The sequence below is a fragment of the Streptomyces racemochromogenes genome (assembly GCF_044129415.1).
GTDB classification, from domain to species: domain Bacteria; phylum Actinomycetota; class Actinomycetes; order Streptomycetales; family Streptomycetaceae; genus Streptomyces; species Streptomyces racemochromogenes_A.
The window spans coordinates 1-57,671 of record NZ_JBBDHD010000041.1 but is presented as its reverse complement, the minus strand read 5'-3'; the positions used below and the strand labels follow the sequence as shown (position 1 = coordinate 57,671).

Genomic DNA, 57,671 nt, shown 5'->3' with positions numbered 1-57,671 from the left:
CCGTCCGGGTGCCGCTGCCGGTGCTGTGCAGGACGAACCAGGGCACGGCGACCAGGGTCGCCGCCATGCCGAGCGAGGAGATCCCGGAGGCCGCCACCAGGGCGCCCAGCGGGGTGCGGCGGCGCGGGGAGCCGGAGCCGCCGGGGTACGAGCTGGTCATGAGGGGTTCCTTCCGGCACCGCCGCGCCGCCCGGCAGCCCGCGGTGGGGTCTGCCGGGCGGCGTGGTGCCCGGGGATCGTCGGGTCAGCCGGCCATGCTCACGCGGAGGCTGAGCGGGCGCATGTCCGTCCACACCCGCTCGATGTGCGCGAGGCACTCCTCCTTGGTGCCGCCGACGCCCTGGTCGTGCCAGCCGAGCGGGACGGGCCGGCCGGCCTCCCAGAGGGAGTACTGCTCCTCGTCGTTGGCCACGACCAGGTACTGCTGCGGGGACGCGTCGTTCATGGTGTTCTCCTCGATGGATCAGGAATGCGGAAGGGGGGTGGTGGAGCGGGGTGGAGCGGGTCAGGAGGGCAGGGCCGCGGCCAGCAGTTCGGCCAGCACCGCGCAGTGCGGGGGGTCCACCAGGTCGTGGTGGTTGCCCGGGACCGCCGCCCGCAGGACGCCGCCCGCGGTGCGCGCGTGCCAGGCCGCCGGGTCCACCAGCGGGGTCGCGAGCTCCGGGTGCCGCTCGTCGACGGTGAAGAGGTGCAGGCCGACGGCGAGCACGGCGTCGGTGCGGTAGGCGGCGGAGGCCGTTCCGTTCGCCTCGGCGACCCGCAGCACCCTGCGCAGGGCCTCGGTGGGGGCGGTACGGGGGAGGGTGCCCTCCGCGCGGCCCCGGCGCACCAGGACGTCGAGCAGTTCCTCCTCGTCCAGTTCGCGCGCCGAGCCGGCGTCGACCCCGGCGGCGATGCCGTACCGCAGCAGGTCCGGATCGCCCGGACCGGCAGCCGCGGCGGCCCGGTTCCCGGGAGCCGCCCCCGGCGCGGCCGCGTCGATCAGGCCGAGGAAGGCGACCTCCTCGCCGGCGGCCTCAAGCCGGGCGGCCATCTCGTAGGCCACCGTCCCGCCGAACGACCAGCCGGCCAGCAGGTACGGGCCGTGCGGCTGCTCCTCGCGCAGGGCGGCCAGGTAGCGCTCGGCCATCTCGGGCACCGTCTCCAGCGGCCTCTCGCCGGTGTTGTAGCCCACCGACTCCAGACCGAGGATCCGCCGGTCGCCGCCGGGACGGGCGGACAGGTCCCGCACCAGGTCCCGGTAGCAGACGACATCGCCGCCCCGCGGGTGGACGAGGACCAGCGGCGGCCTGGACGGGTCGCCGTCGGCCAGCGGCACCAGCAGCCTGGCGGCGGCCGTCCCCGCGTCCGGCAGCGCCTCGCACAGCAGCTCCACGGTGCGCCGACGGAACACCAGGTTCAGCGGCAGCTCCACCCCGAACTCCCGGCGCACGGCCGCCATCAGGGCGAACGCCTTGAGCGAGTGGCCGCCGAGGGCGAAGAAGTCGTCCCGCACCCCGATCGGGGCCGTGCCCAGGGTCTGCTCCCACAGCCGCGCCATCCGCAGCTCGGTCGTGTCGCGCGGGGCGATCCGCCCCGCGCCCCCGCCGCGTGCCGCGTCCGCCGACGGCGCCGGCAGCGCCTTGCGGTCGAGCTTGCCGTTCGGGGTGAGCGGGAGCCGCTCCAGCGCGGTGAGGACAGCCGGGACCATGTACTCGGGCAGGTCCTGGCGCAGGAAGTCGCCGAGCTCGCGCACGTCGCCCTCCTCGTCCCGCCAGGTCACGTAGCCGGCCAGGACGGCGTCCACCCCCGTGCCGTGGACGGCCACGGCCGCCGCCAGCACCCGCGGGTGGCGGGCGAGCGCCGACTCGATCTCACCGAGCTCCATGCGGTGGCCGCGCACCTTCACCTGGCCGTCGGCCCGGCCCCGGTACTCCAGCGTGCCGTCCGCGAGCCGCCGTACGAGGTCACCGGTGCGGTACAGCCGTTCGCCCACCCCGTACGGATCGGCCACGAACCGGTCCGCGGTCAGTCCCGGCCGCCCGTGGTAGCCGCGGGCCACCCCGTCACCGCCGATGTAGAGCTCGCCGAACACCCCCACCGGCACCGGCCGCAGCCGCGCGTCCAGCACGTGCAGCCGGGTATTGGCGAGCGCCGTGCCGATCGGCACCGGCCCGTCGCCGACGGGGCCGGACAGCCGGTGCGCCGTCGACCAGACGGTGGTCTCCGTGGGCCCGTACACGTTCCGGACGGTGCCCAGCGCCGTACGCATCCGCTCGGCCAGGGCCGACGGCAGCGCCTCGCCGCCGCACAGCGCCCGCACGTGCGGCGCCCGCCACCCCGACTCCATCAGCTGGTGCCAGGTGGCCGGGGTGGCCTGCACGACCGTGACCGGCGCCGCGTCCAGCTCCTTCGCGAGCAGGATGCCGTCCCGCGCGGTCTCGCGGTCGACGACCCGTACGGTCGCTCCGCACACGAGCGGGACCAGCAGCTCCAGCACGGCGATGTCGAAGGAGGCGGTGGTGACGGCCGCGACCGTGTCACCGGCCGTCAGCTCCAGCCTGCGGACCATGTCCCGGGTGAAGTTGGCCAGCGCCCGGTGCGGGACGGTGACCCCCTTCGGGCGTCCCGTCGAGCCCGAGGTGTAGAGCGCGTACGCCAGCTGTTCCGGCTCCAGCCGCACGGGTGCGGGGTCGGCCGGCGCGCTCCCGTCCGCGGCCAGGGCGTCGAGGTCCACGACGGCGACCCCGTCCGGGGCCTGCGCGGGGCCGGACAGCCCCGACACCACCATGACCCGGGCGCCGCTGTCCGCGAGCATGTAGCCGATGCGGTCCGCCGGATAGCCGGGGTCCACGGGCACGTACAGGCCTCCGGCGCGCAGCACGCCCAGCAGCGCCGCCGGGAGCAGTACGGAGCGCTCCGCGCAGACCGCCACCGCGGCCTCCGGGCCGACACCGAGGCGGGTCAGCTCCCGGGCCAGCCGGCCCGAGACCTCCCACAGCCCGGCGTACGTCAGGCTCCGGTCGCCGTCGTCCACCGCGACCGCCCGCGGTGTGCGGCAGGCCTGCTCGCCGACCAGCACGGGCAGCGGCCGGTCGGCGGCGGGCTCGGCGGAGCCGATGCCCTCACCCAGGACGCGGCGCTCCTCGGCCGGACCCATCAGGGGCAGGGCGCCCAGCGGGGTCGTGGGATCGGCCACCGCGGCCGTGAGCAGTTCGGTCAGCGCCGAGGTCATGCGCTCGACGGTCGCCCGGTCGAACAGGTCGGTGGCGAACACCGCCTCACCGCGCAGCGAGCCCTCCTCCTCGACGAAGTACAGCGAGAGGTCGAACTTCGAGGCACCGCTGGCCAGCGAGAGCGGTTCGACGTCCAGGCCGGCCGGCGCGGGCGGCCCGGCGGCCTCCTCGTCGAGCACCAGCATCACCTGGAACAGCGGGTTGCGGCTCAGGTCGCGCTCCGGCCGCACCTCCTCCACGAGACGCTCGAACGGCACCTGCTGGTGGGCGTAGGCGCCCAGCGCCGTCTCCCGGGCCCGGTCCAGCAGCTCGCCGAAGGCCGGGTCGCCGGACAGGTCGGTGCGCAGCACCAGGTTGTTGACGAAGAAGCCGATGAGCGGCTCCAGCTCGGTGCGGTCGCGGCCGGCGATGGGCGAGCCCACCGCCACGTCCTCGCCGCCCGACCAGCGGGCCAGCAGCGCCTGGAAGCCCGCCAGCAGCACCATGAACAGCGTGGCGTCGTGCCGGCGCCCCAGGTCGCGCAGCTGCCGCAGCAGCGGCTCGGGCAGCTCGAAGGAGAACTGCTCACCGCGCCCGGACGGGGTGGCCGGCCGGGGCCGGTCGGTGGGCAGGTCCAGCGGGGCCAGGCCGCCGAGACGCCCGCGCCAGTACCCCAGGGCGTCGGCGAGGGCGTCGTCGCCGAGGCGGTCGCGCTGCCAGGCGGCGAACTCGCGGTAGGAGACGGCGAGTTCCGGCAGGGGCTCGGCCCCTTCGACGGTGCGGGCCCGGTAGGCGGCGAAGAACTCCCGCCAGAACACCCCCACCGACCAGCCGTCGAAGGCGATGTGGTGGGCCACGATCACCAGCAGGTGCTCCCGCGCCGCGATCCGCACCAGCCGGGCCCGCAGCGGGCCCGCGGCGGTCAGGTCGAAGGGCAGTGCGGCGTCGTGCGCCGCCAGCTCCCGCGCCCGCTCCTCGGCCGCCGGCGCGCCGAGCTGCGAGAGGTCGGTGAACTCGGGGGTGAACAGGGAGGCCGGCCCGGGCACGACGCGGGCCGCGAAGGCCCCCTCGTCGCCGCCTTCCCCGGTCTCCTCGATCCGGGAGCGCAGCACCTCGTGCCGGGCGACGACGTCCGTCAGCGCGGCCAGGGCGGCGGCGGTGTCGAGCTCCCCGGTCAGCCGTACGGCACCGGGCATGTTGTAGTCGGGCCGGCCCGGCTGGAGCCGGTCCAGCAGCCACAGCCGCTGCTGCCCGAAGGACAGCGGCCCGGGCCCCTCGGGCAGCGCGGGGATCGTCGCCCCCGGCGCGTCCGCCGCGACCGGTGAGGCCAGCGCCCGGGCCAGGTCCTCGGCCACCGGGTGCCGGAAGAGCAGCTGCATCGGGATGTCCAGGTCCAGCAGGGCGCGCAGCCGGGAGATGACCCGGGTGGCGCGCAGGGAGTGCCCGCCGCGCTCGAAGAAGTGGTCACGGACCCCGATCGGGCCCTCGCCGAGCACCTCCTCCCAGACCTCCACGACCGTCCGCTCCAGCGGGGTGCGCGGGGCCACGTACGCCCGGTGCCCGCCGGCCGCGCCGGCTTCCGGCGCGGGCAGCGCGCGGCGGTCGGTCTTCCCGTTCGGGGTCAGCGGCAGCGCGTCCAGCACCACCAGCGCGGACGGCACCATCGCCGCCGGCAGGGCCGCGCGGACGAAGTCCAGCACGGCGGCCGGATCACCGCCGCCCTCCCGCCACACCACGTACCCGGCGAGCAGCCGGTCGGCGCCCTCGCCGTGCGCGGCGGCCACGGCCCGGGCCACGTCCGGGTGACGCAGCAACGCGGCCTCCACCTCACCCAGTTCGATCCGGTGGCCCCGGACCTTGACCTGGTTGTCCCGGCGGCCGTGGAACTCCAGCACCCCGTCGGACCGCAGTCGCGCCAGGTCGCCGGTGCGGTACATGCGCGCACCGGGCGGCCCGTACGGGTCCGGCGGATAGGCCTCGGCGGTGCGCGCCGGATCGCCCAGGTAGCCGCGGGCCACCCCGCGGCCGGCGATGAACAGCTCACCGATCGCGCCCCGGGGGAGCGGTTCGAGGTGCTCGCCGAGCACGAGGACCCGGGCGCCGGGCAGCGGCCGCCCGATGGGGATGCGGCCCGCCTCGATGTCGGCGTCCGTCACCACGTGGTACGTGGTGGTGTTGGTGCACTCCGTCGGACCGTACTGGTTGACCAGCCGCAGCCGCCCGGGCACGCCCAGGGTGTGGGCGGCGCGCGCGAGTCCGGGCGTCAGCGCCTCGCCGGTGGTCATCACCAGCCGCAGCGCGGCCGCGGGTTCGGTGACGGCGGCGACGAGCGGTTCCAGCATCGACGGGACGATCGACAGCAGGGCCGTCACACCCTCGCCGTGCAGCAGCCGGGCCAGCGCCTCCGGGTCCCCGGCCTCGTCCTGCGAGGCCAGCACGATCCGCCCGCCGGTGGTCAGCGGGGCGAACAGGTCGCGCACCGAAGGGTCGAAGGTCAGCGCGGTCCGGGCCAGCACCACGTCCTCGGGCCCGAGGCCGAAGGTGGCGGTCAGCGCCGCCAGGTAGCCGGTGATGGCGCCGTGCGTGACGGCCACGCCCTTGGGGCGGCCGGTGGACCCGGAGGTGTACAGCAGATAGGCCAGGTGGGCGGGGGAGGACGTGACGGGCGGCTCCGTGGCGGGCAGCGCGTCCACCACGTGCTGCTCGGCGTCCAGGTCCAGGACGGGCACGCCGCCGGTCAGGTCCGCGGGCGGCCCGCCGGGCAGACCCGCCGTCAGCACCAGGTGGGCGCCGCTGTCGGCGAGGACCGTCCGGACCCGCTCGGCCGGGTGTCCCGCGTCGAGCGGCACGTAGGCGCCGCCGGCCTTCAGCACCGCCAGGACGCACACCGGCATCCGCGGGTCCCGGCCGGCCAGTACGGCCACCCGGGTCTCGGGACCGGTACCGAGCTCCCGCAGGCGGTGGGCCAGCCGGTTGGCGGCCTCGTCGAGCTCCGCGTAACCGAGGGTGCGGCCCTCGCAGGTCACGGCCGGGGCGTCCGGCCGCAGCCGGGCCTGCTCCGCCACCAGGGAGTGCAGGGTCCGCGCCGCCGGCCCGTCCGTCTGCGGTACGCACTCCTCGCCGAGCAGGGCGGCGTGCTCCTGCGGGGACAGCACGTCCAGCCGGGACAGCGGTGCGTCGGGCGTCTCGGCCGCACTGGCCAGCAGCCGCAGGTAGTGCGCGCCGAACCGCTCGACGGTGGCCCGGTCGAAGAGGTCCGTCGCGTACTGCACGGTGCCGGTGAGTCCGCCGGGGTGCTCGGTCATCGCGAGGCTGAGGTCGAACTTGGCCGTCCCGTTGGAGGTGTCGAGGCTCTCGACCTCCACACCGTCCAGCGGCAGGGCGGCGAGCTGCTCGGGATGCAGCTGGAACAGCACGTCGAACAGCGGGTTGCGGCTGAGGTCGCGCTCCGGCCGCAGCTCCTCCACCAGCCGGTCGAACGGCACGTCCTGGTGCTCGTACGCGGCCAGAGCGGTCCGGCGCACCCGCCCCAGCAGTTCCCCGAAGGCAGGGTCGCCGGACAGGTCGGTGCGCAGCACGAGGGTGTTGACGAAGAAGCCGACGAGCGGCTCCAGCTCGGCGCGGTCGCGGCCCGCGATGGGCGAGCCCACCGCGATGTCGGCCTGGCCCGTGTAGCGGGCCAGCAGCGCCTGGAAACCGGCCAGCAGCACCATGAACAGGGTGGCGCCGCGCTCCCGGGCCAGCGCGCCGAGCCGCTCGGCGAGCCCGGCCGGAACCTCGAAGACGAAGGCGTCGCCCGCGCCCGAGCGCACCTGCGGCCGCGGCCGGTCGGTGGGCAGCTCCAGGGCCTGGACCCCGCCGAGGGCCGCCCGCCAGTACGCGATGCCCGCGTCGGCCTCCCCGCCCGCCAGCCGGCGCTGCTGCCAGTACGCGAAGTCCCCGTACTGGAGCGGAAGTTCGGGAAGCTCCGGACGCTCGCCGCGGCGCAGGGCCGCGTAGGCCCCGGACAGCTCCCGCCACAGCACCGGCATCGACCAGCCGTCGCCGACGGTGTGGTGCAGGACCAGGACGAGGAGGTGCTCGTCGTCCGCGACCCGCACCACGCGGGCCCGCAGCAGGGGAGCCGAGCCCAGGTCGAAGGGTGCGGCGGCGTCGGCGTGCGCCAGGCCGAGCGCCCGGGAACGGGCCTCCTCGCGGGGCAGGTCCCCCAGGTCGGTGCGGAGGGGGACGAAGACCTCCGGCGCCTCCACGATCTGTACGGGGCCCGAGGGGCCCTCGGTGATCCGCGAGCGCAGCACCTCGTGCCGGGTCACCACCGCGCACAGCGCGGCGGCCAGCGCGTCGGCGTCCAGCGCGCCCCGCAGCCGGGTCGCGACGGGAATGTTGTAGTCGGGCCGGCCGGGCTGGAGCTGGTCCAGGAACCACAGCCGCTGCTGCGCGAACGACAGCGGCGCGCTCTCCCCGGCCGGCCGGGCGCCGATCGCGGTGACGGGGGCCGCCGCCGCAGCGGCGGCGTCGGGGCCGTCGCCGCGCAGGGCGTCCAGCGCCGACGCGAACCGCTCCAGCGTCGGGTGCTCGAACAGCAGCCGCAGCGGCACGCCCGTGCCCAGGCGGGCGCCGAGCCGGGACACGGCGCGCGTGGCCCGCAGCGAGTGGCCGCCCAGGGCGAAGAAGTCGTCGTGGCGGCCGATCCGCCCGGTGCCCAGCACCTCGCCCCACACGGCCGCGGCGAGCTCCTCGGTCGCGGTCGCCGGCGCCGCGAACTCGGCCCGGAGCACCCCCTCGTCGGGAGGCGCGGGCAGCGCGCGCCGGTCCAGCTTGCCGTTCGGTGTCACCGGCAGCGCGGAAAGCGTGACGATCGCCGAGGGCAGCATGTACGCGGGCAGCCGCTCGGCGAGCGCCCGGCGCAGCTCCGCCGGGTCCGCCACCTGGCCCTCCGAGGGCACCACGTAGGCGACCAGGCGCTGCTCGCCGGGGCTGTCCTCGCGGACCACCACCGCGGCGTGTCCGACCCGCGGGCCGCGCACCAGTTCGGCCTCGATCTCGCCCGGCTCGATCCGGTGGCCGCGGATCTTGACCTGCTGGTCGCTGCGGCCGAGGTAGTCGACGGTGCCGTCCGGCCGCCGTCGGGCCAGGTCGCCCGTGCGGTACATCCGGGCGCCCGGAGCGCCGTACGGGTCGGGGGTGAACTGCCGCGCGGTCAGGCCGGGCCGGCCGAGGTAGCCGCGGGCCACACCGGTGCCGCCGACGCACAGTTCGCCGACGGCCCCCTGCGGCACCGGGCGGCCGCGCCCGTCCAGGACGTACAGGCGGGTGTCGTCCAGGGCGGTGCCGATGGGGACCCGGCCGTCCACGACGTCGCCGGCGCCGGGGTCCAGCCGGTGGCGGGTGGCGAAGGTGGTGGTCTCGGTGGGCCCGTAGGCGTTCACGAGGACGGTGCCCGGAGCCTGCTCCAGGGCCCGGGCGAAGGAGTGCGGGGAGGCGGCTTCGCCGCCCGTCCACACCTCCCGCACCCGCGTCAGCAGCTCCACGCACTCCTCGACCACCAGGTTGAACAGGGCGGCCGTGAGGAACATCGAGGTGATCCGGTGCTCCTCCACCAGCCGGGCCAGGGCGGCGGTGTCCACCCGGCCGGGCGGCGCCACGACCACCAGCCCGCCGGACAGCAGGGGCACCCACAGTTCGTACGTCGAGGCGTCGAACGACAGAGGGGAGTGGGCCAGCACCCGCCGGTGCGCGGCGCCGAAGGCGGAGTCACGGGCGAGCGCCGCGACGTTGGCGTGGGTGACGCCGATGCCCTTCGGCTCGCCCGTGGAACCGGAGGTGTACATCACGTAGGCCAGCTGGTCCGGCGAGCACGGCGGGTACGGGACCGGTGCGGTGGCCGGGGCCCCGTCCGCCGGGGCCGTCGCGTCGAGCACCGGGACGGGCGAGGTGCGGACCGCCTCGTGGCCGGCCGTCGCGGGATCGGCGAGGAGCAGGCGGGCGCCGGTCCGCTCCAGCATCCAGTGCAGCCGGGCGACGGGGAACCCCTCGCCGAGCGGGACGTAGAGCCCCCCGGCCTTGAGGACGGCCAGGATCGCCACGGGGAGGTGGACCGAGCGCTCCATCAGCAGGGCGACGGGGGTTTCGCGCTCCACCCCTGCGGCGGCCAGCCGGGCCGCCAGCAGGTCGGACCGGGAGTCGAGTTCGGCGAAGCTCAGGCGGTCGGCGCCGCAGACGACGGCCTCGGCGCCGGGGGTGCGCCGGACCTGTTCGGCGAACAGCTCCACCAGGGAGGCCGGGGCCAGGTCCGGGCGGACCGAGCCGTGCCCCCCGGCCGCGATCCGGGCCGCGGTCGGGGCGGAGGGCAGCAGCTCGGCCAGGGGACGGTCGGGCTCCCCCGCGGCGGAGGCCAGCAGCTCCAGGTAGTGCCCGAGGACGAGTTCGGCCGTGGCCCGGTCGAACAGGTCGGTGTCGAAGACCAGCGAGCCGGAGCAGGTCTCGGCGCCCTCGGAGACGAAGACGCTCAGGTCGAAGAGGGAACCGCCGAAGTCGGTCCGCTCGGCCCGCGCGTCCAGGCCCGGCAGCCGCAGCCCGGCCGTCTCGTCCTGGGCGGACGCGAACATCACCTGCACGAGCGGGTTGCGGTCGCCGACCCGCTCGGGGCTCAGGTGCTCCACCAGCCGGTCGAAGGGCACCTCCTGGTGGTCGTACGCGTCCACCGTCGCCCGGCGGACCCGGCCGAGCAGCTCGCGGAAGCCCACCTCGCCCGACAGGTCGGCGCGCAGCACCACGGTGTTGACGAAGAACCCGACGAGGGGCTCCAGTTCCACCCGGTCGCGCCCGGCCACCGGGGTGCCGACGGCGATGTCCGTGCTGCCCGCGTAGCGGGCCAGGGTGGCCTGGAAGCCGGCCAGGAGCGTCATGAAGAGGGTGGCGCCGGCGCCCTCGGCGATCCCGCGCAGCCGGGTGGTGAGGCGGGCGTCGAGGGTGAACTCCAGGCTCGCGCCGTCACCGCTGCGACGGGTGGGACGGGGCCGGTCCGCGGGGAGTTCGAGGGCCTCCAGCCCCGCCAGGGACTTCTCCCACCAGCGCAGCGATTCGTCCATCGCGCCGCTCGCGAACCGGTCGCGCTGGGCACGGGCGTACGCCTGGTAGTCCAGGGGCAGCGGCGCCTGCGCCAGGGGCCGCTGCGCGAGCAGGGCCGCGTACCCCTCGGACAGCTCCCGCCACAGCAGGCCCATGGACCAGCCGTCGGTGGCGATGTGGTGGACCACCAGCACCAGCAGGTGGTCCTCGGCGCCGAGCCGGATCAGCAGGGCGCGCAGCAGCGGGCCGGCCGCGAGGTCGAAGGGTCTGCGGACCTCCTCCCGGGCCAGGCCCCGGGCCCGCTCCTCCAGTTCGGCGAGGGGGGCGTCGCCCAGGTCCAGCACCGGCAGCGGGACGGCCTCCGGGGCGGGCAGGACCACCGGGTGCGGGGCGCCGTCGCGCTCCTCGAAGACGGTGCGCAGCGGAGCGTGACGGGCCACGACGGCCGTCAGGGCGCGGCGCAGCGGCTCCGGGTGGAGGCGGCCGCGCAGCCGCACGACCTCGGGGATCGCGTAGCCGGGGGTGCCGTCCGCCATCCGGTCCACCAGCCACATCCGCTCCTGGGCGAACGAGGCGACGGGCTCGGCGTCCGGCGCTGCGGCGGCCGGAGCGGGGACCGGCGCCGCCGCGGCGGCCGGACCGGCCGCCGTCTCCTCCAGCGCGGCGCGCACCCGGCGGCGCAGCAGCTCACGGGCGGCGGCCAGGCGGCTGTCGGTGCCGGCGGCCGGCATGCTCTCCTGGGTGGTCACGAGGTCTCTCCTTGAAGTACGAGTGAAGGAACGGCGGCGTCGGTGGCGGCGGACGGGGCCGGTTCGGCCTCCAGATCGGCCAGCAGCACCGTTTCGACGGCGATGGCGAGGGCGGCGACGGTCCGCTGCTCGAAGAGGGTGTGCAGGGGCAGGTCCAGGCCGAGGGACTGGCGCAGCCGGGCCGCCACCCGGGTGGCGCTCAGCGAGTGCCCTCCGAGGGCGAAGAAGTCGTCGTGGCGGCCGATCCGCGGCGCGTCCAGTACGGAGGCCCACACCATGGCCACCAGCTCCTCGGTCTCCCCGGCGGGCGGCTCGTACCCGGCGGCGGCCGCCGCGGCGGGAGCCGGGAGCGCCCTGCGGTCGAGCTTGCCGTTCGGCGTGACGGGCAGTCCGTCCACGACGACCAGCACCGGCACCATGTACTCCGGCAGGGAGCGGGCCAGTTCGGCGCGCATCGCCCCGGTGTCCGGTGCCGGGTCCGCCCCGGCCTCCGGGACGACGTACCCGACGAGCCTGCGCTCGCCCGGGACGTCCTCGCGGACGACGACCGCGGCCCGGCCGACGCCCTCCAGGTGGCCCAGCGCCGTCTCGATCTCGCCGAGTTCGATCCGGAAGCCGTGGATCTTCACCTGGTCGTCGGTGCGGCCCAGGTACTCCACCGAGCCGTCGGCCCGGTGGCGGGCCAGGTCCCCGGTGCGGTACATGCGCGAGCCCGGCGGGCCGAAGGGGTCGAGGGGAAAGCGCTCGGCGGTCAGCGCGGGGCGCCGCAGGTAGCCGCGGGCCAGGCCCGCGCCCGCCAGGAACAGCTCGCCGGCGACCCCCACCGGGACGGGCCGGCCCCGCGGGTCGAGCACGTACAGCGAGGTGTTCCAGATCGGCCGGCCGATCGGCACGGGCCCGGCGTCCTCGCGGCGGCAGTCCCAGTGCGTGACGTCGACGGCCGCCTCCGTGGGCCCGTACAGGTTGTGCAGGGGCACGTCGAGCACATCGAGGAACCGGTTCTTCAGCTCCTCCGGCAGGGCCTCGCCGCTGCACACGACCCGCCGCAGCGACCCGCAGCGGCCCGCCCCGGGGTCCTCGACGAACGCCGCCAGCATGGACGGGACGAAGTGGACGGTGGTGACCGACTCCTCCTGGATCACCCGGCTCAGGTAGGCGGGGTCCTTGTGCCCGCCCGGCTCGGCGACCACCAGGGCCGCTCCGGTGATCAGCGGCCAGAAGAACTCCCACACCGACACGTCGAAGCCGAACGGGGTCTTCTGCAGCACCCGGTCGTCCGCACCCAGCCGGTACCGGTCCTGCATCCACAGCAGCCGGTTGACGATGGCCGCGTGCTCCACGACGACGGCCTTCGGGCGCCCCGTCGACCCGGACGTGTAGATCACGTACGCAGGATGCGAGGACAGCGGCGCCGGCCCCACCGCCCCGGGGTCCCCGTCGTGCACCGCCCCCGGATCCAGCCGGGGCAACTCCGCCGAGACCGGCAGCGCCGCCGCCACCGCGTCGTCCGCGAGCAGCAGCACCGGCTCGGCGTCGGACAGCAGGTACGCGATCCGGTCCGCCGGCAGCGAGGGGTCCACCGGAAGGTAGGCGGCCCCCGCCTTCAGCACGGCCAGCAGCGAGACCACCATCTCGGTGGAGCGGTGCAGGGCGACCGCGACGATCCCCTCCGGACCGGCGCCCCGGGCGCGCAGGGCCCGGGCCAGCAACTCGGCGCGGGCGTCGAGCTCGCCGTACGTCAGGCGCTCGCCGCGGAAGACGGTCGCCGGCGCCTGCGGCGCCCGGGCCACCTGCCGCTCGAACAGCTCCACCAGCGTGGTGTCGGGGACCGGCACGGCGGTGCCGTTCCACTCCCGGATCAGCCGGTGCTGCTCCGCGGACAGCAGGTCCACCTCCCCCACCGCGGTGCCGGGGGCGTCGGCGACGGTCGTGAGCAGCCGCTCCAGCGCCTCGCCCAGGCTGCGCGCCGTCCGCGCGTCCAGGACGTCCGTGCGGTGGTCGAGGTGCAGCCGCAGCCGCTCCCCGGGCAGCACGATGAGGTTGACGGTGTAGTGGGTGGCGTCCGAGCCCTCCACCCCGGCCAGCCGCGGTCCCCCGGCCAGCTCCCGCATCGACTCCAGGTCGAGCGGGTAGTTCTCCACGACGACCGTGGTGTCGAAGAGGGCGCCCAGCCCGGCCGCCCGCTGGATGCCGGCCAGCCCGACGTGCTGGTGGTCCATCAGCTCCGCCTGCTCGTCCTGGAACCGGCCGAGCGCGGCCAGCAGCGGCTCGTCCTCGCGGATCCGGAACCGCACGGGCAGGGTGTTGATCAGCAGGCCGACCATGTCCTCGATGCCCGCGACGTCGGCGGTGCGCCCGGAGACGGTCCCGCCGAACACCACGTCGTCCCGCCCCGTCACCCGCCCCAGCAGCATCGCCCAGACGCCCTGGACCACGCTGTTGAGGGTCACGCCCGCGCTGCGGGCCCGTGCGGTGAGCCGGGCCGTCAGCTCGGCCGACAGCTCCACCGCGACCCGCTCCGGCAGCGCGTCGATCCGGTTCGGATCGGCCGCCCCCAGCAGGGTCGGCTCCTCCAGCCCGGCCAGCGCGGTGCTCCACGCGGTCTCGGCGGCGCCGTCGTCCTGGCGGGCCAGCCAGTCCAGGTGCGCGCGGTACGGGACCGCCTCCGCGACCGCACCGGATGCGGCGCCCGAGGTCTGTTCGGCGTATCCGGTGAGCAGTTCGCGCAGCAGCACCGCCGACGACCAGCCGTCCCAGACGATGTGGTGGTTCGTCATGACGAGGCGGTGCTCGGCCGCGCCGAACCGGACCAGGGTGAAGCGCACCAGCGGCGGCCGCTCCAGGTCGAAGCGGCGGCCCCGGTCGGCGGCGAGCAGCCGCTCCCACTCCCCCTCCCGCTCGGCGGATCCGAGTCCGCCCAGGTCCACGGCCTCCCACGGCACCGCGACGGACTCGACGACGATCTGCGCCGGCCCGTCCAGACCCTGGTCGGTGAAGGCGGAGCGCAGCGCGGTGTGGCGGCGCAGCAGCCGGTCGCAGGACGCCCGCAGGGTGTCCTCGTCCAGGGCGCCGTCCAGGGTGAGGACGATCTGGCCGGTGTAGGCGTCCATCGCGCCCGTGTCGAAGGCGGAGTGGAAGAAGAGCCCCTCCTGGAGCGGCGAGAGCGGCAGCACGTCGCAGAGCCCGGCGTAGCGCGCCGCCAGGGCGTCCGTCTCCGGCTGCGTCAGCCGGACCAGGGGCAGGTCACGGGGGGTGAGACGGCGCGGCCGGGGGGCGCCCGACCAGCCGGCCAGCAGGCGCAGGGCCTCGTCCCAGGCCGCCACCAGGGCGTCCGCCTCGGCCTCGGTCAGCAGGTCCGCGGGATGGGTGACGACCGCGGTGAAGGCGGGACCGCCGTCGCCGTCCACGGCCATGGCGTCGATCTGGAGGGCGTGCTCGACGGGCATCGCCGGATCCGCCTCGGCCCGCAGGCCGCCCGCCTCGGGGGCGGGGCTCCACGGGGCCTCGTCGCCGCCGGCGAACCTGCCCAGGTAGTTGAACAGGATCCGGGGGCTCGGCAGCCCGGACAACTGCGCGGCGGTGCGCGGATCGAGCCTGCTCAGCAGCCCGAAGCCCGTGCCGTGGTCCGGTACGGAGGCGACCGTCGAGTGGATCCGCGCGACCAGTTCGGCGAGCGCGTCACCGCCCCGGGCCGCCGCGTCCAGGTCGAGGCCGGCCAGGTCGAACCGGACCGGGTACTGGGTGGTGAACCAGCCCACGGTGCGCGCCAGGTCGTGCCGGCCGGTGCGGTCGACGCGGCCGTGGCCCTCCAGGTCGACCAGCAGCGACCCGAGGGCGCTGCCGGGGGAGCGCAGCCGGTGCGCCGCGAGGACCAGTCCCGCGAGCAGCACCTCGGCCGGGCCGGTGCGCAGCGCACCGGGCACCCCGGCCAGCAGCGGGCCGGCGACCTCGGCGGGCAGGCGAAGCGTCAGCGTGCGCGTGGCGCCGGCGGTGTCCCGTACCGGGTCGGGGATCCGCTGCCAGGGCTCCCGCGGCTCCGGGGCGTCCCCGGGGCCCTCCAGCGTCGAGCGCCAGAAGGGGAGCTCGGCCTGCACCTGCGGGGAACCCGCCAGGAGTTCGAGGTGGTGGGCCCACGCGCGGAAGGAGACCTCCCCGTCCGCGGCGGGCAGCGGACGCCCGGCGACGGCGGCCTCCCAGGCCGTGGCCAGGTCGGCCGCCAGGATCCGCCACGACACCCCGTCCACCGCCAGGTGGTGCACGCACAGCAGCAGCCGGTCCGGCGCCGCCCCACCGGTGTCGAAGCGCACGGCCCGGAGCATCACCGAGGTCGCCGGGTCCAACTCTCCGGCCGCCTCCCGGGCCGCCTCCGCGATGATCGCGGCGCGGGTGGACGCGTCCGACCCGGCCACGTCGACGGTGCGGTACAGCCGGGACACGTCGACCGCACCCGGCTCGCCGACCGTGCACAGCGGGCCCGCCGGGCCGCCGGTCACCCCGAGGCGCAGCGCCCCGTGCCGGTCCACGACCGACTGCAGGACCCGTACGAGCGTCGGGTCGTCGGCGCCCTCGGGCAGGGCCAGCACCATGGACTGGCTGAACCGGCCGACGGGACCCGGCCCGTCGAGGAGCCAGCGCATGACCGGGGTCGCGGGAAGCGGACCGCACTCCTCGACGGCCGGACCGCCGGTGGCCGCGCAGGCCCCGTCGCCGGGCTCGCCGACGGCCGCGGCGAGGGCGGCCGGGGTCTTGTGCGCGAACACCTCGCGCAGGGTGAAGGAGAAGCCCCGGGCCCGCGCCCGGCTGGTCAGGCCGAGGGCGGTGATGCTGTCGCCGCCGAGCTCGAAGAAGTTGTCGTCCGGGGTCGCGGCGGTGCCGAGGGCCTCGGAGAACAGCTCCGCGAGCGCCAGCTCGGTGGCGCCGTACGCCCGCTCGGGGCGTTCCGGACGGGCCGCGGCCTCGGGTACGCGCAGCCGCGCGCGGTCGACCTTCCCGCCCGTGGTGAGGGGCAGCCGGTCCAGCGCCACGAAGGTGCGGGGCACCATGTACTCCGGCAGGACCCGGCCCAACTCCGCCGCCAGCGCGTCCGGTTCGGGCACCGTGCCGCCGTCCGCCGGCGGTGCCAGGAAGGCGACGAGCCGGCGGGCTCCGCCCGCGGGGGCGTGCACGACGACCGCGGCCTGCGCCACCGAGGGCAGCCGGCCGAGCACCGCCTCGATCTCACCCAGTTCGATCCGGTGCCCATTGATCTTGACCTGGCGGTCCACCCGCCCCACGAACTCCAGCTCGCCCCGTGCCGTCCAGCGCATGAGGTCGCCCGTCCGGTACATCCGCGCACCGGGCACACCGGAGAAGGGGTCCGGCACGAAACGCTCGGCGGTCATGGCCGCGCGCCCCGCGTACCCCTGGGCGAGACCCGCACCGGCCACGCACAGCTCGCCGGTCGCCCCCGGCGGCAGCAGCCGCAGCCCCCGGTCGACGACGTACGCACGGTGGTTGGCCATCGGGCGCCCGATCGGCGGGATCCGGCCGTGCGAGGGCGCGGTCACCCGGTGCATGGTCACGGACACGGCCGCCTCGGTGGGCCCGTACGCGTTCCACACCTCGCGGCCGTCCGCCGCCCAGCGGTCCACGGCGTCCCCGGACGGGGCCTCACCGCCCGTGGACAGGAACCGCAGCGCCGGCAGTCCCGCCGGATCCAGCAGCGGCAGGAGGGCCGGCGGCAGGTCGGCGACCGTCACCGCCTGCTCGGCGAGCAACGCCTGGAGCCGGTCGACGTCGACCCGCTCCGCGTCGGTGGCCAGGACCAGGGTGGAACCGCTCAGCAGAGAACCGAACACGTCCAGGACCGACACGTCGAACGACAGCGAGGCGAACCCGAGGAACCGCTCCGCGCGCCCGGACCCGCCGAGGCCGTCGCCCGCGCCGCACAGCGCGAGGTGGCCGCGTACGAAGTCCACGGCAGCCGCGTGCGGGACGACGACGCCCTTCGGCTCGCCCGTACTGCCCGATGTGTACAGCAGGTACGCCGCGGACGCTCCCGGCACCGGCGCGGACCTCCGGCCGGAGCGGGACCCGTCGGCGGGCCCGCTCGCGTCGACCACGCCCGGCAGATCGTGCGGCAGCCGGTCGCGGCCGCCCGGCCCGGCGACGACCGTGCGCAGCCCGGCGTCGCGCACGATGTACGCGATGCGCTCCGCCGGCAGGCCGGGGTCGAGCGGCACGTAGCAGCCGCCCGCCTTCAGGACGCCGAGCAGGGCCGCGACCATCGACGGGGAGCGCTCCACGCAGACGCCGACGGGGGTGCCCGGCCCGACGGCCGTCCGCAGCCGGTCCGCGATGTCCTCGGCCCAGGCGTCGAGCTCCCGGTAGGTGACCTCCCGCCCGGCGCAGATCACGGCGGCCTGCTCGGGGACGCGCGCGGCCACCTCCTCGAAGAGCGTGTGCAGCGACGCGTCCCCTGCCACGGGGGCGACGCCGCCCTCGGCGAAGGCGGCGAGCCGCTCCTCGTCCTCGGTGGTCAGGAAGGGCAGCGAGCCGACCGCAGCCTCGTCCCCGGCCGAGGCGAGGGCGACCAGGAACCGGGTGAACCGCACCCGCAGCGCGTCGAGTTCCGCGCGATCGACGTCGGCGGCGTCGCCCTCGGCCTGCACGGTCAGCGGGCTGTCGCCACCGCGGTCGTAGACGTTGAGGGAGACGTGCTCCACCGGGCCGACCGCGAGGTTGTGCGCGGAGGCGGGAGCACCGGCGAAGGACAGCTCGTAGTCGAAGGACATGAGGTTGACGGCGGCGTCCCACAGCCGGGGTCCCGTACCGGTGAACTCCTCGATGCGGTACCGCTGGTGGCGCAGGGCCTCCTTGATGCCGGCCGAGGTGCCGCGCACCAGTTCGCCGACCGTCGTGTCCGCGCCGACCGCCAGCCGCAGCGGCAGCACCTTGGAGAACATGCCGGGCGTCCGACGGGCGTCCGGGGTGGTGCGACCGGTGACCGGCAGGCCCAGGACCACGTCCTCGGTGCCGCCCGCGCGGTGCAGGTGGGCGGCGGCAGCGGCCATCACCAGCGCCGACCAGCGCGTGCCGTGCCGGCGCGCCGCCTCGCGCAGGACGCGGGCGTCGGCGGGATCGAGGTCACCGCTCACCCGCACCGTCGTACCCGAGGCGGGCACCGGGACGCTGCCGGTGAACGACACGGGCTCCGGGGCGCCCTCCAGCCGTTCCCGCCAGAACTCCCGATCGCGCGCGCACTGCTCGGAGCCCGCGTACTCCTCCTCCTCGGCCACGATCCGCTGCCACGGCGCGCTCTCGAAGGCCGGCACGGGCTCGCCCGCCACCAGCGCCGAGTACACCTGCGCGGTCCGCCGCGCGAGGATCGAGCCGGTGACCCCGTCCGCGACGAGGTGGTGGTAGCCCTGCATCCAGCGGTAGGCCGCCGGACCGGTCCGCACCAGGAGGTACCGGCACACGTCCCCGGACGCCAGGTCCGTCGGCCGGGCCAGCTCGGCGCGCATCAGCCGCTCGGACTCGGCGTCCGGGTCCGGGTGGCCGCTGACGTCGACCGTCTCGATCCGCAGCGGCGGCGGCCCGGCGGGTATCTGGTGCACCACCCCGTCCACCTCGGCGAAGCGGACGCACAGCGTCTCGGTTCCGGCCACCGTCGTGCGCACCGCCTCGGCGAGCAGCTCCGGATCCACCGCCCCGCGGATCTCCAGGTATTCGGCGATGGTGTAGTCGAGGCGTGTGGGGTCGAGCTGCTGCGCGAACCAGACGCCGTTCTGCGGCGGGGTCAGGGGCAGCGGCCGGCGGTCGTGAGTGGCCATGCGGTGGTCAGTCTCCTCAGTCGGATCGGTCGATCAACGACGACGTGAGGCCACTGTCCGCGAGGGCCGGACGGTCCCGAAAGTCCCACAAATACGCTTCTTGACGAGCCCCGACGAGCCCGGAGAAAACCCCGGTACCGCGATCCCGTGACACCCGGAAGCGGCCGACGCGTACAGGCCGGGCGAAGCCCTGACACCCCCCGCCCCCCACCGCCCGCACGCGGGGACGTGGAACACGAACGCGAGACCGGCGGCCTGTCCGGGGGTCTACCGGACAGGTGCCCCCCGAACACCCGGTCTTGCCGGATCCGGCCAGTGCAGCGCGTTACCGCCAATACCCGGTGATCTGCTCACAGCGCCCCTGACCTCCCGCTGCACAAGACGACGGGGGCCGTCGTCCGCTGCCCCTGACGGACCGGACGGGGGACTGGACGCTTTGCTTACGATCAACGTGGCGGTGCTCCTGGCGGTCAGCGTCGTCTTGCGGCTGCGTCGGCGGACCGAACCGCGAAGCCGGTTCGACGAGAACACGACCGTCAGCGGTGTCTCCCAGGCCGGCCAGTGACCGGCGAACCCCGTCCCCGGCCGTACGGCGTCGGCCTGCCCGCCGCCCCAGCGGCCGGGGGCGCGGGCGTCGACGGCGCAAGAACCAGCACCTGGAGCATTTGCTGTCGGCTGCGCTCGTGGCCCTGGTGGTGGTCGCTCTGGCGGTGAGCGTGTTGCGGTGGCTGGCCGCGCGCCCCTGGACCGTGGCCGGCCCCCTTCTGGTGGGCACGGGGGGAGCCGCCGCCTGGGCGTGGCGGCGCCGGGAGGCCGCCCGGTGGGAGCAGGTACGGGCGAGCGGCCAGCGCTACGCCCTGGGGCAGCTCGACGCTCTCCATCACCGGGCGTTCGAGCTCGCGGTGCGGGACCTGATGCGCCGGGACGGCTGCGCGGACGCCCGGCAGGTCGGCGGTCGCCGTGACAATGGCGCCGACGTCAAAGCCACCGACCCCTTCGGGCGGCTCTGGGTCATCCAGGGCAAGCACCCGAAGGACGGCTGGGCGGGGAAGCCCGTCGGCACCCCCGACCTGCAGGTCCTCAACGGCACCGGCCGTCGGATCCACGGCGGCGATGTCCTGGTCGTGCTCACCAACGGCCGCATCACCGCCAACGCGTCGGACTTCGCCAAGTCCCAGCGCCTCCACCCGGTCGACCGCCACCTCCTCGCCGAATGGGCCGCCGGCTCGCGCCCACTGTGAGACCTCCTGCGAGCCCTGCCCCCGGCCGGCCGCAGATGACGTGCACCCGCGCCTCGACGGCCGCGCGGCGGCGGCGTGGCTGCTGGCCCACGACAAGAATCGAATGGCCCCCGGACCCCGCGGCCGCCTGGCTGACGCTGCCCGGGACCAGCGCAGCCGCGCACCGGTTCCGCCCCGCTGACCCGTACCCGGCTTCGGCCGACGGCCCGGTCGGCGAGGACCGCTCGTCCGGCTGGTCCCCCGACGCCGAGGCCGCCGGTGCGCCGGCTGACCGCGCCGGGGGAGGGCTGCGCCTGCGCCCGGCATGAGAGGTGGCCGACACCCTGAGCCAGACGATTGACGACCTGACCGGCCGCCATGGAGGGCCACCACGTGGACTCCCACGACCTCGCCTGGAACCTGGTCACATCGCTGCGCAGTGCCGGAGGCGAAGCGCGCGGACCACCCCTCGTCCTTCCCCGGCGCCGGCCGCTTCCCCCAAGGACTTCACCGGGCCTGCCTCCCTCATGCCGGGCGTCGTCCGAGCAGATGCCCGATCTGCTATTCCGGCTCGGAGTCCCCCTCCGCGGCGGCCTGCTCGTCGGCGACGGCCTGCAGGTCCTCGGCAGCCTCGGCTGCCCGACTGCCGTTCCCCGCGAGGCCGTCCTCGATGTCTCGCTTGTCCGCCGCGATCCGGCGCTCGGTGTCGCGTTCCGCGGCAGCCTCCGGATCGGCCTCCCGTTCGGCATCCCGCAGGCGCTCCTGCGCCTGCTCGACCTGCTGTGCCTGCTCATCGTCCCCTGCGGTGGCGGCCAGGGCGGGTGTGGCCCCGAACAGGGCCACGGCCGCGAAAGTCGACGCGGCGGCCACGGACAGCCTGGTGACGAGCTTGCCGGTCATAAGAGGTCTCCTCCGTCAGGGACGCGATGATCACGTCGCTCAACCCCCATGACGGCCTTCGGCCCTCCGCGGTTCAGCGGCCGGATAGGACGAAGATCACGCCACCTCGGTCGAACCGGACTCCGCACGTTCTGACGTTTCGCTCTGACCCTCCTCACACGCCGGAGACGCTCCGGACGTATGAAGAGCGCCAAGGCCGGCTCGCCCCCGGGACGGCCGCCTGTGTCAGGGACGCTCGCCGGCAGCGGGACAGAAGGCCGGCCGCTGCTCCGCCTCCTCGTAGTAGCGGTGGAACACGGGGGTGATTCCGCCCGACACCGGGGGCACGATCCAGCTCCAGTCGGCAGGGACCCGCCGGCCTTCACGCTCCTCCCGGGCCAGATGGGTCAGGAAGCGCCGGGACTCGGTGTGGTGGTCGCTGATGCGTATGCCCGCGGCCCGGAAGGAATGGAGGACGGCGACGTTCAGCTCGACCAGGGCCCGGTCGCGCCAGAGGGTCGCCTCGTGTCCGGTGTCGAGGCCGAGGCAGGCGGCGACGCCGGGGAGCATGGCGTAGCGGTCCTCGTCGACGAGGTTGCGGGCGCCGATCTCGGTGCCCATGTACCAGCCGTTGAACGGTGCGAGCGGGTAGTCGATCCCGCCGACCCGCAGGCGCATGGTGGCGATGGCGGGTACGGCGTGCCAGCGCAGGCCGAGTTCGGCGATCCGAGGGCAGTCCGGGTGGGTGATGGGTACTTCCAGCACCAGGTCACGGGGCAGTTCGAACAACTGCGGTTTGTCGTCCGGGGCGTCGATGACCAGGGGCAGGACATCGAAGCGGCCGGGCTCGCGCGCCTGCCAACCGAGGCCGCGTACGGCATCGGTCAGGTCCGCGTTCCGCGGATCGCCCAGGACGGTGCCGTCGGCGCGGCGGTGGCCGGCGTACCGGACGAGCTGTTCGTTCCACACGCGTGGGCCGGGCCGTCCGGGGGAGTCCGGTGCGAAAACGGAGATCACGGGCCTGATGCGGCCGCCGTTGGTCGCCTGCCGCAGGTGCTCGCACAGATGCCGGTGGATCTCCCGGGGGGTGGTGGCGTCGCGGCGGTCGAGGACGCGCAGGCTGTTCCAGTACAGACGGCCGATGCAGCGGCTGGAGTTGCGCCAGGCGACGCGGGCCCCGAAGGACAGCTCGGCCGTCGTGTGACGGTAGGTGCCGGTGCGGTCGATCGCGGCGCGTACCTGCTCCAGCCGCCGTGCGAGCGCGAAGGTCCGGGTGGGCTGCTCGGTGTGGAACTGGCGCAGGAACTCCTCCGCCTCGGCACGGTCGGCCGCGCCGCCGCTCCGTGGCGGGGCGGGGATCGGTGCGATGTCGTAGGTCACGGTTGCCTCGCAGGAAGGGGAGCGCGCGGTCCCGCCGGCGGGGCGGCGCCGCGCGGGTCGGTCCGGTCGGGACCGGCTGGTCAGCGCAGGCCGAGCGGGAGGGACCGCAAGGAGCGGAACTCCAGGTTCTCGTTCCAGACGGGCTCGCCCGCCGGCCGCAGACCGGGGAAGCGGCCGAGCAGCGCGACGAAGAACCACTTCAGCTGCAGGGCCGCGATCTGCCGTCCCAGACAGGAGTGGACCCCCAGGCCGAACGACAAGTGCGCTCCGCTGTTGCGGCGTTCGAGGTCGAAGGCGTCAGGCCGCTCGAAGACCTCCGGGTCCCGGTTGGCCGCGCCCAGGAACAAGGCCACGTTCCGTCCCGCCCCGATCCTCACGCCGCCGATCTCCACTTCCGTGGACGTGACGCGCCAGGTGAACTGGTTCGAGGCGTTGTAGCGCACGACCTCGTGGGGTGTGTTCTCCACGCAGGCAGGATCAGCCAGGAACCGCTCGACCTGTCGGGGGTTGCGTGCGAAGGCCAGCATGCCGCTGCTGAGAGAGCCGGGGGTCGTGGGCGCGAACAGTGCGATGAACAGCAGGACGAGCTGGTGCACCGTCTGTTCCGCCGTGCTCTCGGCCCGGTCGTCCCGGGCGGCCGCCAGGCGGGCGATGACCGTGTCGGGCAGGACCTCGCCCCGCTTGCAGTCGAGGAGTTCGGCGGCATAGGTGTGCAGATCGCCGAGCTGCCCGAGCAGCCGGTCCAGCTCCACGGGCTGCTCCCGCGGACCGGACCAGTACGTCATCAGCGTCTCGACGCAGGGGATCACGATGTCGAGGTCTTCTTCCGGCACCCCGAAGGCGTGGACGGCGGACCGCACCGGGAGCAGGGCGGCCAGGGCGGGGACCGCGTCGATCTCCGTGGTTCCGGCGGGGAGGGAGGCGACCACGTCGGTCGCGACCCGCCGGATGACCCGGTCGTAGTGCTCGTGTGCGGCACGGGTGAAGGCCGTCCGGGTGGACCGGCGCAGGGCGTCGTGGCGCGGGGGGTCCGTATACATCATCACGTTTCGGGTGAAACGGTGGTAGATGTTGTCCTGGGGCAGCTGCCGCCCGGGGAACTTCGCGGCCAGCACCTCTCCCATGCGCTCGGCCTTGAGCCGGGGGTCCTTCAGCGCACTGGCGCAGTCCCCGTACCGCATGACCGCCCAGGCGTTGAGGCCGGCGCACCAGTGGACGGGCTCGCGTCCGGCCAGCTCGGCGTAGACGGCATACGGGTCGGGCACGATGCCCGGCTCCGCAAGCGGTGACGGTGCAGTCATCGAGTCTCCTTGGGGTGTCCGCCCGCGGGCGGGGCGGCGGTACGGGGGGAGTGGGCTGTGGCCGGGTGGGCGCCGGGGATGCCGGGCGGCCCGAGGACCTCGATTCCGAAGCCGTCGGCGACGGCGCGTACGTGGTCCAGATCGGGGAGGGCCGCATCGGCGGGTGGGAGGGTGGGCGCCAGGGCGGGCCGCGCCAGGGCGCGCAGGAACCCGTCGAAGCCGCCCGGCTCGGTGACGTGGAGGAAGCGGGCCTCGGGCGAGGTGACGCGGAAGGTGTGGGCGAGGCCGCGCGGGCCGTACACGAAGGCGCCGGACCGGACGGGAAAGCTCTGCCCGGCCACCCAGAAGGTCATCGCCCCCTCCAGGACGTACCACCACTCGTCCTCGTCGCGGTGCCGGTGCAGGGGGGAGCCGCTGCCCTCGCGGCCCAGGAACTCGATGACGGTCGCCGCGCCGTCGAGTTGAGCGGCGGAGCCCTTCACCGCCGCCAGGAAATCGAGGAACCACAGGGTTTCGCCCCCGCCGGCGCCCAGCGCGATGGGGGCGATCGGGAGAGGAGGGACGGCATCCGGCACGGAATGTCCTTTCAACGGGCGATGAGCCTGACCGGAACGGCGGACGGGACGACGGAGATGGTCGAGTGGAACCGCACGGCGACGTTCTCGACGGGCACGACGTCGAAGTGCCTCAGGATCTCGGTCAGCATCGCGACGCAACTCTGCTCGGCCAGCCGGTTCCCCACGCAATGGCGCGGGCCCGCGCCGAACGGCAGGAAGGAGTTGAGGGATTCGTTCCAGTCGGTGAACCGGTCCGGATGGAACCGGTCTGCCTCACGGAACACCTCGGGATTCCGTCCGACCTCGTTCTTCATCCACATGATCGAGGTGCGGGGTGGAATCGTCATTCCGTGCTCTTCCACGGCCCGGTCCCTGCTGAACTTCGCACTGAACGGGACGGGCGGGAACATCCGCAGCGTCTCGTGGAAGACGTGGTGCACGTACGCGGAGCCCTCCCCGTCCCCCTCGGCCGACTTGCGTGCCTTCTCCTGCGCGTCAGCGTCCCGGGAGAGCATGACCAGGGCCTGCGACAGCACGTACGACATCGGATCGGCGCCGCCGAGCACGAGGGACATCAGCTCCTCGACCCGGTCCCGGTCCGACCAGGCGGCTTCGGACACCCGGTCGAGCGGGTCGTCCGGCCGCTGGTGCGCCGGACAGCCGGCCGGGATCCGCTCCGACCTGCGGCGCAACACCGTCCCCAGCACGTCGGCGACCTCCCGGTAGGCCTTCCTGACCCGGCGCCGCCGCCCGAGGTGGATCCAGCGGACGAAGAACGGGTGGAACGCCCGGAAGCTGACCTCCTCCTCGATGGCGGCGAGCGAGCGGTGATACCGGGGCAGGTCCGCCGGCGGCTCCCAGTCCTCCCCGCACAGGAAGGTGCTCAGGCAGTCCACGCTCCAGTCGCGCAGATCCGACTGGAGGCCCTCGTACGTCGTCCCGGCCACCCGCCATCGCGCCACGTACCGGGCGGACACGTCCGTCAGGACGTCGGAGCGCCGGGCGACGCTCTTCGTCGTGAGCGCGGGGGAGAGGGTCTGCCGGTGGGACCGGTGCAGCTCCCCGCCCGGCACGCCCATCAGACTCCGCGACAGCACCGTCCCGTCCGCCCGGCGCAGCGAGTCGAGCTCCTTCCTGTGCAGGTTCGGCGAGACGTACGACAGGGACACCAGCGGCGCGGTCCCCCAGGCCAGGTGCAGGCGCACGACCGGCCCGTACTCGGCGTGCAGGGCACGCAGCGCCTCGTGCCGGCTGCTGTGCCCGCGGGCCAGCAGGTCGGCGAGGTTGCCCAGGAGGAACGAGGGCTTCGGCCCGGGCAGATGGCGCCGGGAACGGAACTCCCCGAGGCGGCGGGCGACGGCGAACGCGAGTGGTGCGAGCAGCAGCGCGGCTCCGGCGGACACGAAGGGGCTGGAGACCGCGACTCCGGCCCAGGCGACAGCGCCGGCCGCGAAGAGGAGCAAGGCGCAGCCGGCCGCGTAGAGGAATCGATAAAGGCCGAATCGATTTTCCGCATCGGGCATGTTCACGGGTGACTCCCCAATCAGTGAGGGGACCGAGATGCGCTGCAAAGGCTAGGGAGTGCTTTCAGCGCCCCACAACGCGAGGCTGACGGGATGGCTGATTCGGCAGGGGAATGGAATATGCCGTGCGTATGTCCCCCCGCCGTCCGGGCAGGTGGAGTTCGAGGGTGCGGCCGCGACCGGCAGCCGATGGGGTGCCGGCCACCCGCACCCGGATGGCCCGATCCGTGTGACCGACGGACACCGGCGTCACAGCGTCCGTCACCCACCAGACGGCCCGCGCCCGCAACCGCCACCCTGCGCACCAGTGCCGCTGCATCCTCTGCCATGACCACGGCGACCGAACGATCGGCCTCGCGCACACTCACGGCGGCACCGAACGCTCCGTGTTCGGCCTCGACGTCCACGCCATGCACCGCAGCGGGCGAAGCAATCGGGCCACCGGGTTGGTGGGCGATGCATCCGCGGCGACCTGAGCCGTTCCTCCGAAAATCCCGACCGCGGACTCGGCGGAGGAACCTACGCTGGGACCCCCTTCAGACCACCCAGGGAGCAGCGTGTCGCCGTTCGTCCACCGGATCTCCAAGTACGACCCCGCCCACCGTGACGAGCGCGGTCACTACATCGGTGCCGAGGACACGGTCAGTGACCACGGGCCGGTTGAGGAGGCTTACCTGGCGGCAATCGCCGCCTTCGCGGAGGCGTCAGGCATCGGCCGGCTGGAGATCCGCGAGCCCCACATCGGAGGCTTCGCCCCCTTCGGCCTGGAGCCACCGGTCGACGGCTACGGCCTGGCCGACCTCTTCCCGGCCGGTCCGGCCGGATTCCACGACGGCGCTCGGGTGCCGATCGCCTTCGGCCTGGAACTCGTCCGGGCCATGCTCCGCGACAACGGCGCCTGGTGCCGCCTGGAAGCGGAGGGAGCGTTCACGGTGCACGTCGGCTGGGACCAGTGCCTCTACATCGGCAGCACTCTGCCCTGCGAAACCGCGCTGACCCGCACCCGCGCGCTCGGCCTGTTCCCGGAACGCATGGACGCCTCGCCGTACGACTTCGCCCCTGACGACGCCGCGTACGTGCAGCGGCCGGCCGACGCCGACTTCTGGGGCCGCCTGCGCTGGACCGTCAGTACCCACCGCGCGGTGTTCCTGGAGGAGGCCTTCGCCGGTAACGCCTCCCGGTGGCACCGCCTGACCCACGACAACATCGAGGCTGTGCGCTCCCGGCTGGTCCCACGCGCCCGGCTGGCAGTCTGGCCGGACCTGCTCACCGACGTCGACACGGCCGTGGCCGCTCTGCCCGCGGAAGGCCTCGTGCAGATCGTCTGGGAGGACGAGGACGGGCAGATCACGAGCACGGTCGTGGACGAGACCCAGTTCGAGGCAGCGACCTCCCGGCTCGCCTGCGCACGCGCTGCCGGCGTCGTATCGATGTGTACAGGTGAAGATCTGCCGCTTTTCACGGCTGTGCTGCCCGACAGCGACGGCGTTCTGCGCGCTCGCTGGCAGACCGCGCCGACGCCCAGCGACCGGAACTGGGCGTTCCTGAAGACCCTCCGGCGCGGCCAGGTCGTCAAGGGCACGGTGACGGTCATCGCCGACTTCGGCGTCACCTTCGTGGACATCGGCGGCTTCACCGCGATGATCAACATCCCGGAGCTGTCCTGGCGTCCTTTCGATCACCCGTCCGACGTCGTCAGCGTCGGCCAGGAGGTCACGGCCGAGGTCCTCGACGTCGACATGGTCCGGGAACGGGTACCGCTGTCGCTTCGAGCAGTGCAGGAAGACCCGTGGCCGCAGGTAGCGCAGAGGATCGGCGAGGTGGTCACCGGGCCGGTCACCAAGATCGTGCCGTTCGGCGTCTTCGTCCGCATCGAGGACCGAGAAGACGGCTTCCAGGGGCTCGTGCACACCAGCGAGCTGGATGAATCGTCCGCGGGCGGCGTCATCAAGGTCGGCGACGCCCTCACCGTGGAGATCATCGACGTCGACCTCACGCGCCGTGCTATTGCGCTGTCACATGTCCGTGTCGGCCGCTCCCGCTCGGCGCGCGCAGGACGAGCGGTCCTGCAAAAATCTCAAGCCCGCGCGGCACAGATGCGGTGAGACTCAGTCAAACAGCGGTTGTGACCGCACACCAAAGCCGGCCCGGTGGTTTTCTACGGCCTCCGCCTCGACACGCACGACAGCTGGCGATTCCGTCGCGGAGTACCGCGATCGTCGCAAGGGGAACGTGCCGCTGTAGCCGTCATGGAGGGACGGCAGGTGCGGCTTCGTACGCCCGTAGCATTGCCCCATGGCCGACCTGTATCTCCTGGAACTCGACCTCACCCTCCGCCTCTCCACCCCGGAGCCGGTCCTGGCGCTGATGCGCGAGCACATGGCGCCGTACCCGGACGACTGCGCGTACGAGGACGCCCCATTCAGGGTCCTGGCCGAGCGCGGCCCGGCATACCGCGTGGGCGGCGACTGCACCGCCGAGCTCGCCCGCACCGCGCGAGGCTGGACTCTCACGGCCCGCCAGGAGATCCACGCCGAAGTCCTCGAAGACGTGGAGCAGTTCCTCACCGCCATGACCCCGCACCTCGCCACCACAGGCCCACTCGGCTCCCTGCGCTTCTACGAAGACGAAGCTCCCACTGCCATCACTCCCGACCCGACCGGCCGGGTCCGCCTCGTCCAGGGCGAGGAGTGTACGGGGGGCGGAGGCTGCGTTGCCGCATCGCGGGGGCTGCACCCGGTGACTCACCAAGGCCTCCTCTTCGGCGCGGTGGCCGCCCCACCGGCCGGTTCGATTGACAGACCCGCGCGCTAGCCTGAGGCCGTAGACGGGCGAGGCGGGACTGCGGGCCGGCTTCGGGGCACGCACAGCGGTGAAGGAACGAGATGCAGGCACTGACACTTGGTCCCACGAACGGTGAGCGCGTCGTTCTCTTCGCGGCTGGAGCAGGCGGTGACCCGGAGCGTTACAAGCCCCTCTTGGAGCACTTGGCAGCCCATGGCTGCCAAGTGATTGCCCCCTGCTTCGAGCCTTTCATCGCCCGAGAGGCGACCACCGCTGACCTTCTTGCACGCCCGGTCGGGATGGTCGAAGCGCTCCGCCAGTGGGCGCCTGGGGACGCGTCCGTTGTGGCGGTCGGCCACTCGATCGGCGGATGGGCCAGTCTCTGCCTCGCCGGTGCGACGCCCTGGGGACGGGACGGCAGGATGCTGGACGTCCCACGCGAGCCACGCGTCGGCCGCCTCGTCTTGTACTCGCCGGCAGCGGGCTGGTTCGCCGCTCCGGGCGCCTTGGACGAGGTCAAGGCGCCGATGCTCGTCTACGCGGGAGAGATGGACACCGTCACGCCCGTCGAGCAGGCCGCCCTCCTGAAGGGGGCACCGGCCCAGGTCGACCTTCGTGTCGTGCCGGGGGCCGGGCACTTCAGCTTCATGAATACGCCTCCGCCGGGCATGGGCGAAACCGAGGGCTTCGACCACGCGCGGTTCCTCACCGACCTCGCGCAAGCGACCCTGGAGTTTGCCGGCGCGCCCTGAAAGGACGTGACACGTCGTCCGGACAACGGTCCGGACGACGCGATGTCTCCAGGCCGTGCGGGTGGCCACGGCCAGGGGCACGGACATTGGTCAGCCCGCCCCGGGACCGGCCCAGCGCGTGACCGGCCTCACCAGCACCCACCACAAGATCAATTATCGGACAGAGCCTGGCTCGGTACGCGGGCCATCGATGTGACGGTCAGCGGCCCCAGCGGGATCTCGCCGAGCGTGGTGAAGCCGAAATGGCGGTAGAGGGGGACGTTCGCCGGGTCCGCCGTGGTCAGGTGGACCGCGCCCGGCGTCGTCGTCAGGACGTGGTCCAGGAGGGTGCGGCCCGCTCCACGGCCGGTGAGGTCCGGGCGGACTCCGACGAACTCCAGCGTCCAGGCCCCCGCGGGGGCCCCGCCCTCGGTGGCGTCCAGATAGCGCAGGGTCCGGCCGAGGGCGCGCGGCCCGCCGCTCAGCAGGGTCCGGGCCGCCCAGAGCGCCCGGGCGCCGGCGGACGGGGTCGCGCCCGGCGGGGTCAGGACGGCTGCCGCCACGATGAGTCCGTCGGTGTCCACCAGAGCCGTACGGCGGGCCCCGGCGAGGCCGGCGTGGGTGCGCAGGGTGGTGCGGAACCAGCGAGCGCGGGCGGAGTGCGCGCCGCCGCAGATCCAGGAGACGGCCGGCTCCCGGGCGAACGCGTCGGCCAGCAGATCGGCGCAGGCGGCCGGGTCGGGGTCGGTGTCGATCCGGCGGGAGGCCGCCGCAGCAAGGTCCTCAGACATCCCGACCCCGCTCCAGGGGCGCCTCCGGCACGAGGTGGCAGACGAGCAGTTTGAGAAAGAACAGGGGTGCGAACCAGGCTAGCGTGGCCGGCACCGGCAGCCAGAACAGGTTGACCAGGACGGCTGCCGTCAACACCGCCATCGCCACGGGCCGTTTGAGGTGGACGGGCGCGAACTCCACCGCCACCGCCCCGCCGAGGAGCAGCGCGGCATTCGCCGAGGTCCAGGCGAGGTCGCCGGAGAGGACGTACAGTCCCATCGCGGCGAGGTGGATCAGGTGCGTCGAGACGAACACCAGCCGGGCGCGCCGCGCCGCCGGGTCGGCCCGGTGGTACCAACGCTTCGCGGCGTTGGTGGCGTTGGTCAGGACTCCGCCGATCAGGTCGAGCCCGGCCAGGGCGACCACGACGAGTTGCCCGGCCGACCAGTCGCGCGCGGCTCCCGAGCTCCACAGTCCGGCGGCCAGCAGCAGGGCGCAGCCGAGGAGGCCAGTCGTCTCCACCGCGGACTCCGAGCGGGACTTGCCCGGCCCCATGAACCGTTCCAGGCGGCCGGCGAGGCCGGACGGGGTGGCCGGTATCTCCCAGGAGATCCTCAGGTCAGTGCGCATCGTTCGGCTCCTGCCCGGGGACCGCGGTCGCCGCTGCACCCCACAGCCCGCGCAGCAGGCTCCACAACTGGTCCGCAGGGTCACCTTCCGGGAGCCCTTCGAGGGATCCACTCGTCATCAGGGCCACGGCCCAGGCGTCCGCGGCCCGGACGACGGCGGCGGTCGCCGACACCATCAGCGCGTGGTCCACATCGGTCCGGATCATCCCGAGCCGACGGCCGTCCGTGACCAGGGCGCCGAACCAGTCGAGCCACGGGCTTCCGTCGCTGCGCCCAAGGGCGGCATCGGCCAATGCCAGATCCTCGGGGTGGTCCCTCAGGTGGGCGGCGAGGGCGGCGGATCCAGCGGTGAACCGGGCGCCGAAGTCCTCCTCGTCGCGGGCCGGGACCCAGGGGCCGAGGGCGTCCAGCAGCCGGTCGAGGACTCCGTCGAGGACCGCGGTGAGCAGGTCCTCCCGGCCGTCGAAGTAGTGGTAGGCGGCGGTCTTGGAGACTTCTGCCGCCTCGATGATCTTGTTGTAGGAGGCGCCTTCGGCGCCGTGCTCGGCGAAGTGCCGACGCGCAACGCCCAGGATGTGCTCCCGGCGTTCGGCGGGCAGACGGTCGAAACGGGGAAGAGGCATGAACGCATAATACGCACCAGTGGGGTGTACTGCCAGTACACCCCACTGGTCTCAACTAGCGCAGGACGGTCCGGACGAGATGTTCGGGATGGTTGAAGGTGCCGTGGGAGAGGAGGGGCGTGCCTGTGCGGGGATCGCGCTGCCCCCGAGGATGAAGGCCCCCGCGAGCGCCGTCGTGACGCAACGGCGGACGGAAGGAACCTCGTTGCCCGGTTTCCCATCTTCTTCATGCCCGGTCAACGCAATCGGCCGCACGAGGTTGCGCGGGGACGGGATGGAGGGGCGGGGAGCCGGCGTGCCACGCCCGCATGCCGGCAGCACGTTCCCTGCGGTGACAACAGGCGCGCCGATCCGGTGACACCTGCAGTGCGTCGTACGCTCAGACCGACGGGTCGGTGGGCGCCGGTAGTGACCCCTACCGTGCGTCCGCACGACGGTCGCGGCGGGCCGCGGTGGCGTGCTGGCGCCGCCGCCGCGACGACACCCCGACCCCGGAGGCGAGTACGAAGACGTACCCGCAGTTCGACCGCGGCGCCGGGCGCGCCATTGCGTCGGCTGACCGCGCCCGGCCTTCGCGGGCCGTTGGCGGTGCTGGCAGCGCGCTGAGGTTGAGGGGCAGATCGAGAGCCGGTCGGGAACCTCCACCGACGGCTCCCCAGCAGGCGGCCGACGCCCCCACCACAAAGTGACCACACGGACGGACAGGGGCGGCCCTGGGGCGGTGCGGTGATGGATCCGGTGGCGTGCGGGTGCCGGTTGTGCGCGGCCCGGCGGACGGGACGCCGCGCCTTCGCCGGCAACACCGGTCCCGCCAGCCGTCGCCCCGTGCTTCCGAGTGCCGGATCCGTCCGGTACGAGCCCCTGGGAGACCTCGTGCGGACGGTCCGGGCCGGCCTACCGTGTCGGGGTGAGTGACGAGACGAACGGGTGCACCGGGCGGGTCCTGGTCCTGGTGCTGCCCGAGGTGAACCTGCTGGACCTCGGCGGCCCTGTGCAGGTGTTCGACGCCGCGGCGCACTTCGGCGGCGGCTACCGGCTGGAGTACGTCGGTGAGGCAGACGGTCTGCGGTCCGCCCAGGGCCTGCAGCTGGCCGGCCTGGCACCGCTGCCGACCACCCGGCCGACGGCCGGCGATCTGGTGCTCGTACCGGGGCCCCGGCTGACCGGATCCGACCGGCTGGTCGAGCCCGCCGTGGTGCGCTGGGTCCGCGAGGCCTACGACGCGGGCGCCCGGGTGGCGTCGGTGTGCACCGGTGCCGCCGTCCTGGGAGAAGCGGGACTGCTCGACGGCAGGTTCTGCACGACCCACTGGTCGCTCACCTCGGCCATGCGCGAGCGCTACCCGCGGGCCCGGGTGCGCGAGGCCGCGCTCTACGTGCACGACGGGCGGATCAGCACCAGTGCCGGGATCTCGTCGGGGATCGATCTCGCGCTGTCCCTGGTCGAGCGGGACCGTGGCCCGGAACTGGCCGCGCGGGTCGCCCGCGAACTGGTGCTGTACCTGCGGAGGGACGGGGACGCGACGCAGATCAGTCCGTTCCTGCTGCACCGCGACCACGTCCAGCCCGCGGTGCACCGGGTGCAGGACCACCTGGCCCAGCACCTGGACGCCGCCTTCACCCTGCGGGAACTCGCCGGCGTCGCCGGGCTGTCCCCGCGCGGTCTGACGCGGGCCTTCACCGCGGTCACCGGCATCACCCCGTTCGCCTACCAGCGGCAACTGCGACTGGAGCGGGCCCGATGCCTCCTGTCGGGTACCGATCTGACGGTGGAGGCGGTCGCGGCCCGCTGCGGCTTCCGCGACGCGCGGCAGCTGCGCCGGGTCGTCGCCGAGGCCTTCGGAGTCCCTCCCTCGCGGCTGCGCGCACCGCTGCGACCGACCGCCTGACGGATCCGGCCCCCGCGGGAGGCCGTCGTCCCTCCCTGCCCCGCCTTTCGCGTTTCCACGGGTTTCCCCGTTTCCACGAAGTCGTTCCGACCAGGCCGATGGCACCACGCTGCCGATCGGTGCCCGGATTGTCGAGGTATGTGTTGTCCGAAGTGAGTTCCGACGCGGGTTCTGGTTCCGAGGTGCGTAAGGGGCACCGGGCCCTGCGCCGCATCGGCTGGGTACTGCTGGCCACGGCGCTGTCCGCGGCGTCCTTCGCGGGGATCGCCTTCGCGGGGGTGAACGCGTCGATGGCCGACAGCTTCGCCGCCGCCCCCCGCGGGTCCGGTGCCAGGGCGTGGCCGGCCGCCCGTCCGGTGCCACCCGGCCGGATCACGGTGGCGGTCGCGGTCGGCAACGCGGGCTCGGTGGCCACCGACGTACTCGCGCCTTACCAGGTGTTCGCCGAGTCGCGGGAGATGTTCGTCTACACGGTGGCCGCCGAACGCCGTGTCAGCCCGCTGTCCGGCGGCGCCCATCTGCTGCCCGACCACACGCTGGCCGAGGTGTCGGACGGCACCCTGCCCGAACCCGACGTGGTGGTCGTGCCCGCGGTGACCGACCCCACCGGCGCGGGCGAGGAGGGCCTGCGCCGGTGGATCGTCGAACGCCACCGCAAGGGCGCCCGGATCCTCGGGGTGTGCGCGGGCTCCGAGCTGCTGGCCGCCTCCGGTCTGCTCGACGGCCGCGACGCCACGTCGTTCTGGTCCAACATCGGCTCCCTGGAACGCAGTTATCCGAAGGTCAACTGGAAGCGCGGGCAGCGCTACGTCGAGGACGGGCGGGTGACCACCACCGCGGGCGTCACCTCCGGCACCGTGGGCGCCCTGCGGGTGGTCGAGGAACTGGCCGGCGCGACGGAAGCGACCCGTATCGGCACCGGGCTGTCCTACCCCGGCTGGACGCCGGACGGACCGACCGCGATACCGGCCAACCATCTCGCCCTCGGCGACCTGCCGTACGCCCTGAACGCCGCGTTCCCGTGGCTGCGACCCACCACGGCCATCGGCCTGGTCGACGGGGTAGAGGAGATCGACGCGGCCGCGGCCGTCGAGGGGTACGGCGGAGTCTCCTTCGCCACCCGGACGGTGGTGATCGGCGCCGGCGACACCGTCACCACCCGCCACGGCCTGGTCCTCGTCACCCGGCCGGCGACGGGGGACGCCCACGGTGCGGACCGCTTCGTGGTGCCCGGCGTCAGGGATGCCTCCGGCCTCGGCACGGCACTGAGCGGCTGGGCCCGCCGCAACGGGCTCACCATCGAACTGCCCGACGGGGGACGGCGGTCCGGGGAGTTCGGCTTCGATCCCGTCCTGCGGGACCTCGCCGAGCACAGCGACCGCCGTACGGCACTGGCCACCGCGAAGTTCTCCGAGTACCCCTCGGCCCATCTGGAACTGCCGGGCGCGCCCTGGCCCTGGCGGTCCACCCTGCTGGCCGCGGCGACGGTCGCCCTGAGCGCAGGAGTCGGGCTGGCACCGACGGCGACACGCCGCGCGATGCGCCGACGCCGCCTCCCACGGCGCCCGGCGGCATAGCCCCCGGACGCCGCGACCACGCAGCGACGCTGCGGGAAAAGGGCATGGTTCGGATTCTCGTCGGGAAACGGCCCCACCGGGCGGTCCCGGGGTTGACGGGCGTCGGGGGCCCGCCCCCGGCACCTGCCGGCCCAGTGCTGCGCTGGACGGTCCCTCCGGGGGAGAGCCTATTGAGGAAGAAAATGCAGAGAGGCCCTATCCGCAAGGTCGGGGGAGACGTCCGCCGTGCAGGAGCGGACGGTGTGGCGGTGGCTGCAGGCCGCGGAGGAGGATGAGTCTGCGGTGCCAGGGGAGGACCTGGTACTACGGGCGGGTCATGGTCACCCCAGAGGTCCGGCTCTGCTCGACCCGTGCAAGGGCAACGTCGCGGCTGCGCATCGCGACCTGACCGCTCGCGTGGCTCGGGGCGAGGGTGAGCTGCCGCCGTCGATTCCGCCGTTGCACCGCGCCATCCGGCTGGATCTGACCGTGGGGGAGCGGGGCAGGACTGGCCGCTGGTGAACGTGAGGCCCGTAGCTCGCGGGTGAGGGGTGCTCACCATAGCGCGGGGCACATCCGGTTCATCCACTCATGCGGCGCGTCGCTGCCGTCCCTTCCGCTCGCTGACCCGGCCGGTTTCACCTCGATGGCTTCCAGGGGTGTCCAGGTGGGCACGGCCCGCCACAAACAGAGCCGAGGAATAGCAGAGCATGCACCGGGCGCTGCTGATCGCACGGTGACCGACCGGGAACAGGTCGACGGCCACGGCCTGCTCAACAACGCCCGGCACCGGCAGACATCCGCACACCGCCACCGCGCACGCGTCAACGCTCCGATATCCGGAGCCGGCCCAGTCCGGCGCTCGCGAGTTGTCTGGCACTGGAAGGCGGGCCGTCCTGCTGGCGACGCCCGTGCACCGGAACCCAGTTGCCCCGGCCCCGGCCGCCGACCCGGCTCAAAAACGCCTGCCCGGCATGTTGGGCGAGTCTCCGGCTACCGCAGCAGAAAACCCGCTCGCCGGCTTCACCAACCTCGCCCACAGGGCGCGCTCGTCCCGACTGGCCACCCATGACGCTCGGCCCGTACGCCGGCACCCCCTACCCCGGCGTCGACACGCCCCGAAGGCCCTGCGGTCCGCCGCGAGGTCAACGCGTGGACCCGCACCTCCACCGTCTTTGACGCCGTCGCCGACCGCCACAGCGTGTCCAGGACCCCAACACCCCGGACGCCATCCGCCCCGACCTGGACAGCAGCGACCACCTCCACCTCAACGACACGGGCGCGCCCACGCTGATGGCCGCCGCCGACCGTGCCCACCTGCGCCTGTGACGGGCCTCACTTCCGCCGCTGTCACAACCGGCAGGCACCCGGTGTCTTAAGGGCACCAGCAGACAACGACAAAGGAGTCCACGATGGACGCTCGTCTGAACGTCTTCACCAGCCCGGTCGCCGCCAAGGCCTGGAAGCACATCATCGCGGCGGGCAAGGCCCTCGGTGACTCGACCCTCCCGGCCGCGACACGCGAGCTCGTGATGCTCCGCGCCAGCCAGATCAACGGCTGCGCCGGCTGCATCGACATGCACACCAAGGACGCCACCGCCGCCGGAGAGACCGCCGTACGCCTCCACCTGGTCGCGGCCTGGCGGGAGGCCACCGTCTTCACCGAAGCCGAACGCGCCGCCCTGGAACTGGCCGAAGAAGCCACCCGCATCGCCGACGCCGCCGGTGGCGTCCCCGACGAGGTCTGGGCGAACGCCGCCAAGCACTACGACGAAGACCAGCTCGCCGCCCTGGTGACCCAGATAGCCGTCATCAACGCCTTCAACCGCCTGAACGTCGCCGTCCAGCAGCCCGCCGGCCACTACCAGCCCGGCCGGCACTGAAGACGTCCCCTCCATCCCGGCAAGGACAAACCCCATGAACCTAGCCCTGTGGGTCGTCACCGGACTGCTCGCCGTCGCATACCTGCTCGGCGGGGCCTTCAAGCTGATCATCCCGAAGGAGAAGATCGCCGCCGGCGGGTCCAGTGGGAGGTGGGTCGAAGACTTCAGCGCCGGCGGCGTGAAGGCCATCGGCACCCTGGAAGTCCTGGCTGCGGCGGGACTGGTCCTGCCCGCCGTACTCGGCGTCGCGCCGGTCCTCGTGCCGCTTGCCGCCGTCGGCCTGTTGCTGCTCATGCTGGGCGCGGCGGTCGTCCGCCTCCGACGTCACGAGACCAAGCTCGTCGTGGTGGACCTGGTCTATGCCGCCCTGGCTGCGTTCGTGGCATGGGGCGGCTTCGGCCCCGAGTCCTTCATCGGCTGAGCGGGACGTTCTCCATGGCCGCCGCCGTGCGCGACCATCGCAGCGGCGGCGGGGCATCGAGGCTGCCGCACCCGAAGACGACCCCGCGCGCCGCCACCGTCCTCGGATTCCTCGACTGCCCTGGTCGCCTGGGCCCCGCTGTCGGCTGCGGTGTTGACGGTCTCGTGCCACAGCCGTCACCGCGCCTGAGAGCTCCAGCCCTGCGCGTGGAGGCGTTCGATCCCGTCGAGGAGGAGGCCGAGGGCGAACGCGAACTCGAAGCGGTCGTCGCAGCCCTGGCCCCCGACGACCGACCCGGCGTCGTTCCTCAGCCGATTCGAGACACTGACCGAGAACGATCAGCGCCGGCTCAAGGCCGTCCTGGCCAACTGCCCCGAACCCGATGCCCTGACCGGTCGCGTCCGGTCCTTCGCCCGCATGCTTGCCGAACGCGAGGGTGAACGGCTCCCGCAGTGGCTCGACGCCGTCCGTCAGGACGACCTGCCCAGCCTCGACACTCTTGCGACCGGCATCGACCGAGACCGCGACGCCGTCATCGCCGGTATGACGCTGCCCTGGAACGCTGGAGTCGTCGAAGGCCACGTGAACCGGATCATTGTGTGGAATCTGATTTGTCAAGATCATTGGCAGTGCCGGCGACTGCTGGCCCACAGTTGGTGGGAAGGTGGACGAGGACCAGGGCAACAGCGTCACGCGGATTGTCAGTCTCTCCGATGTCAGCCGGTCCGTGCGGCGAGCGGGTCCTCCACCAGGTGACGCGGTACTTCCCGTCCACGGGAGTGATCACTGGAACGTCGTGGGTGTAGGGGAATCCGGTGCAGCGGCTGAAGCTCAGCGCCTGGTGGCTGTGGAAGGGGAACAGGGCTCGCAGCTGTGGCTGGGCGTATGCAGCCTCGATGAGTCCATGGTCCACGTGGCGTGCTGTGGTGTGCCGATAGCTCGTCCATTGGGCTTCGACTGCGTCACCACGCTCGTGGGCTTCGGCGAGCGGACTGTAGTCGACGAACGGGCAGGTGGACCTCAGACGTGCCAAGGTGGCACCGGACTGCCAAGCGCCGATGGCCGACACGACGGCGTCCAAGCTGGTCGTTGTGCCCTTGGCCATCATGACGCCGCGTTCCCAGAAGTTCACGATGAAGGCGCGCTCTGCGATGCCGAGGAGAACGTTTGTCGTCCGACTGTCACCATCTACGCGGGCTCCGGATCGCCACCAGCCTGGCGGGCGCTCGGGGAGCACGTCCAGCCCGTGTCCAGCCTGGTGAACGGCCGTCTGCAGGATGCTCTGGAGCGTTTCGTTCCGACCGAGTTCGGGATAGATGCTGGCCAAGTCATGCGTGTCGGGGCCAGGTGTCACGATTCCTCCTTTCGCCGATGCACTCCGGGTGCGTTCGGCCCTTTGGTACTTCCCGACGGCGCGCTGCGTCGGACCTCGACGAGAGGAAGCAACGCGGCGTTTGGGGGTATTCCGATCTGGCGGGGCGTCGGGCTGGTCTGGCCGTCATCGACGGCCTGGCGTTCGTCGTCGGTCAGTGGGATGGTGACGAGCATGCGCTGAAGATTGCCTTTGGCCTCCAGGATCTGACTCTTGGTGGAGTCCTTCGGGGTGTAGAAGTCACACTTGGCGCACGCCATGCGGTCCTGGCACTGCTCGAAGAAGGTGTAGGTGCAGTAGCCGTGGCCGAGGTCGTAGTGCTGCCAAGGATCACCCGCCGCCGCGTCGCCGGAAGCGACCGCGTCGCGGTCGACCAGGACCTCGATCGTGCGGACGTTCCGCTCGAAGTAGCCCGCCTCGGAAGACGCTTTGGACAGGGTGTTCGGAGTGATCTTCGCGTAGTACTGGGTGGATTGCGGTGATCGGTGTCCGAGCCAGGCCTGCAGTTCGAACAGCGTCATCGGTTCCTTGGCGTTGTAGAGCCGGCTGGCGACGGTGGACCGGGCTCGGTGGCTGGTGATGTTCCCGCGGACGTCGGTGTCCGGGGCTCCGGCCTTACGGCAGAGCATTGGGATGATCGTGTTGTTGACGTAGTGCGTGGAGACGCGACGGGCCCGGATGGCGAACAACAGGTCGACGCACTCGCCGGTGCGGCGGTCGGTGAACTTCGGCTGATCCGGGCGGATGGCCTGCCAGGCATCGACGGCCTGGCCGAGGATCGGGTCGACCGACTTGGTGAATGCTGTGCCGGTCTTGTGGGGGGACGTCGAGGAGACAGACGGTGTCGCGGGCCAGGACCTGCTGGGAGTCACCGGTGATGGGGGTGCCGTCGTGCTGCCAACGGATGCAGCCGACCCTCAATCGGGCGATCTCGTTGCTGCGTTGACCGGAGAACAACCAGGTCAGTGTGACCGCGCGGACCAGTTCGAAGGGGTAGAACTGCCCAGCCAACTGCCCAGCCTGGGACTGTGGAAGATCTGCAGCTTCCAGGTTCAAACCCGCCCACAGAAGCTTCGCCCAGACCTCATCGGCGATCACCCGCGGGTCGGGGCCAAGGAGGGCCGTGATGCTGCGAGGGATCGCCGGCGCGCGCAGTGGGTCGAAGCCGCGGGGCAGCCACTCCCCTTCCTGACAGTCCCTGAAAAACGTCCGCAGCGCGGTGATCTGCGCGGCCTTGGTCGCCGCTTCGAGCGGCTTGCCGAGACGGTCTCCCAGGCCGGCCGTCCGCTGAACGTAGTCACCGACCCTCATCCGGTCCACGGCTGCGATCCAGGTCGCGCAGGTCTGCCTCGTCCAGTATGTCGGGTCAGCAGTGTCGGGCAGTTCCGCGGCCATCCACCGGCCCACCCTGAGGAGGGCGGAGCGCATGGCGCCGCGGACGCCCGGGGTGAGCGTGGAGGTGGCGTGCCAGCGATCGACCCATCGCCGCCGTCACCGGCACCCTGACGGCCCGCCCCGGCCTCCTCGTTCTCGACCGCCACGACCAGAACGGCCGGCTGCGTGCCGCCGGCCGGACCGTACGACTGCGCCCGGACATCTCCCGCCAGGCGGCGAGCACATCACCGCGGCCGACCCCGGCCACCCCTTCGAGGGCGTGCGGTTCGCCTCGGCCTGGGGAAGCCGTGACGCCCGGGACGTGGTGCTCGTCCGCCCGGACCTGGTGGCGGAGGTCAGCACAGACCGGGCGGTTGACCTGTGCGTTTTCCGTCAACGCACTGAGGTTCCAGCGAATCAGTCTGGACGTGTCCGTGGATGATGTCCCGCCCTTCGGTCAGGGGCCGGCTGCGGCGACCGGCTGACCGGCCCGGCACGCCCCGGGCGAACGCGCCTCTCGGGGGTCGGCACCAGTCGGCGCCGACCCCCCCAGTGTTCGTTTCCCTCGCGGGGGTGTCAGACGACTCTCAGCGTGGTGATGAAGCGGGGCCGACGGCGACACTCCCGTTGCACACGGGACGTAATGGTCTCCGGTGCCGGGCTCCCTTCGTGTGCGACGACATGGTGAACACGAGCGAGTCGTGGAGCCGTCGTTCGCTCAGTAGGCCTCGACCTGAGGCTGTACCGACGGCAGCTCCCACAGTTCCAAAGCGCCGCTGATCAGGTCGGCGAGGAACTGCACCGCGCCTCCCGTGTAGTGCCACCAGCCGCCGTTGCGTGAGGCCACGGTGACAGTCCACTCGTCGGGACCAGACCCTGTGGTGTTCCAGAGGAAGTAGTCACCCTGGTTCGACGTGGCCCAGGGCAGCAGGCCCCCAGGGACAGGAAAGGGGTGCAGAGGAATGGCCATCTCCGCGTCCGCACACCACTCAGCGAGGATCTCAAGATCTTCGGGGTCCTCTGACCAAGCCTGCTCCTGCCCGCGGTTCGGGAAGCCGACGCAAAGGAAGTCCCCGAAGGTCAGGGACGGGTAGCTGTCGGCAAGCAGCTTGTAGTCGGAGGGCAGCTCCGTGGTCAGGCACTCCTCGACCGTCGCCCAGTCGATTCCGGCTGGAGCCGTACGCCGAAGGAGGGCGAGGCCTGGGACGGCCTGCTCCAGAGCCGCGACCGTCGAGGCCGGATCAGTCAGCCGCTGGCGAGGTGCTTGAGTACCGATGAGAGCGTCCACCGGGACAGCGTGCCAGAGCACGGATCACGAGCCTCCACTGGCCTCCTACGTTCACAGCCACGATGCCTTGAGCAACTCCGGTGGCAGGCACGGACGTGCACCCGCAGTTCGACGGCCGCGCCGTCGTAGCCTGGTTACTCGATCACGACAAGTTCGGCGTACCTGTGGGGCCAACCGTCGGATCGCTGGTGGTGGCGCGGGGGCGACGGCGCCGCGCGCCGGTTCCGCCTCGCTGACCCGCACCTCATCCAGACCGAGGACGCGGCCGACACGGACTGCCGACGAGGACGCCGGCACCCTGGCCGCCCTGACCACCGGAACGCTCGCGGCCACCGTGTCCCGGCTGATCGCGCCCGGTACGGGACCGCTTGCGGTGCTCGGCGGGGCCCGGCTCCCCGAACGGTTCCGTTCGGCGTCGGGGGGCCTGCGGGTGCGGGTGGAATGGCCGGCCCGGCTGCGGGCCGCGGCCTCGGACCGTCTGGCTGGCGGGGTAATCCAGCACGGAGTTGCCGCCGGCCTTCTTCCAGTCCGCCGACTGCGCCGAAGCACTGATGCGCTCCATCACCGACTTCCAGGGCACCCCCGATCACATCCCCGAGGCCGTCGCCGCACGCCTTGCCCGCTCCCGCTTCCTCTACGAGGGCGACCACCGCTTCGTCGTCCGCATCGAGGAACGGGTGCTGCGCACCCGGATCGGCACGCCCACAACGACGGCGGCCGGCCGGCTCCAGCATCTGCTCACCGTGATGCCGCTGGCATCGGTCTCCCTGGGCATCATCCCTCTCGGCGCCCCGCGCACGGTGTGGCCGCTGGAGGCGTTCTACCTCTACGACGACCGGCACACCGTGGTGGAAACCCTCACTTCCGACATCAACGACCGCCAGCCCCGCGAACTCGCCGACTACGCCAAAGCCTGCAAGGGCCTGGCGCAGACGGCCGTCCACGGCGACGCCGCCCACACGCCTATCCGGGCCGCCGCCGACGCCTTGGAGTGAATCCGCGCAACTATCCGCAACCTTGTTGAGGCCCGGCCCGCGCCGTCCGTAGCGTCGAAGCACCGACGGACCACCAGCGGAACGGGACGGTGCCTCACGCGCGCACGTAGGACCGGCACCGCCGCACCCGCCCGCCGCGCACCCCGCGACCGCTCCAGCGAGGCTTTGCTGAGCAGCAGACACCTGGCCCTGCACCAATCCAGGCCGCGGCGTGATGGGCGAGTACCTGGCATACCAGCGCGCGGCCGCCTGCGGTGCCGAAGCACCGCTCTCTCCCCCCCCGTGCTGCTGCTCGGCCGCCCCGCGCCCGCCGCCTGACGGGTTGGTGCGAAGGCACGGACAGGGCCGTGCTTTTGGACGAAATCTCATGGTTTCGGCCACTAGGTCTGCCCGGCCGCGCCCCGATAGCTTCACCACGACCGAACGTGGTGGAGGGGGTAGTCATGGGAGCGGTGGCGTCCGTGCTGGTGGCGGCGGTGCTGTGGGGGACGGTGGGCCCGGCCCAGCTCTGGGCGAACACCGGGGTGCACCCCGTGGCGCTCGGGGCCTGCCGGATGCTGCTCGGCGGACTGGCGCTCAGCCTGTTGACGGTCCGCCCGGCCGGGCTGCGCACGCTGCGGCGGCCCGGCGTGCGGGGGTGGCTCGGGCTGAGCGTGCTGGTGACGGCCGCCTTCCAGGTCTGCTTCCTCCAGGCCGTCGAACGCTGCGGGGCCGCCCTGGCGACCGCCGTCGCCTTCGGGACCGTGCCCGTCGTCGGCGGCCTGTCCGCCCGGGTCCTGTCGGGCGAGCGGCTGACACCCCGCTGGCTGGCCGGGACCGCCTGCGCTGTCCTCGGGATCGCCCTGCTGCTGCTGCCCGGCAGCGGGGCGACCGCCGACCTGCCGGGCGTGCTGTTCGGGGTCGTGGCGGGGGCGAGCTTCGGCGTGTACATCGCCGCGACGAAGGAACTGGGGGCGCGCGGCGGGGACCTCGGCGCCGCGGCCCCGGTCAGCGTGCTGTGCGCGGGGCTGCTGGTCTCCCCGTACCTGCTGGTGGCACCCGAAGGCCTGGCCGCCGTCCGCTCGGCCGCCCTGATCGGCTGGCTCGGCCTGGGCACCACCGCCCTCGGGTACCTGCTGTTCACCCGGGGCGTCGGCCGGCTCAGCGCGGCCACGACGGGGACGCTGAGCCTGACCGAGCCCCTGGTCGCGACGGTGCTCGGGGTGGCGGTGCTGGGCGAACGACCCGGGCCGTCCGCCGCTGCCGGGGCGGCGCTGCTGCTGCTCGGGCTGGTCCTGGTGTCCCTCCCCGAGCGCCGCCTCCGGCCCTCGCCCGGTCCGGCCCCGCACACCGAGCCCGAACCGGCGAGCCGGAGACCCTAGGCGGGCACTCCCCAGGGCGCGGCTAGCGGTCCTGATAGGCGCGCATGTTCTCGTGCACGCGGTCTGAGAAGAACATCGGACCGACCGCGTCGGACCAGGCCATGCCCTCCAGGGTCAGTGCCAGTGCCCCGCCCCGCTCCCGTAGCCAGCGCCGCTCCAGCAGGGTGGCGAGCTGGGGGCCGAAGTCGTCCTCGAAGCGGGTGGCGAACACCTCCTCGTAGGCTGCCGGGTGCAGGCCAGTGGATTCCAGCAGGTGCTGGAGCACGTACATCCGGCGCCGCTCGCCCTCGTCCATCCGGAACGCCCACTGGGCGCGGCGGAAGCGCTCGGTCGGGGTGGCGATGTAGTCGTCGATGATGCGCCGCACCTCCGGCACCGCCACCGCGTAGTCGGTGGTGTAGTGCAGGCCGGTGGTGAACGAGCGGGCGCCGACGCCCAGTCCGACCATGCCCGCCTGCTGGTTGTACTCGCTGATGCTGCTGCCGTCGGCGTCGTCCACGGCGGCGGTGCCGATCCGCCGGAACACCCGCATGGAGGTCTGCTCGTACCCTGAGGAGAGCAGGTGGTCGCGGCCGTAGCGGTAGAGCCGCAGCCGTTGGTCGTTCCACTCCTCCAGGGTCTTGGCGTGCCGGGAGCTCAGCCCGGTGAGCGGGCGCACGTACAGCGGGTAGAGGTAGACCTCCTCCGGCTCCCAGGCGAGTGCGGCGTCGAGGGAGACCTTGAAGGTGCGCTCGGTCTGGCCGTCTATGCCGTAGATGAGGTCGATGTTGAGGACGGGGAAGGCCGCCTCCTTCAGCCGGGCGAGCGAGGCCTCCACTTCCTCGCGCTTCTGCGGCCGCACGGCCGCCCGGGCCTCCTCGTCGATGAAGCTCTGCACGCCGATGCTCACCCGGGTCGCCCCGCGCTCGGCGAGCACGGCGATCCGGTCGGCGGTGGCGGTCGCGGGGGAGGTCTCCACCGACCAGGACGCCGCCTTCAGGTCGGCGCCCATGACCTTCTCGCTGATGTCGCAGAGCCGGGTGAGCTCGTCTGCCGTCAGGTAGGTCGGGGTGCCCCCACCGAACGCGGCGAGGGTGAACCGGACGGGCTCGCCCTTGGCCTCCAGCGCCTCCCGGGTGACGCGGGCCTGCCGCTCCAGGGTGCCGAGGAACGCTCCGGTGACCTCCTCGGGGGCGCCGGTGCGGGTGAAGAGGTTGCAGAACCCGCAGCGCATCTCGCAGAAGGGGACGTGCACGTAGAGGGAGAGGGCGTCGAGGCGCTCCTTCGACCACAGCTCGGAGAGCAGCGGTCCGTCGTCGAGCAGGCGGTACGCCTTCTGGTGCGGGTAGGCGTACACGTACTGCTCGTACGGGGTGCGGGGCTCGCCGCCGGTCTCGGCCGCGCGGCCGGGGACGGTGGGCGTGGGGAGCGGAACAGACTTGGTCATGACGGAAATTGACTCTCTTTCAAAAACCGGCCAGATCACTGTTCGTGACGTTCCGTCACCCTAGGCTCCGCCCCGACCTCATTTCTGTAGTGCAATTCCCATAAAATGGGTTTCACCGTGTAGAGCTTCATATGCACTTTTTGGTGGAACGGCCCATTCCGTCCCTGGCTGGGGTTCCGTTTCCCGTATGAAGCGACTTCTCATCGCCGCCGGCGGCGGCGGCGACCCCATCACGGCGGCCATCGTCCACGCCGCCCTCCACGGGGCGGACACCCCCGCGCTCGTCCTCACCTACGCCTGGGAGCGCCTGGTCGTCGACCCCGTACCGGGACCCCGCCGCGCCCCCGACTTCACCGGCACCGAACCCGCCGCCCCCGGCCTGGCCCTGATCACCCCCGCCACCACGCCGCGCGCCCCGGCCGGCTCCTTGCTCCCGCGGCTGTCCGGCGCCCTGCGGCCGCGGCTCGGGCTGCTCGACCCCTACGGCGGCACGCTCGGCCTGGCCCGCCAGATCGCGGCGGCCGCCCGCTGGTGCCGGGCCGACCGGATCGACCTCGTGGACGTGGGCGGCGACATCGTCGCCCGCGGCGACGAGCCCACCCTGCGCAGCCCGCTCGGCGACGCCCTGGCCGTCGCCGCCTGCGCCGAGACCGGCCTGCCCACCACCGTGTACGTCGCCGGCCCCGGCCTCGACAACGAGGTGCCCCTGCTCGACCTGCTGCCCCGGCTCGGCGCGCCCGCCCTCACCCTCGACGCCGCCCACACCGAGTCCGTCTCCCGCGTCTTCGACTGGCACCCCTCCGAGGCGAGCGCCCTGCTGGTCGCGGCCGCCCGCGGGGTACGAGGGGTCTGCGGCACCCGGGACGCGCCGCGGCCCGTACTCCTCGACGACACGGCCCGCCAGGTCCACCGGCTCACCCTGGAGCGCGTGCTCGCCCTCAGCCCGCTCGCCCGGGCGCTCGCCGGCTGCTCCAGCCTGGAGCACGCCGAGGCGGTCTCCCGCGCGGTCTGCGGCTTCTCGGAGATCGCCCGGGAACGCCGCCGCGCAGCCAACGCCGCCCCGCCCGCCCCCCACCGCCCGGACCGGACCCCCGCCGCACTCCTGGACCGCTTCGCCGCCTGGGAACGCGACACCCTCGCGCAGGGGATCGCGTACGCCACCACCCGCCGGATCACCGAGGAGCTCGACCTGACCGCCACGGAGACCGACACCCTGCTCGCCGGGCTGCGCACGGCCGGCCCGGAGCGGCACGTCCCCCCGCTATGGCGGCTGGCCACGGGCTGACCGGGCCGTGGCGCCGAGCCGGGGAGGCGGTCGCAGGCGGCGGATCCGCGGGCCTACCGGGGCCCGGCGGTCCGCGCGGTCTGGGTGGCGCTGATCGGCGCCGCCGGGTTCTGCCTGTCCCTGTCCGGCTCCGGCTCCGGCTCCGCTTCACCGGGGGACAGCCCGCCGATGGATGCGAGGAGTTCTTCTGCGGCAGGTGCGGGCATGCCGGGTTCTTCTCAAGGGATCGCTGCCACCCCAATCCAGTTTCGCGACCGTGCGCAGGTTGTAGGCCGCGGCATGCTGCAGGAGTGGGGCCTGAAGGAGTGCCAGGCGTCGGCCTCGCTGTGCTTCCTCGGACTCGCCCAGGACGGGGGGGCCTCTCGAACGCCGATTTCGAACCCGGCGAGGATCCCCCACCCCTTCGCTTCCGAGCGCCTCAAATCGGCCGGCCGCGACCCGTACGTTCGTCCGGGTCGTCGGCCATGCTCGCGATCTCGGCCTCCTGGCCGCCGGCGCCCTTCTGCGGCCGGGCCATAGCGAGGATGCGCGGGGCGGCGGTGAGGTAGAGCCGGAGTCGGCCGGGACCCGGGTGTTGTCGTGGATGGCGACCCACGGTCGTCCGAGGTCGTCGGCGGTGCCTTCGGCCTCGCCGACGATGGCGAGGTCGAAGCCCGCGATCTTATGCCCGTAGAGGCGCTCCCCGCCTGCCAGTGCGGCCTCCAGCGGCCCGCGGACCTTCCGCTGGCCCTCGGGCGCGTCGATGTCCTCCCGATCCACGAGGGAGGCCTACGTGGCGAACACGACGACCGGCCCGGACGCGGCCCACAGGGCGAGCCGGATCGGGTGGGTGGTGGTGCGCACGCCCGGCTCGCCCAGGACGGGGTCGTTCTCCAGCGAGCAGACGGCGATCACCGGAACCCGGTGGCCTTCCAGTCGCCGCGCCTGGGCGGTCTGGGCGACGAGGTCCAGGGTGGGGACGGTGTCAATGGGTGCGGCGGTGGCATCGATTGGGCGTCAGCGAGGGCGGGAGGGCTTTGCCTGCTCATGCTGTTCAGCGGTGCTGATCGCGGCTGTCATGCGGTGGCCGAGTTGCTGCCATCAGACGCCCCTCGCGGGATGGCCGGCTGTCATGGGCGCGCCTGTTGACGACCCGCGCGCCCTTCGTGCTTACCGGTGTGGTGTTGGTGTGGAGGGGGTGGTTCGAAAACAGGCACTGTCCACGCAGAAGACACTCGCGCGCCCCCGAAATAGCGACAGAGCCTACCTATCTGGCTGGCCAGGCCGTCACCGAGGGCGTGACGCGGTTGCGGGCGTGGGAAGGACGCGGGACGGCCCGGCCCCGCCGCGGAGGTGGAAGGGGTCGGGCCGTCGACTGCCGAGGCTGGGCTATGAGCGGGTGGTCGGCCGCGCCCAGGCCTCCAGCTCGTTGAACGCCGCGACGAAGGACGGCAGCATCGGCTTGTACTCCTTGTCGATCCTCACCAGTCCGTCGGTGTGGGTACCTCCGGGGACGTGGACGTAGCGGTGGAGGGGCGCCTTCCCCGCGTCGGTGACCATCCGGTCGTACACGTCACCGAAGGTGGCCGGCGGGGTCAGCGCGTCGAGCGTGCCCTGGATGCTGATCAGCGGGCGCTTGATGTTCCCGGTCAACGAGATCCGCTCGACCGCCCGGTGCACCGACTGCGGGCGCGAGGCGAAGTCGTAGTCGGTGTCGCAGCCGGGCGCGGTGCCCGGCGGGCAGAACGGGGTGCCGCCCTGCTGAGAACCGTCGTAGTCGGGGTCGACCTCCTCGCGGATGGTGCGCTGCAGCAGGTCCCACTGGTTGTCGTAGTGGTAGCGCCACTGCCTCTCGGAGCCCTCCGGGTAGCCCGCTGCGATGATCTCCTCGTGCGCTGACTGGTCGCCCTTGGCCAGGCGGGGGTAGGCCCGCAGCGCCGGCGGGAGCGTGGCCAGCAGGCCGCCGTCCTTTGTGAAGACGAGGGCGTTCCAGTCGATACCGCCCGTGTAGAGCTCGGGGTAGTGCTCCAGCTGCCAGCGGACCAGGTACCCACCGGCGGAGAGCCCGGCGGCGTACGTGACACGGGGCGAGCGCCCGTAGTGCTGCCGGGCGACCTTCTTCGCCGCCACGGTGAGTTCCGCCACCCGGCGATGCCACTCCATGATGGCGTCGCCGGGGCGGTCGCCGTCCTTGTAGAGCTCGTCGCCGGTGTTGCCCTTGTCGGTCGCGGCGTAGGCGTAGCCCTTGGCGAGCACCTGGTCACTGATGATCGGGTCGTTGGCGTATTGCTCACGGGTCCCGGGCGGGCCTGCAACGACGAGCCCGCCGTTCCAGTTCTTGGGCAGCCGGATGACGAACTGGCTGTCGTGGTTCCAGCCGTGGTTGGTGTTGGTGGTGGAGGTGTCGGGGAAGTAGCCGTCGACCTGGACCCCGGGGACCCCGGACGGCAGGACCGCGCTCTCCGCCACCAGTCCCTTCCAGTCCTTGTCGTCGGTGTGCCCGGTGAGGGTGGTTCCTGCCGTCGTCAGGTCGGTGAGGCAACTGGAGACCGAGTACTCGGCTCCCGGGACCCGGACGCCGGAGCAGCGGTCCCCCTGGTCGACGCCTCCCAGCGGAACGCTCAGGGAGGTGGCGAGCAGCAGCGGCGTGATGGCGAGGTGGCGGAGCAAGACGCCCTCTTCTCGGTCGGGAATGTGATGCCTCGAAACCTAGGAATCGCAGGTCACCGGGGGTAAGTGTGAGATGGACGGATCGGCTGTGGCCGGAGGTCACATGACCTTTGGCCAAACCTGCACCGGTTCTCCGAGCAGCTGCGGGATCGCGGCGGCGGCCGCGTACGCTGCGGGCAGGAAGGCCTTCGAGCCTCACGAGTCCTTGAGGAGACCCGATGTCACGGCCCGTTCCCTGGATACCCGGCGTCCTGTACGGCGCCGTGCTGCTCGGGGGTGTCTACTACGCCGTGATCGGTCCGGGCCCGGGGGCCGGGACCGCAGTATTCGTTGCCCTGCTCGGTGTCCTGATCGCGCTGGACGGGCGTGACTGGGGGCTGGATCGGCGGCGGTGGCGGGGCCGGCGGGTCCCGGCGGGCGCAGTGTTCGTGCTCCGGGCGCTGCTGCTCTGCGCGGTGACGGCCGTCGACGCGTCGGGGCTTTCGCGCGTGCTGTTCGTGCTCGTGCCGTTCCTGGGGTTCTTCGCGTACGGATCCGCCGTCGCCGTCGGACTCGGTGTCGGCTGCGTGGTGACGCTGGCGGGGGCGTTCACCCTGTCGGTTCCGCACTGGCACGTGCGGGCCGAGTACATCTCGGACCTGCTGATGTTCGCCCTGGGCGTCGTTTTGGCCCTCGCGATGGCCGCGGTGGCCGTCCGCGAGCAGCAGGCCCGCGCCCGACTGGAGGGCACCCTCGCCCAGGTCGCCGACCTGTCCGCGGCCCGCGAACGCAACCGGCTGGCCCGCGAGATCCACGACAGCCTCGGCCACCATCTGACCGCGATCGGGATCCAGTTGGAGAAGGCCGAGGCGTTCGCCTCGCTCGATCCGCAGGCTTCGGCGCAGGCGGTGTCGCATGCCCGCTGGTCGGCGAACCGCGCCCTGGACGAGGTGCGGGCCTCCGTTCGCACCCTGGGCCCCGAGTCGGAGTCCGAACCGGCCGGCCTCTCCCGCGCGCTCGCCGACCTCGTCCACCACCTGGACGGCGGGAGCCGCCGCATCACCCTTGAGATGTCGGGCGTCGAGCGCAGGCCGCTGCTGGTGCTGTACCGGGCCGCGCAGGAGGGGCTGACCAACGCATGCCGGCATTCCGGCGCCACTGAGATCGCGGTTCACCTCACCTACGACAAGCGCGGAGCCCGCCTCCGGGTGGTCGACAACGGCAGCGGATTCGACGCCGCCGAGGAGGGGTTCGGACTGACAGGACTGCGCGAGAGGGTCCGCCTCGCCGAGGGAACGGTGGCCATCGACAGTGCGCCTGGCGGCACGGTCCTCACGGTCGGGGTCCCGTGGTGATCGAGAACGAGAACGAGGAAGCGAACTCGAACGGGGTCGGAAACATGCAGGTAGCCGGGAACGCGGACGCGCCCGTGCGGGTCTTCGTCGTCGACGACCAGGACCTCGTACGAGAGGGCATCACCGCCCTCCTCGGCATCCAGCCGGGCATCGAGGTGGTGGGCAGCGCGCGCGACGGCGCCGAGGCGACCGATACCGCCCCGGCCCGCGGCCCCGACGTGGTGCTGATGGACATCCGGATGCCCGGGATCGACGGCGTGGCCGCCACCCGGATGCTCCGCCGCAGCCTGCCCGCATGCAAGATCGTGATGCTGACGACCTTCGACGACGACGAGTACGTCACCCAGGCACTGCGGGCCGGAGCGGTGGGCTACCTGCTCAAGAACCTCCCCGCCGCCGAGCTGGCGCGGGCCGTACGACTCGCCCACGCGGGGGTGGCCCAGTTCGACCAGACGGTGATTGCCAACCTGGCCGCCGGGCTCCCGGCGCCCGACCTGCTCACGCCCCGCGAGACGGAGGTCCTGCGCCTCATCGCGGCGGGTGCCACGAACAAGGAGATCGCCTCCCGCCTCTATCTCAGCGAGGGAACCGTCAAGAACCACATCTCCCGTGTGCTGAGCCGGCTGGGCCTGCGCGACCGCACCCAGGCCGCGCTCTACGCCAAGGACAACGGCCTCATCTGACCCGGTCGCGCAACCACCTACGCCGGCGCCGAGGAGATCACATACGCCGCGGGGATCGCCGGCACAGGGCCACCGGTCAGGGCCCGAACCGACGGCGGTAGGTCGAGGGGCTGACCCCCATCGCCTGCCGAAAGCGGCGGCGGAAACCCTGCCCACGCCCCACACGCCGGCCGCATCACCCTGCACCCCGCGCCGGGGACGAAGCGACACCGCCCTGGCCGGCTGCTCTTCGCCCTGGGCAAACCCGCCCACCCCCCGCACGGCCGCCCGCCGCAGTGGGAGGCAGCCTCGGCATGGACGGCGGCTCTGCCTATGCCCCGCCTGACCGTCCTGCGTGCCCATTCTGCGCGACGACCGCCGCTCTCCGCTCGCCGCCCTTGAACCGGTCGCGCCGGGAGGGGATCGGTTGTTGTTGGCTCGCGGGGGTGGGTCGGGCAGCGGTGGTGAACCGGCGGCGCCGTCACCCCGATTTCCCCGTGCCGGTGGCGGGTACGGAGGTGCATCCGCAGTTCGATAGCCGCGCCGTTGTGGCCTGGCTTCTGGCCCACGACAAGATCGGCGTACGGGTCGACGGTCCCGTTCGGGTTCGGCTGACCCTGGCCTGGCCTGGCCTGGCCTGGCCTGGCCTGGCCTGGCCGGCCCGGCTGCGGGGTGCCTCGGAGCGCTGGGCGGGCGGGGTGGTCCAACAGGGGAGGACGCACACGGCGCTCGGCGAGAAGTGCGTCTGCCGCCGGCTCGACTGCGGCGGGGTCGAACCAGTCGCCTGGTGCCCCGACCACGGCGACGAGGTGAGCCCGCTGATGGACAGCCATCCCGGCGGCGGCCTGCGCTGTGTGGCCCTGGCCGCGCGGTGGACGAAGAGGGCGGCGCGAGGCTGACCCTGTCCGCCCCCGCCGGGCACAGCCAGCGCGCGGCTGCGCCGCGGCCTCAGAGATGCGACAGCCCGTGTTCCCGATCCCCGGGGGCTGGCATCGTTCACCCACGACCTCCTCGACGCCCCCGCAGACATCCAGAGCATGCGGGCCGAGGCCCGCCGGGAGCGCCGAATCGCGGCCGTCCCCACCCCGCTGCGCCCCGCCGCACGCGGTTTCGCGGAGGTGCTGGTGGCCCGCCGGGAGAATGCCGAGCGCCTCGGGCCGCGACCGAACCAGCTCAAGACCATCGAGATCCGTCTCGACACCGCCCGGGACCTGGCCCTCCACCCCACGCGAAGGGCCACACCACCTGGGCAGGCGTAAACGCAGGCGACCTTGAAGCGTTCCTGGCCCGGAACCCGGCTCGCCGGGCTTCCTGTACTGGCCGGCCTACGCCAGTTCTTCGCGCACTCCCCACCGGACGAGCCCGGTGCTGCACGACCCCGCCGCGGGCATGGAGGCCCCGCAGCCACGCGGCTTCAGCGGCTCCGCCCTCACCCTCGCCGAGCACCGTGCCCTCTACTGCACCGGAGCGCCGGCGAGGGTGTCCTGCCGCACGGGCGTTCATCGGCCTGGCGGCACTTCTGCACGCTGCCACCACCACCGCTTCGGATCTCGGCTGTCACGGGGTGACCAGACTGCTGCCCCGGGGTGACGAAGTGCCGGGAGATTGGCTGCCACCAGCCTGCGCATTCACAGACGTACGTCGCCGCTGCCGAGCAGGACGCGGGCCCGGACCCGCATCGGCTCGTCGCCGCGCCGGGACAGCAGGACGAGCTCGTCGACCCGCGCCGTCATGGGGCCGAAGAGGGTCTCCGCCTTGCAGGCGAGGGAGCGCGGGTTCGGGGTACGGCCGAGGGACAGGTGAGGGGTGAAGCCGTGCGGGTGCGATCCGCAGAGCGGGAAGCGGAGCTCCAGGGACTCCCGCAGCCGCTCCCAGGGCTCGTGGTCGGCGGCAGCCGGGTCGAGCCAGACAGTGGCGTCCTCGCGGTGTCCGAACCAGTGGACGCCCGCCATGAGGGCAGCGAACGGCGGCGTCTCAGCGAGCGCCGCGGAGACCAGCGGCAGGGCCCGGGGGAACTCGGCCTCCGGGACGAAACCGAAAAGCACGTTGACGTGCGGCGGCCAGCGGCGGATCTGCCGGTCGTGTTCGCGGCGAATGTGCTGGATCGGCGGCCACAACTCCGCCGGCGGCAGCCAGGCGACCGCGGTGCGGTTCGTCGACGGGACGGCGAGGACATCGCCGGAGGCAGGGGCCGGGGCCGGCACGGGACCGACCGGCTCGACGAGACCCTCGTCGAGCCGGTCGACGCCGGAGGCGCGGTCCCAGACGACCTGGCCGCCCACCTCGAAGAACACCACCCGGTGCCAGGGGATCTCCCCGCCCGGCACGAAGTCGCCGAGCAGGACCCGCTTCGGCGGGGCGCCGCGCTCGGCGATCCCCATGACGAACTGCTCGGGGTCGAAGCGCGGGTCCCAGAGCACCCGGTGGTAGACCTCGTCGCTGGTGTGCACATCAGCACCTGCCCTCGCCACCAGGGTGACGCCCACCCGGTCAGCCCTGCAATTCAACGCCCGGCCCGCCCACCTCGCTCCGCGGACTCCCACCCGACACCAGGAAACAAGTAACCCGCGAGTAGGAATTGCTGGCGACCGCCGTTTGCCGACGTCGACTCCCGACACTGCCGACCTGCGAAAACCCTCCAGCCGGCTGAGTGTCGACCACCCATGTCTCCCGGCACTTGTCCGTTGCGGCCGGAGACGGCGTTCTCCCTTCCCAGCCGCCCGGAACTTTTGACCAGCGAATACGTACTTCCTTGCTTCTGGCGTCCGGGACCGGTGAACGCGGACGCCCGCGTGGCTTCGTTCATGAGTTGCGACAGCGGATGTACGCGACTTTGAACAGCACCATGAACCGATCGAGTTCGATGTTCACGAGAAGCGACAGCACGGCCTGATGCGGTACCGGGGTCTGCTCAGCACCGGTTGCCCACCGGCCGGGCTCCGGTGGTCAGCCCCGGGAGGACCAGGGCGAGCCAGCGGCCCCGGGCCGCGGGCGGTTGGTCGGTGGGCGCGGTGGAGAACAGCAGGTAGATGTCACTGACGGTGACGTCGGGATGGATGTCGCCGTCGGACTGGCCGGCCCGGATGACTGCGGCGACGGCGTTGCTGCCGCGGTCCTCGTCGACGTGGTCCCCCGGCTCCGCGCCCAGCGTCTGGGCGGCCGCCTTCACGGCGCGGTCGGTGACGGACTGCTCGATGACGCGGCCGAGGAAAGCGGTCAGCTCGTCCGCGGCCCGGGCTCCGTCGGCGACGCGGGCGAGGACAGCTTCGGCGTCGTCGGCGACGCGGGCGACGCACTCGGCAACGACGGCGGCGACCAGGTCCGTCTTGGTGGGGAAGTGCCGGTACAGGGTGCCGACGGCCACGCCCGCAGCGGCTGCTATCTCGTCCATGCCGACCTCAGGGCCGTGCTGGGTGATCTGCTCGCCGGCGGCGGTAAGGATCTTCCGCCGGTTGCGGACTGCGTCGGCGCGCGGCGCCCTGGCCTGGGTCATGGAACTCGCCTGCCCTTTCACTTGCATCAAGATGAACCAAGGTTCAGGATAGATGGTGAACCACAGTTCATTTTACCTGTGAGGACTGCCGCCATGCCCGCAAAGACCGCCCTCGTCACCGGTGCCTCCTCCGGCATCGGCGAGGCCACCGCCCTCAAGCTCCACGAGCTCGGCTACACCGTCTACGGGGCCGCCCGCCGCACCGCCCGCCTGGCCACGCTCGCCGACCGCGGCATCCGCCCTCTCGCAATGGACGTCACCCACGACGCCTCCATGCAGACCGGCATCGACAAGATCATCGCGGAGACCGGCCGGATCGACGTGCTCGTCAACAACGCCGGCTACGGCTCCTACGGCGCCCTCGAAGACGTCCCCCTGGACGAGGGCCGCTACCAGTTCGAGGTCAATGTCTTCGGTGCGATCCGCCTGACCCAGCTCGTCCTGCCCCACATGCGCACCCAGCGCTCCGGCACCGTCGTCAACGTCACCTCCATCGGCGGCAAGATCCACACCCCGCTCGGCGGCTGGTACCACGGCACCAAGTTCGCCCTCGAAGCCCTCAGCGACTGTCTGCGCCTGGAGGCCAAGCCCTTCGGCATCGACGTCGTCGTCATCGAACCCGGCGGCATCGCCACCGAATGGGGCGCCATCGCCGCCGACAAGCTGGAGAAGTCCTCCACCAGCGGCGCCTACGCCACCCAAGCCGCCGCCGTCGCCTCCTCCCTGCGCTCCGAGGCCAACACCAACCGCAACTCCCCGCCGTCCGTCATCGCCGACGCCATCGCCAAGGCCGTCACCGCCCGCCGCCCCAAGACCCGCTACGCGAGCGGCTTCGGCGCCCACCCCCTCATCGCCCTGCGCCGCCTCCTGCCCGACCGCACCTTCGACACCGTCATCTCCCGCGCCATCGGCCTGCCGCGCTAAACCATCCGGGACAGCCGAGGCCCGCAGGGTGCTGTCGAATCTCGCGAACCGTTCGACGGCCGTCGCGGCCCAAGTGCCTCCCGAAATCGTCAAGGAGTGCTGTCGCAACTCGTGAACAGAGCCAGAGGACCTTGCCGCCGCCGGCCGTGTTCTCGCTCTGTCGAGGTTGGCTGAGCGGGCCGAAGCTGTGCTGACTCACTGAATCTGCGCAGAGTCCGGGGCGCGCGGGCGTGGGGCCTGCGGAGTCTCCAGCTCTGGGTATGGCTGCACAGTGGTTGAGTGCTGCGCAGTTGCGTTGATCCGCGACAGTGGCCGTCTGGGCCGATGCCTGCCTGGACACCAACCCTGGGCCCAGGGTCTATCTGGGTGCAATTTTGATGCAGAGCCAGCGGTGTGCGGAGGATTTATGCCCCGCAGGCGGGTGCGGTGGTGTGGTGCAGGGGGTGGAGCAGGTGGACGGGTAGGGCTGACGCCGTCCGTGATCATCGTCGTGGGAGTACGGGCATGTCGTGTACTGCCGAGGTCCGACTTCCCGACAAACGTGAAGACTTCACCAAGCGCCCCGTCAGCGGGCGTTGAGGCCGGGCTCCGTTCCGAGGGCGACACGTCCCACTGGGCCGCGCGCATCATGGGCCCGGTCGGCTCGGCAGTGAGTTCCCCCTATGATCAACATCAAAAATCGATGTTGATCATAGGGGGAACTCACTGTGCGCAACCGTATAGCCAAGATCGCCGCTGTCGCCGCGGCTCCGCTGCTCGCCATCACGCTCGGCGCCGGAACCGCCCATGCCGGATACGGCGCGGGAGAGATCCGGTTCAACGGCGGCTACTGCCTCGACGTCTCCGGCGGTAACTTCGTTTCCGGTCAGAAGGTCCAGGTCTGGGGCTGTAACGGCACTTCCGCTCAGCAGTGGTGGCTGCGGACGAAGGACGCCACCCACTTCGAGATCCAGGCAGCCCAAACCTACGACCCCCAGGGCCGCCTCCTGTGCGTGAACAACTGGGAGGGCGGCGACGTCACTGGCAACCACATGCGCCTCTACCCCTGCGCCAGCGGCTCCGCAGGCGACACCCAGTTCAACTTCGTCTACGCGGGCAACGGCCGGCAGCTTCAGCCGCGTGTCGCCTCCACCAACTGCATCAACTCATGGGGCGGCCTCTCTCAGGGTGCCGAGGCGCGCCTGTACCCCTGCTCCCACAGCGTCGAAGAGGACATCGTCTCCTACCCGTCGATTACCAGCTAACCCCGCCACACCCACTACCTCTCAGGCTGCCCGCTCCCTTGACCCGCTCTCAACTGCGTGCCCAACGGCGGGACGCTGTTGGGTTCATTCGGGGTCATGTTCGGGTCATGTCTGCCATGGCGCCCTGTCGAGCTGCTGCTCGGCAGGGCGGATGGCTTTGTCCACGAGAACGGACAGCAGATGTTCACCACTTCAGGAGGCACCTGCCTCCGGCTCTGCTCGAATGTGGGTGCCCTGGGACGGCGCCGCTCCGAGATGGGCTGCAGTGGGTTGTCAGCCCCCTTGTCTTGGCCGCACCGGCGGGGCAAGGCGTGAGGACCCGGCCGGCTTCGCCGCGAGCATCCCCTGGCATTGTGTGGCCCATGGGTGAACTGGTTGAGCGCGTCGACGAGCAGGACCAGGTGCTGGGGGTGGTTGATCGAGCTGAAGCGATTCGTCAGGGCTGGCCTCATCGCATCGCCACGATCGTGTGCCGCGACGAAGACGGACGGTTCCTTGTTCATCGCCGCCCTGACGATTCGTCCCGTTTTCCGGGTCAGTACAACTGGATGCTTGGCGGTGCCGCTGATGTCGGCGAATCGTACGAGGAGGCTGCAGCGCGGGAACTGGCGGAGGAACTAGGCGTTCAGGCTACCCCGCGCTTCGTGCTCAAATTTCTGTGTGCTGGGGCAATCAGCCCCTACTGGCTCGGACTGCACGAGGTCGTCATCACGGCATCCGTCCGGCCGAATATCCAGGAAGTCGCCTGGCACGATTGGCTCACCGAGGCAGAGCTTGAGTCCCTGGTACGGCAGCAGGAGTTCGTCCCAGACGCCCGCGATGCGTTCGATCGATACCGCGACCTGAGCCGGGCAGACCGTCCCCCGTGCAACGGGGTCACCGAGGCCTACGTAGCGGGCCGTTCGGGTGGAGCGAAGGGGAGGCCCGAACCAGTCCGGAGCGAAGCGGAGGACTCCCGGCCCGAAAGGGCCGGCTCTAGCCCGGCCCAGCCGGGCTCCGCCGAGCGCAGCGAGGCAGTTCACTGCCCTGGAGCGAAGCGGAGGCGCCCTCGCCCGAGCGCAGCGAGGGCAGTCTCTCCTGAGCGCGCAGCGCTCAGGAGAGACTGGGTGAAGCCAAGCGGAACCCCACTAGTCCGAACGGAACCCCACAGTCCGAAGCGAAGCGGAGGACCCCGGCCCGAAGGGCCGGCCCTGGGGGGGCGCCCCCCCCCCCCCCCCCCCCCCCCGCGGGCGGCGCGCCCCCCCCCCCCCACCCGGCGGGCCCCCCGCCCGCGGCGCCTATAAAACAAAA

Annotated in this window: 36 protein-coding genes and 3 pseudogenes (1 of these 39 running past the window's edge); 19 read left to right on the top strand and 20 right to left on the bottom strand. The window is 72.8% G+C overall.

What is annotated here, in order from left to right; genetic code table 11:
• From WDV06_RS17810 to WDV06_RS17795, 4 genes are all read right to left on the bottom strand, one after another.
• Positions 1-160: the beginning of an MFS transporter gene (locus tag WDV06_RS17810; RefSeq protein WP_395510738.1), read on the bottom strand. The gene continues 1,166 nt to the left of window position 1, outside the view; the window shows 160 of its 1,326 coding nt (coding positions 1-160); its start codon is at positions 158-160; the stop codon falls past the left edge of the window.
• 84 nt (positions 161-244) lie between these two features.
• Positions 245-445, bottom strand: a complete 201-nt coding sequence (locus WDV06_RS17805) for an MbtH family protein (protein WP_382986644.1) — start codon at positions 443-445, stop codon at positions 245-247.
• Positions 446-505: 60 nt separating this feature from the next.
• A complete protein-coding gene (locus WDV06_RS17800; protein WP_395510737.1) occupies positions 506-11,014 on the bottom strand; it encodes a non-ribosomal peptide synthetase in 10,509 nt (3,502 codons plus the stop codon).
• Positions 11,011-18,828, bottom strand: coding sequence for an amino acid adenylation domain-containing protein (locus WDV06_RS17795; RefSeq protein WP_395510736.1), 7,818 nt, complete (start codon positions 18,826-18,828; stop codon positions 11,011-11,013). Before WDV06_RS17795 ends, WDV06_RS17800 begins: the two co-directional genes overlap by 4 nt.
• Positions 18,829-19,264: 436 nt before the next feature.
• Between WDV06_RS17795 and WDV06_RS17790 the strand changes: the two genes are divergently transcribed.
• Both WDV06_RS17790 and WDV06_RS17785 read left to right on the top strand, forming a co-directional pair.
• Positions 19,265-19,393: a hypothetical protein gene (locus tag WDV06_RS17790; protein WP_395510742.1), complete on the top strand. Its 129-nt coding sequence runs from the start codon at positions 19,265-19,267 to the stop codon at positions 19,391-19,393.
• Between the two features lie 100 nt (positions 19,394-19,493).
• On the top strand, positions 19,494-20,069 hold the full coding sequence (locus tag WDV06_RS17785) for a restriction endonuclease (protein ID WP_395510735.1): 576 nt from the start codon (positions 19,494-19,496) through the stop codon (positions 20,067-20,069).
• A gap of 540 nt (positions 20,070-20,609) precedes the next feature.
• On the opposite strand, the gene WDV06_RS17780 is transcribed toward WDV06_RS17785, so the two are convergent.
• From WDV06_RS17780 to WDV06_RS17760, 5 genes are all read right to left on the bottom strand, one after another.
• Positions 20,610-20,948, bottom strand: coding sequence for a hypothetical protein (locus WDV06_RS17780; RefSeq protein WP_395510734.1), 339 nt, complete (start codon positions 20,946-20,948; stop codon positions 20,610-20,612).
• A gap of 225 nt (positions 20,949-21,173) precedes the next feature.
• Positions 21,174-22,307, bottom strand: a complete 1,134-nt coding sequence (locus tag WDV06_RS17775) for a nitric oxide synthase oxygenase (RefSeq protein WP_395510733.1) — start codon at positions 22,305-22,307, stop codon at positions 21,174-21,176.
• An 80-nt stretch (positions 22,308-22,387) separates the two neighbouring features.
• Positions 22,388-23,608 carry a 4-nitrotryptophan synthase gene (gene txtE, locus WDV06_RS17770; RefSeq protein ID WP_395510732.1) on the bottom strand — a complete coding sequence of 407 codons (1,221 nt, stop codon included), beginning with the start codon at positions 23,606-23,608 and terminating at the stop codon, positions 22,388-22,390.
• The gene (locus WDV06_RS17765) at positions 23,605-24,183 is read right to left on the bottom strand and encodes a quercetin 2,3-dioxygenase (protein ID WP_395510731.1); all 579 of its coding nucleotides are present in this window, start codon (positions 24,181-24,183) and stop codon (positions 23,605-23,607) included. The genes txtE and WDV06_RS17765 overlap by 4 nt, the downstream gene beginning before the upstream one ends.
• An 11-nt stretch (positions 24,184-24,194) precedes the next feature.
• The gene (locus WDV06_RS17760; protein WP_395510741.1) at positions 24,195-25,688 is read right to left on the bottom strand and encodes a cytochrome P450; all 1,494 of its coding nucleotides are present in this window, start codon (positions 25,686-25,688) and stop codon (positions 24,195-24,197) included.
• Positions 25,689-26,245: 557 nt separating this feature from the next.
• On the opposite strand from WDV06_RS17760, the gene WDV06_RS17755 reads away from it, so the two are divergent.
• The 3 genes from WDV06_RS17755 (at position 26,246) to WDV06_RS17745 (ending at position 29,224) form a co-directional block, all read left to right on the top strand.
• Positions 26,246-27,793 carry a S1 RNA-binding domain-containing protein gene (locus WDV06_RS17755; RefSeq protein ID WP_395510730.1) on the top strand — a complete coding sequence of 516 codons (1,548 nt, stop codon included), beginning with the start codon at positions 26,246-26,248 and terminating at the stop codon, positions 27,791-27,793.
• Between the two features lie 190 nt (positions 27,794-27,983).
• A complete protein-coding gene (locus tag WDV06_RS17750; protein WP_395510729.1) occupies positions 27,984-28,502 on the top strand; it encodes a hypothetical protein in 519 nt (172 codons plus the stop codon).
• A 71-nt stretch (positions 28,503-28,573) separates the two neighbouring features.
• The gene (locus WDV06_RS17745) at positions 28,574-29,224 is read left to right on the top strand and encodes an alpha/beta hydrolase family protein (RefSeq protein WP_395510728.1); all 651 of its coding nucleotides are present in this window, start codon (positions 28,574-28,576) and stop codon (positions 29,222-29,224) included.
• Positions 29,225-29,373: 149 nt separating this feature from the next.
• Here the strand turns inward: WDV06_RS17745 and WDV06_RS17740 are convergent, their stop codons facing one another.
• The 3 genes from WDV06_RS17740 to WDV06_RS17730 are packed head-to-tail and all read right to left on the bottom strand — an operon-like array spanning position 29,374 to position 31,226.
• Positions 29,374-29,994, bottom strand: coding sequence for a GNAT family N-acetyltransferase (locus tag WDV06_RS17740; RefSeq protein WP_395510727.1), 621 nt, complete (start codon positions 29,992-29,994; stop codon positions 29,374-29,376).
• On the bottom strand, positions 29,987-30,604 hold the full coding sequence (locus tag WDV06_RS17735; RefSeq protein ID WP_395510726.1) for a hypothetical protein: 618 nt from the start codon (positions 30,602-30,604) through the stop codon (positions 29,987-29,989). The genes WDV06_RS17740 and WDV06_RS17735 overlap by 8 nt, the downstream gene beginning before the upstream one ends.
• Positions 30,594-31,226, bottom strand: a complete 633-nt coding sequence (locus WDV06_RS17730; protein WP_395510725.1) for a TetR/AcrR family transcriptional regulator — start codon at positions 31,224-31,226, stop codon at positions 30,594-30,596. Before WDV06_RS17730 ends, WDV06_RS17735 begins: the two co-directional genes overlap by 11 nt.
• Positions 31,227-32,133: 907 nt before the next feature.
• Between WDV06_RS17730 and WDV06_RS17725 the strand changes: the two genes are divergently transcribed.
• The 4 genes from WDV06_RS17725 to WDV06_RS17710 all read left to right on the top strand — a co-directional run bounded on the left by WDV06_RS17725 (position 32,134) and on the right by WDV06_RS17710 (position 36,974).
• Positions 32,134-33,114, top strand: coding sequence for a GlxA family transcriptional regulator (locus WDV06_RS17725; protein WP_395510724.1), 981 nt, complete (start codon positions 32,134-32,136; stop codon positions 33,112-33,114).
• A gap of 182 nt (positions 33,115-33,296) precedes the next feature.
• Positions 33,297-34,691: a DJ-1/PfpI family protein gene (locus tag WDV06_RS17720; protein WP_395510723.1), complete on the top strand. Its 1,395-nt coding sequence runs from the start codon at positions 33,297-33,299 to the stop codon at positions 34,689-34,691.
• A gap of 1,391 nt (positions 34,692-36,082) precedes the next feature.
• Positions 36,083-36,553, top strand: coding sequence for a carboxymuconolactone decarboxylase family protein (locus WDV06_RS17715; protein WP_395510722.1), 471 nt, complete (start codon positions 36,083-36,085; stop codon positions 36,551-36,553).
• A 34-nt stretch (positions 36,554-36,587) separates the two neighbouring features.
• Positions 36,588-36,974 (top strand): DoxX family protein, encoded by a 387-nt coding sequence (locus WDV06_RS17710; protein WP_395510721.1) that lies wholly within the window; start codon positions 36,588-36,590, stop codon positions 36,972-36,974.
• A gap of 592 nt (positions 36,975-37,566) precedes the next feature.
• On the opposite strand, the gene WDV06_RS17705 is transcribed toward WDV06_RS17710, so the two are convergent.
• From WDV06_RS17705 to WDV06_RS17695, 3 genes are all read right to left on the bottom strand, one after another.
• Complete coding sequence (locus tag WDV06_RS17705) at positions 37,567-38,328, bottom strand: DUF6193 family natural product biosynthesis protein (protein ID WP_395510720.1); 762 nt, start codon at positions 38,326-38,328, stop codon at positions 37,567-37,569.
• Positions 38,325-39,218, bottom strand: a complete 894-nt coding sequence (locus tag WDV06_RS17700) for a tyrosine-type recombinase/integrase (protein WP_395510719.1) — start codon at positions 39,216-39,218, stop codon at positions 38,325-38,327. Before WDV06_RS17700 ends, WDV06_RS17705 begins: the two co-directional genes overlap by 4 nt.
• A gap of 1,220 nt (positions 39,219-40,438) precedes the next feature.
• Positions 40,439-41,008 (bottom strand): SMI1/KNR4 family protein, encoded by a 570-nt coding sequence (locus tag WDV06_RS17695; RefSeq protein ID WP_395510718.1) that lies wholly within the window; start codon positions 41,006-41,008, stop codon positions 40,439-40,441.
• Positions 41,009-41,508: 500 nt separating this feature from the next.
• Between WDV06_RS17695 and WDV06_RS17690 the strand changes: the two are divergent.
• Positions 41,509-42,003 (top strand): annotated as a pseudogene (locus WDV06_RS17690) (Scr1 family TA system antitoxin-like transcriptional regulator); the annotation flags it as partial.
• Positions 42,004-42,446: 443 nt separating this feature from the next.
• Positions 42,447-43,364: a DMT family transporter gene (locus WDV06_RS17685; RefSeq protein WP_395510717.1), complete on the top strand. Its 918-nt coding sequence runs from the start codon at positions 42,447-42,449 to the stop codon at positions 43,362-43,364.
• Positions 43,365-43,386: 22 nt separating this feature from the next.
• On the opposite strand, the gene WDV06_RS17680 is transcribed toward WDV06_RS17685, so the two are convergent.
• A complete protein-coding gene (locus WDV06_RS17680) occupies positions 43,387-44,790 on the bottom strand; it encodes an STM4012 family radical SAM protein (protein WP_395510716.1) in 1,404 nt (467 codons plus the stop codon).
• 187 nt (positions 44,791-44,977) lie between these two features.
• Between WDV06_RS17680 and WDV06_RS17675 the strand changes: the two genes are divergently transcribed.
• The gene (locus WDV06_RS17675) at positions 44,978-46,075 is read left to right on the top strand and encodes a DUF1152 domain-containing protein (RefSeq protein ID WP_395510715.1); all 1,098 of its coding nucleotides are present in this window, start codon (positions 44,978-44,980) and stop codon (positions 46,073-46,075) included.
• A 252-nt stretch (positions 46,076-46,327) separates the two neighbouring features.
• Here the strand turns inward: WDV06_RS17675 and WDV06_RS17670 are convergent.
• Both WDV06_RS17670 and WDV06_RS17665 read right to left on the bottom strand, forming a co-directional pair.
• Positions 46,328-47,038: pseudogene (locus tag WDV06_RS17670) on the bottom strand (DEAD/DEAH box helicase); the annotation flags it as partial.
• A 405-nt stretch (positions 47,039-47,443) separates the two neighbouring features.
• The gene (locus WDV06_RS17665; RefSeq protein ID WP_395510714.1) at positions 47,444-48,724 is read right to left on the bottom strand and encodes a tannase/feruloyl esterase family alpha/beta hydrolase; all 1,281 of its coding nucleotides are present in this window, start codon (positions 48,722-48,724) and stop codon (positions 47,444-47,446) included.
• 218 nt (positions 48,725-48,942) lie between these two features.
• On the opposite strand from WDV06_RS17665, the gene WDV06_RS17660 reads away from it, so the two are divergent.
• The 4 genes from WDV06_RS17660 (at position 48,943) to WDV06_RS17645 (ending at position 51,979) form a co-directional block, all read left to right on the top strand.
• Complete coding sequence (locus WDV06_RS17660; RefSeq protein WP_395510713.1) at positions 48,943-50,058, top strand: sensor histidine kinase; 1,116 nt, start codon at positions 48,943-48,945, stop codon at positions 50,056-50,058.
• A 44-nt stretch (positions 50,059-50,102) separates the two neighbouring features.
• Positions 50,103-50,741: a response regulator transcription factor gene (locus WDV06_RS17655; RefSeq protein WP_395510740.1), complete on the top strand. Its 639-nt coding sequence runs from the start codon at positions 50,103-50,105 to the stop codon at positions 50,739-50,741.
• A 527-nt stretch (positions 50,742-51,268) separates the two neighbouring features.
• Positions 51,269-51,619: a hypothetical protein gene (locus tag WDV06_RS17650; RefSeq protein WP_395510712.1), complete on the top strand. Its 351-nt coding sequence runs from the start codon at positions 51,269-51,271 to the stop codon at positions 51,617-51,619.
• Between the two features lie 138 nt (positions 51,620-51,757).
• Positions 51,758-51,979: a hypothetical protein gene (locus tag WDV06_RS17645; protein ID WP_395510711.1), complete on the top strand. Its 222-nt coding sequence runs from the start codon at positions 51,758-51,760 to the stop codon at positions 51,977-51,979.
• Between the two features lie 369 nt (positions 51,980-52,348).
• Here the strand turns inward: WDV06_RS17645 and WDV06_RS17640 are convergent, their stop codons facing one another.
• Positions 52,349-53,170 (bottom strand): RNA repair domain-containing protein, encoded by an 822-nt coding sequence (locus WDV06_RS17640; RefSeq protein ID WP_395510710.1) that lies wholly within the window; start codon positions 53,168-53,170, stop codon positions 52,349-52,351.
• A gap of 461 nt (positions 53,171-53,631) precedes the next feature.
• Positions 53,632-54,213 (bottom strand): TetR/AcrR family transcriptional regulator, encoded by a 582-nt coding sequence (locus tag WDV06_RS17635; RefSeq protein WP_395510709.1) that lies wholly within the window; start codon positions 54,211-54,213, stop codon positions 53,632-53,634.
• Between the two features lie 93 nt (positions 54,214-54,306).
• On the opposite strand from WDV06_RS17635, the gene WDV06_RS17630 reads away from it, so the two are divergent.
• From WDV06_RS17630 to WDV06_RS17620, 3 genes and pseudogenes are all read left to right on the top strand, one after another.
• Positions 54,307-55,137 (top strand): oxidoreductase, encoded by an 831-nt coding sequence (locus tag WDV06_RS17630; RefSeq protein ID WP_395510708.1) that lies wholly within the window; start codon positions 54,307-54,309, stop codon positions 55,135-55,137.
• 707 nt (positions 55,138-55,844) lie between these two features.
• Positions 55,845-56,381 carry an RICIN domain-containing protein gene (locus WDV06_RS17625; RefSeq protein ID WP_395510707.1) on the top strand — a complete coding sequence of 179 codons (537 nt, stop codon included), beginning with the start codon at positions 55,845-55,847 and terminating at the stop codon, positions 56,379-56,381.
• 362 nt (positions 56,382-56,743) lie between these two features.
• A pseudogene (locus tag WDV06_RS17620) lies at positions 56,744-57,226 on the top strand (NUDIX hydrolase); the annotation flags it as partial.
• Positions 57,227-57,671 lie beyond the last annotated feature (445 nt).

Bases quoted from the DNA above. Each gene is read 5' to 3' on its own strand.
- WDV06_RS17805 (WP_382986644.1), bottom strand. From the start codon at position 445: ATGAACGACGCGTCCCCGCAGCAGTACCTGGTCGTGGCCAACGACGAG.
- WDV06_RS17795 (WP_395510736.1), bottom strand. From the start codon at position 18,828: ATGGCCACTCACGACCGCCGGCCGCTGCCCCTGACCCCGCCGCAGAAC.
- WDV06_RS17780 (WP_395510734.1), bottom strand. From the start codon at position 20,948: ATGACCGGCAAGCTCGTCACCAGGCTGTCCGTGGCCGCCGCGTCGACT.
- txtE (WP_395510732.1), bottom strand. From the start codon at position 23,608: ATGACTGCACCGTCACCGCTTGCGGAGCCGGGCATCGTGCCCGACCCG.
- WDV06_RS17760 (WP_395510741.1), bottom strand. From the start codon at position 25,688: ATGCCCGATGCGGAAAATCGATTCGGCCTTTATCGATTCCTCTACGCG.
- WDV06_RS17750 (WP_395510729.1), top strand. From the start codon at position 27,984: ATGGCCGACCTGTATCTCCTGGAACTCGACCTCACCCTCCGCCTCTCC.
- WDV06_RS17745 (WP_395510728.1), top strand. From the start codon at position 28,574: ATGCAGGCACTGACACTTGGTCCCACGAACGGTGAGCGCGTCGTTCTC.
- WDV06_RS17740 (WP_395510727.1), bottom strand. From the start codon at position 29,994: ATGTCTGAGGACCTTGCTGCGGCGGCCTCCCGCCGGATCGACACCGAC.
- WDV06_RS17735 (WP_395510726.1), bottom strand. From the start codon at position 30,604: ATGCGCACTGACCTGAGGATCTCCTGGGAGATACCGGCCACCCCGTCC.
- WDV06_RS17730 (WP_395510725.1), bottom strand. From the start codon at position 31,226: ATGCCTCTTCCCCGTTTCGACCGTCTGCCCGCCGAACGCCGGGAGCAC.
- WDV06_RS17715 (WP_395510722.1), top strand. From the start codon at position 36,083: ATGGACGCTCGTCTGAACGTCTTCACCAGCCCGGTCGCCGCCAAGGCC.
- WDV06_RS17710 (WP_395510721.1), top strand. From the start codon at position 36,588: ATGAACCTAGCCCTGTGGGTCGTCACCGGACTGCTCGCCGTCGCATAC.
- WDV06_RS17685 (WP_395510717.1), top strand. From the start codon at position 42,447: ATGGGAGCGGTGGCGTCCGTGCTGGTGGCGGCGGTGCTGTGGGGGACG.
- WDV06_RS17680 (WP_395510716.1), bottom strand. From the start codon at position 44,790: ATGACCAAGTCTGTTCCGCTCCCCACGCCCACCGTCCCCGGCCGCGCG.
- WDV06_RS17675 (WP_395510715.1), top strand. From the start codon at position 44,978: ATGAAGCGACTTCTCATCGCCGCCGGCGGCGGCGGCGACCCCATCACG.
- WDV06_RS17660 (WP_395510713.1), top strand. From the start codon at position 48,943: ATGTCACGGCCCGTTCCCTGGATACCCGGCGTCCTGTACGGCGCCGTG.
- WDV06_RS17655 (WP_395510740.1), top strand. From the start codon at position 50,103: ATGCAGGTAGCCGGGAACGCGGACGCGCCCGTGCGGGTCTTCGTCGTC.
- WDV06_RS17645 (WP_395510711.1), top strand. From the start codon at position 51,758: ATGCGGGCCGAGGCCCGCCGGGAGCGCCGAATCGCGGCCGTCCCCACC.
- WDV06_RS17635 (WP_395510709.1), bottom strand. From the start codon at position 54,213: ATGACCCAGGCCAGGGCGCCGCGCGCCGACGCAGTCCGCAACCGGCGG.
- WDV06_RS17630 (WP_395510708.1), top strand. From the start codon at position 54,307: ATGCCCGCAAAGACCGCCCTCGTCACCGGTGCCTCCTCCGGCATCGGC.